This window comes from Silvanigrella aquatica (assembly GCF_001907975.1).
GTDB classification, from domain to species: Bacteria; Bdellovibrionota_B; Oligoflexia; order Silvanigrellales; family Silvanigrellaceae; genus Silvanigrella; species Silvanigrella aquatica.
The window spans coordinates 3,021,188-3,078,858 of the sequence record NZ_CP017834.1; the positions used below are offsets into that span (position 1 = coordinate 3,021,188).

Consider the following 57,671-nt stretch of genomic DNA (forward strand, 5'->3'; position numbering starts at 1 on the left):
ATGTAAAAAATTCGAAAACAAATAAATTAGTTTTATTTTGCGATGAAAGCCATGTCTACGAAGGAAAAATTAAAAATTCAATTTTTAAAGAAATTCAAAAGAATTTCAAAAATGAAAATGATGAGATTTGTGTATTAATTGGCCCCGAAGCAAGTTTTTCAGAGCGTGAAAGAGAATTCATTAAAAACAACCTAAATTGCATTTCTGTTTCATTAGGAAATAATATTTTAAGAGTACCTAATGCGACCGCGAGTGCACTAGGAATCGTCGTTAATTTTAGAAATGATTTATAAAATTTATTTTAACTAAATTTTACCATCTAAGGAAAATAATGTTTTATATAAATCAGGTCTTCGGTCTCTAAAAAAGCCCATTCCTGCTCGAAATGTTTGAGCTTCTTTAAAATTTAAATCCGCATATAAAATACATTCTGAATTTCTATCTGCTTCTGCAACCTTATCGCCCATATAATTACTAATAAAGGAACTGCCATAAAAGGTCATATTTTTTTCAGAGCCCACTCTATTTGGAGCAGCTAAGTAAACAGAATTACAAACGGCATGACCAATCATGGCGCGCTGCCACATGTCTTTGGTGTCAATAGCATGAGCCTCAGGAGGCTCACTACCAATGGCCGTTGGATAAAGTAATAAATCAGCGCCTTGAAGCACCATTGAACGTGCACATTCCGGAAACCACTGATCCCAACAAATGCCAATACCTATTTTTCCAAATTTTGTCGTCCAAACTTTAAATCCTGTATCGCCTGGATTAAAGTAATACTTTTCTTGATAACAAGGACCATCAGGAATATGCGATTTACGATAAACACCTAATAAAGTACCATCAGCATCTATCATAGCAATACTATTATAATAAGCTTGGCCACATTTTTCAAAGAAACTTATAGGTAACACAACGTGAAACTCTTTAGCTAGCTTTTGAAAATGAGGTAAAAAGGGATGAGTTTCCACTTCATGAGCTAAATCAAATAAATGATCATGTTGTTCTTGGCAAAAATAATGATTTTCAAATAATTCGGGAAGCAAAATAATATTTGCTCCTTTATGAACGGATTCTTGAATAAATTGAGTTGCTTTTTCAAGGTTTACTTTTAAAACATTGGACATTGCCATTTGCACAATGGCTAATTTAACAGTTGCAGACATCTTTTATTTTCCCCAAATTTTACCAGCAGGTTGCTGTTGAGTAACACAGTGAAAAGAACCACCGCCATGAATTAAATATTTAGAACTTAAGCCAATAACTTGATGATTTGGAAATACAGAACGCAATGTTTGCAACGCTAATTCATCATGAGGATCTTGATATACAGGAACAACTACAAAATGATTTCCAATATAAAAATTAGCATAAGTACATGGCAAGCGATCATCATCAATTTCCATTCTATTTTTAGGTAACACTAAAGGAACTAATTGAAAAGAATTGCCATTTAAATCTGTAGAAGATTTTAATATTTCTAAATTTTTCATCATGGGCGCATAATTTGTATCCGATTTATCTTCGGTCATAGAGTAAACAATAGTATTTTCATTTACAAAACGCACAATGGTATCAATATGACCATCGGTATGATCACCTTCTAAACCATCTTCTAACCAAATTAATTTTTGAATTCCCAGATAGTTTTTCAAATAATTTTGTATATCTTCTTCTGTAAGATTAGGATTGCGCATTTTACTTAAAAGACATTGCCTTGTTGTTAAGGCAACACCTTGTCCATTGACATCAAGAGATCCACCTTCCATAACTATGCCTGGCTGAAACATGTCCGCATTTAAATATTTAGCAACTTCAAAGGGAGCTTTGTTATCTAAATCCCATTTAAATTTCTGTCCCCAAGCATTGAAATCCCATTTTACTATGCTTAAATCGTTCTCTTTAGTGATAAAAATAGGGCCATTATCACGAAACCAGACATCATTTAAAGGAACTTGATGCATTGTTACATTAGATAAATGACCGAGTCTCTTTAGGGCATCCTGATGCGCTTCATTATTCCGGACTAGTAAATGAACAGCTTCATATTTCGCAATTGTTTTTACGAGTTCCGCAAATTCATGACGCACATTTTCTAAAAAAAGGCCATACCAAATTTCATCATCACAAGGCCAAGAAGTCCATGTGCCCGCATGAGTCGCCCATTCCGCAGGCATTGAAAAACCCAATTGTATAGGAAGTTCCTTAGAGTTGCTTATCATTAAACTATCCTTATTTAAAATAAAATTATAAAATGTAACAAAAACAAAAAAACTCAAAAATCTTTTGAGTCATACATGATAGTTTTTTTTCAGTCTAGAGAAATAAAAGAAAGATCTTCATTAACTACCGCTTCTAAATACACGGGCTGTAATCGTTTTAACTTCTTTTTCAATCGCTTTTATGCGTTTTGCTTCAATAATGTAGTCTTTAATAGCGTCAATAGCACGACGTTCATCCCCACCGGTCGCGAGCCACTGAGCAATTGTGGAGCCATTGATAAAGTCATTTGGAAAGCCAAAAACAACTTTAGTTGCTTCCATGCGAGCGGCTTCCGTATCAAACTCTTCTTCTTCAAACTTTGTAAAAGCAAATAAAAAACACCTATGAACGGATTCTTCTGTGCGATCTAATTGAATCCCACGACTCAGTAAAATATTGTCTTTTATCTTAAAGGTGTTTTTTGCCATTTATTTCACAATGTTATAATCATCCCTTTTCGAGTACGTTTCAACAACTTTTATATCGGAAAATTGAGAAAAAATATTGAATTTTTCATAGAGCCGAGGAATAAAAACTTAGCACAATAATTATAAATACTTAAAAAAGCTAGTAGAAAGAATTCTACTAGCTCATGCATTTCAAACCATTAAATTTGAATTATTTTTTCTTTTTAGCAGATGATTTTCTTTTTACACCCACTTTTTCTTTTAAGGATGATGCAACCCGGAAGCTGACTTTTTTAGAAGCGGGGATTTTAATTTCTTCACCTGTTTGAGGATTTCGCCCCTTGCGCGCAGCGCGATCTTTTACTTGTAAAATACCAAGTTTATCAATACGCACTTTCTTTCCTGCCGCAACGTGATCTTCAATTGCATCAAGAAAAGCTGCAATGACTTCTTTCGTTAATTTTTTTGGTAATTGATCAAACCGTGAAGAAACCTCAACTGTTAAAGCAGAAGTTGAAACAGTCGCAACCTTTCTTTTTGTCATAAACATCCTCTCAAGTGAAGGTTAAATGAAACTGTGGTTATAGTTGCCTGAAATGACATATATATCAAGAGGCAAAGTGTAATTTTTTTATTTCCTGTTGTACCATGGGAAAAACTTTGAGACCAAAATTCTCAAAGTCATTTTACTTCGGAGATATATACCATGGAACAATCAATTCTTTCAATACAATCTTGTGTCAGTTACGGTCATGTTGGTAATAGCGCTGTTACGTTTCCTTTGCAACGACTTGGAGTTGAGGTTTGGCCTATACACACCGTCCTTTTTTCAAACCACACCGGATATGGTAAATGGGGTGGAAGAGTTTTTGACGTAGAGGGAGTAAGGGATGTCTTTTTAGGAATAAAAGATAGAGGAGTACTTTCGAAATGCAATGCTCTCCTCAGTGGATATATGGGCTCAAAAGAGCTTGGAAATGTGATGATAGAAGCCATATTAGAACTCCGAAAAATCAATCCGGAAACAGTTTATTGCTGCGATCCCGTTATGGGAGATGTAGGGAGAGGTTTTTTTGTTAAAGAAGGTATTCCCGAATTTTTTAAAGATGAAATGATATCTTACGCTACAATTATCACTCCAAATCATTTTGAATTAGAGTATTTAAGCGGAATGAAAGTTGAAACAATTGATGATGCTATTTTTGCATCTCAAAAAATAATGAAAAAAGGCCCAAAAGTTGTTGTAGTAACAAGTTTGTTACTTAAAGAGAATCAGAACAAAAATATAAGTGTTCTCGCATCAAATAAGGAGTCTGTTTATATTTTATCGACACCCTATATACCAATCACTTTAAATGGCACAGGGGATCTTACCTCAGCATTGTTTACACATTTTTATTTAAAAAATAACTTTAACTTATCAATAGCACTTGAAGAGACTGTTTCTCGCGTTTTTAGTATTATTGATGAAACTCATAAAGCTCAATCAAAAGAACTTGTTTTAGTAAAAGCACAAAATAATTTAATACAGCCTAAGCAAATATTTAAATCACAAAAAATAAATTAATAATTTATTATAAATGAAAATCAATCCATCGTTCCGCCACTGCTACTACTCGAATCAGATGAATGAGAACGATTTTTAAAAAATTTCTTTTCAAAATAAGCGACCACAGATAAAAATCCAATCAACCCAATCGTAATCATGATTGTGGGTAGAAAAATGCCATATCCCACTAAAATACCCAAGGCAGACACAGTCCAAATAACAGCCGCTGTCGTAAGTCCCTGAACCTTGCTAGATGATTTAAATATGGCTCCTGCACCTATGAAACCGATTCCAGATACAATTTGAGCTATAATGCGAGTGATGTCCGATGAGCCATATTCTGAAATAATGAGGGAAAGAGCTGTAAATAATGCAGATGCTGCACAGATCAGAGCATTGGTCTTAATGCCTGCAAGTTTTCCACGATACTCTCTCTCCAAACCTACTAAAGTACCAACAATTAAGGCAACGCCAACACGCGGTACCAAAAAAATTAGGATGTCAATTTCACTAATGCGGCTTGTAAAATCAAAATCTGGAGCCATTAAGAAAACCTTTTAATTAATTATACTTTTGTATTGTTATTCATTTAAAATTAATATGTTTGAAAAATTTTCATTGTTTGCCAAAGTTATGACCAAATACTTATAAATAAATAAAACATCCCGATGAATTAAAACGCAGATGAGAAAGACAACGGGAGCAGAAAATGACTGATAAAAAAGTTCAAATAAATGAAGATGACGTCGCGAGACATATGAGAGATCAAGCTTGTCGTGCAGAAAGCGGTGGTATTGCTCAAAAAAAATATTCACATTTTCAAAAGTTAGTTACAAAAGTATATGCCTTATCAGATAAAGAATTTGATATTGCATTTTCCACATTAGAATCGATGATTGAAAATTTTAATAGCAAAAAAACAAAGCCCAATGAAGATGATAAAAAACAGCAAAGTAAAGAAAAAACAATAAATATAATTACGAATAAACAATAAATAATTTTATTGATACTCTATAAAACTAACCGAAAATGTTTCTTCTTTTGTCCTGAAAATAGTTGAACTAGGATAAACATTATTATTATTAATATAACCCACCCATTTCACGTCAACTTGAGCATCATTGGAAAAAGGTCCATAAAAAAATCTGCTGTTTACGATAACACCAAAACCATTTCCCTTCGGATTTTTTGTAATAGAAACATTGCTATGAATTTCGATGTTATATGAAGAAATTTGAATTGTCGAAATAGCAAAATATTTCTTATTAAAAATCACTTTTTCATCTGGGTATTCAATTTTTAATTCATTTTCTTCAACTTTATTAATGTTATCAATAGGTTTTTTATTTTCAGTTTTTAATTCAGGTGAAGTTTCTTTAACAATAAAAATGCCATCATTTTCATCCGAAATATGAAACGCATATTGACCACATAAAAAGGATCTCAACTCTTTTGCACCCATACTTGCAATGAGCGAGGAAATTTGTGCAAAATAATCATTATCTACAAGAACTCGAGAGCTATTATTATAATTTACTTTATAACCATCTACTGAAAAGGAAAGATACTCCTCCCCTAAAGGACCAATTACGCTTGCTTTTAATAAATTATAATTATTTTCCCAAACACCTTCCATTTCATAAGGTGCTATCTTCATACTTCCTGTGCTAAATTCACCCAGGAACTGAGGATTTTTTGCATTATAACAGCGATCTTGAATCACTTTCACAACGTTATGAACAAGATCGGCTGCATCCGCTTTTAAAAATTCATTTTTCTTTCTTGAGCTTACGCACGAAACAAAAAATAAAATCACAAAAGTACAAAAAATTTTATTATAATAATTATTCATAAATACTAATTCACCAATAAACTAAATGCTTTTTTTGCAATATTTCTGCCTGTTAAAATTTCAAATGTCCTTAAACCTGTTGGAGACGTAATATTAATTTCACCTATACGCGAACCAATCACATCGAGACCTGCGAAAAAAATATTTTTTTGTTTTAAAAAGGAAGCTACTTTTAAACAAATTTCCTTTTGATAAGGTGTCATTTCTTTTATAAGAGCAGAACCACCTTGGGCTAAATTAGAGGCGATTTTTCCTTGTGCAGGAAGGCGAACAAAATCACCAATAATTTCACCATTTGCAACAAGAACACGCCTATCACCTTCCGTATAAATTTCACTTAAAAAAGGCTGAACCATAATGCGTTGCCTTATTTTTTGATATTTTTGTTTATCATGTAAATACTTTATAAATGTATTTTTATCTTTAAAAAGCTCTACATCTTCACCGCCATGACCCAACCAAGGTTTACAAACAATTCCACTTTGTATTAAAGATTGATTTTGATTGCAATAATCCTCAATCACTTCAATAGAATTTGTCAGACAAGTGGGAATAATATTTTCTTGGTTTAAAAAACCTTCTGCTAAAGCTCTCCATTGCAATGCTTTTTCGTGAAAAGCTAAAAGATTTTCTGCTGGATTTACAATTTTAACCTCAGATTGTGAAGAAAGAATCCAACATAAATCTTTATAATTTTCATCAAAAGGAGGATCTTTTCTAACGAAACAATAACTAAAAAAATTTAAAGGTAATATTTTTTTATTATTCGAATCATAATTAATTTCAGACATAGATACAGATTTAAGCTGAGAGAGATTGTTTACATATATGGAACTTCCTAATATGTGAACATGATTGGGTTCACACCAAAAAACTTCCCAATGATTTTCTAATGCCGCTTGAGCTAATGCAAGACTGGAATCGGAATTAGGTTTTATATTTTTCAATGAATCTGCTATAAACAGTAATTTTTTTTGCATAAAAGCAACATTCCTTTTAGGACAAAGCAACTCAAACAATCAGACTATTATAAGCCTTGCTAAATTGCAAATTGCGACTTGCTCGTAAATCCTGTTAAATGTTATAAAATAACGTCACTCACTTTGTCACTTTAATAGGGAGCCTAAACCTATGATTGATTATAGAAAACTTGGTTTTGTTTCGACAAAACAACATACTATTTGTGAATATGAAGGAAAAATGCTTGCAGAACATGTCATAACTCGCGATGGTTTTAACGAACAATATTCCATTTTATATCAAAAAAGAGCTCCTACTCACGAAATTAAAGTTGAACTTCTCCAACATGATAATCCTTTTTTTCCCAGCTTTCATAAAACAAATACTCACGAACTTAAGCGCCGTCATTTTCAGACTCCAATATATAAAAAAGAAGGATCAATGCTTGAATCTAGAGCAACATTACTTATCAATGACAATTGCTCCATTGGCATTGTAAATTTATCAAAAAGTGATGAGAACTTTTTTTCAAATGCCGACGCCGATGAAATCTTTTTTGTTCCTGAAGGATCTGGTATTTTACAAACAATCATGGGTGAAATTGACTATAAAAAAGGAGATTATCTATTTATTCCGAAAGCGATTCCATACCGATTTATTTGTCATTCAAAATCAAATATGCTTGTGGTAGAAGGAAAAAGTAAATTTGGAATTCCTGCTGAATTTAAACAACCTTCGGGACAAATTAAACTTGATGCCCCCTACAATCATCGCGATTTTAAATCACCTACGCGTCTTTTAAATTTTGAAGACAATGAAAATTACTGCGTGATTGTAAAAAAAGATCACAATCTTACAATTCATGAATATACCGATTTTCCTTATAAAGTTGTAGGTTGGGATGGCTGGTATTGGCCCTTTTCATTTTCTATTTATGATTACCAACCCAAAACCAGCTCCGTTCATTTGCCCCCTACAATACACAACGTATTTAGTGGAAATAAATTTTATATGATGAATTTTGTTCCCCGTATGCTAGACTATCATCCCAAAGCGGTACCCTGCCCCTGGCCACATTCGAGCGTTGACTGCGATGAAGCTATTTTTTATGTGAGTGGCGACTTTACAAGTCGAAAAGGGATTTCAAATTATTCTATTAGCTTTCATCCTGCAGGCATCCCACATGGCCCTCACCCTGAACGCTACGAACAGAGTATTGGAGCGAAATACACTCAAGAATTAGCTATTATGGTTGACACCTTTGAACCTTTATTTGTAACTGAAGCAGCAATGGTACTTGAGGATAGAAAGTATCACTTCACTTGGGATAGCCACGATCATTTATAATCTTTTAAAAAGAATTGGCGCAAAGAATGACTGAAAAAGAAATTAAAAAAAAATACAGTGTTGTTTTAACGGGAGGAGGAACAGCAGGCCACGTTTGGCCCCATTTTGCTTTATTTGAAGCCCGTCATTCACGCTTGGCAAAAGAGTTTCACAATAATAATTTAAGCGTCCACTATGTGGGTTCGCAAACAGGTATGGAAAAAGATTTAGTATCCAGTAATCAACCTACTTGGACATATCACTCGATTGCCACTGGAAAACTTCGCCGTTACTTTAGTTTAAAAAACTTTACAGATCCCTTTCGCATTATATTTGGCTTTATTCAGGCATTTTTGCTACTAGGAAAAGTAAAAGCCTCTATTGTTTTTTCAAAAGGTGGTTTTGTCTCAGCGCCTGTTGTCTGGGCTGCCTGGCTCAGAGGCGTTCCCGTTATTATTCATGAAAGTGATGCCACTCCCGCCTTAGCAACACGATTGACACTCCCCTTTGCATTAAAAGCTCTTGTCGCCTTTCCAGAAACTATTAAAAAGATTTCTCCTCTATTTCAAAATAAAGTTTTAGAAATTGGCTTACCCGTAAGAGAATCTCTTTTTTCTGCAACTCGCGAGGAAAGCCTTAAATACTTTTCATTACCAGAAAATCGAAAAACAATATTAATATTTGGAGGTAGTTTAGGTGCACAAAGCTTAAATAAAAAAATGTTTGAAATTATACCCATGCTACATAAAAATTATAATATCATTCATATCGTTGGAAAAGGTAACAAACAAGATATTCTTGGACTTGAAAACTACCGACAATTAGAATTTTTAAATGAAGGTATGAAATTTGCATATGCTGCTGCCAATCTTGCTATTTGTCGCGCAGGAGCAAGCAGTATTTTTGAACTAGCTGCCGCACGAGTGCCCATGATTCTCATTCCTTTAGGCATGCATGCCAGTAGAGGGGATCAAATTATCAATGCAAGAATTTTTATGAATAAAGGCTGGGCTCAATCTATTGATGAAAATACTTTTCAGAATGAATCAGCTATTCAACTCATAGAATCTACATTAAATTCCCTTGAAGAAAGAAAAGTCGCTCTTCAATCTGCTCCCTCAGTTGAATCAGCAACAAAAATTGGTGAACTCATTTGGGAAGTAATTTCTCAAAATGAAGGTAATAGTTAACATGATTAATATAGAAAATTTTAAATTAAATTTTAATAATTTATTAAGTGATATCACAATTGAGCAAATTCAGATTGAACTCTCATTAAATGAATTATCTCAATTTATGAAAGAATTTACTCTATTTTTAAAAGCAGGTGATTGGATTTTTCTTGATGGAGATTTAGGAAGTGGAAAAACTGCATTTACAAAGGAACTTTCTATTTGCTTAGGCGCCGAAGAATTTTCTGTAAGTCCAACTTTTTCAATTTTAAATATTGAAAATTTAAATCCGAATAAAGGTCTTAAAAATATAAATCAACATATTAAAAAATTAATTCATTTAGATTTATATCGCTTAAAATCAGGTAAAGAACTTAACTACTTAGGACTTGAAAATGAATTTCAAAGTTCTTCGACGATATGTGTTTTTGAATGGCCTTACAATGTTGATGAGGATGATTTTAATAAATTTTTTAGCATAACCCAATGTCCACGCCCTAAAAGAATTCTTGAAATTTTTATTGAACTTTCCGATGCCGAAGATAAAAGAATTTATTCCTTTCAGAAAAAGTAAAATAGCATATTTTAAATTATAAAAATGCCTGAATAAAATTAAAGTCAAAATTCCAATAAGAATTTATTTCCCACATTATTTATAATATACTCTCATTAATAAGAAGTTTTAAATATTGAACTCATTCATCAATGAATATTTTTACTGATGAGGTGCAAATTTGATAGATATAAAAAATTTTAAACACATTGAAGAATTATCACGATCAAATTATGAAAGAAAAATAAAATGAATTTTAGTAAAAAAATTTTAAATTACTTTATTATATATTTTATATTTATTTTTCATATCAATTCATTTTCAATATCTGTTACTTTTATAAATCCTGGCAAATCTGATGAAGATTTTTGGGTTACATCAGGAAAATTTACAGAAGCAGCTGCCAAAAATTTAGGGATTAAATTAGAGTCAGTATATGCACAAAGAAACAGAATATATATGGTAAAAATTGCAGAGGAAATTGCCAAAAGAACAGTAAAACCAGATTTTGTTCTTATTGTTAATGAAAAACTTTCCGCTGAGGAAATCATTCCCATTTTAAATGAGGCTAAAATTAAAACAATTCTGATTCATGTCGATTTAACAAAAGAACAAAAAAATATTTTAAAACGTCCCCGAGAAAAATACAAATATTGGCTAAGCACAATAGTCCCTGATAATACTTATGCAGGATATCTTATTGCCGAAGAAATTTATAAAGATGCCTTAAATAAAATAAAACATTCAACTAATTTTAATTTAATTGCTATTAATGGCGACAAAGCCACTCCTGCCTCTATAGAAAGAGGAGATGGGCTTAAAAAATTTCTTGAAAAACATTCTAATATCCATTTAAAGCAATCAATTTATGCCGAATGGAAAAGAGATATTGCTTTTGAACAAATGCAAATTATGCTAGAAAGATATAGTAATATCAATTTAATTTGGGCAGCGAATGATCCTATTGCCCTGGGTGCTTTAAAAGCAACTAAAGAAAAAAATAGACTTCCAGGTAAAAATATTTTTCTTGGTGGTTTAAACTGGTCAAAAGAATCTATTTTCGAAGTTAAAAATGGAACCTTAAGCACAACTGTAGGTGGACATTTTATGAATGGTGCCTGCGCTTTGGTTTATATTTACGATTATTTGCATGGCAAAGACCTTTTAAATAATCAATATGAAATGAATATTAAAATTTTTTCTGCAATTCACTCTTTTGAATCTAATGAGTTTTTAAAATATTTAGACGAATCAAATTGGCATAAAATTAATTTAAAAAATTTCTCTAAGACTTATCACTCTAACATTAAAGATTATTCATTCAATTCAAAAGATATTCTAAGAACTATTAGAAAATAATAAGATGCCTCATTATTTAAAAGTGATACAAAATATTCAATAGAATAAACTATACATTATTATATTTTTTATATTCATCTTTAATTTCTGTTAATAAGACATTTCCAATTTCTTCTAATTTAATTTTTCTAGGCTCTATACGATTATCACGATATTTTAATTCTACACACCCTTCAGCAAATGTTTTTGGAGAAAGAATAATGCGGAAAGGAATTCCAAATAAATCGGCATCGGCAAATTGGGATCCGGGTTTTTCATCGCGGTCATCAATCAGAACTTCAATTCCTTGTTTTGTTAATTTAATGTATAGTTCTTCAGATTTTTCTTGAATAATACTTTCTTTCCTATTCAAAACACACAAATGCACTTCATAAGGCGCAATAGGTAAAGGAAGAATAGGGCCTCTGTCATCGTGGCTTTCTTCAATAATTGCGGGAAGAAGTCTAGTAATCCCAATCCCATAACATCCCATTATAGGATATTGTTTTTTTCCATTTTGATCGAGATAAGTGCATTCCATGCCTTCAGAATACTTTGTCCCTAAATGAAAAATATTTCCAATTTCAATACCACGTGTTTCTTTTAATGATTCGTTACATTGAGGACAAGGATCGCCTTCTCTTGCCGCGGCAATATCGCCAATAATCACCTTCTTTTTTTCTACTTCATTTAATTTAGAATAAAAATCGCGCTCAAAATTAAAATTCGTAAAATGGTAATCTTTTTCGTTAGCACCCGTTGCTAAATTATTACTTTTAACAATAGTGTAATCGACGACAACAAAACAATTATTTAAATTTAAACCCATAGGACCTGTACTACCCGCAATAGCTCCCGCTTTGACAATAGAATCATGGGTTGCGGTAACAACTTCCGATTTCACAAGAGTACGCACTTTTTTATCGATGACTTCCAAATCGCCGCGTACAAAAGAAACCACAGGAATACCTTCTAGAGTTTGAAAAATAACAGCTTTAGCTGTTTGTTCTGCAGAAATACTTAAGCATTTCGTCAATGCATCAATCGTTTTAATATTTGGCGTGTGCACTTTGTCTAATGATAATTCAACGGACTTTTTGGTCACAAAAGGAGAAGTGGAAATTTCTTCATTTGCGCTGTATTTGCACTTGGGACAAGTGATGAGCTTATCTTCACCCGTAGGTGCGAGCATTTGAAATTCATGAGAATAACGTCCCCCGAATAAACCATTATCTGACATGACGCTGACAAAATTTTTGCAACCTGTTCTTTTGAAAAAACGATTATATGCATTAAAAACTTGATCATAATATTGTTTTAAATCTTCTTCGCTCGTATGAAAACTATAGGCATCTTTCATGGTAAATTCACGCAGGCGGATTAAACCTCCGCGCGGACGAGGTTCATCGCGAAATTTAGTTTGCACTTGATACATCATCACGGGAAGTTGTCTGTAACTTGTAATTTCTGTGCGCGCTAAGTAAACAACAGGCTCTTCATGAGTGGGGTTTAAAACCATTTGTTTCTCATGTCGATCCTGAAATTTCATCATATCTTTGCCAAATGTCTGGTAGCGTCCTGTCTCTTCCCATAATTCACGAGTTGCAGAGCAAGGCATTCTTACTTCTTGGCCTTCAACCGCATTCATTTCTTCTTTACAAATTTTTTCAATTTTTGAAACGCAACGCATGCCTAAAGGTAACAGGCCATAAATACCTGCTGAATATTGGCGCATAAAACCGCCTCTCAACATAAATTTATGGCTTGGCAATTCGCTGTCTCTAGGCGTTTCTTTAATTGTTCTTCCCACTAATTTGGACATGCGCATAAAAAAATCTCCAAGTAAAAAATGTTTATTCCATATTATTTTCTAATAAATCTTCTAGAGTAATGCTATTATTACCAATATATTCTTTTAAAGAAGTATATTCCTGAGTAGCAGAATCTAAATAATTTCCTCTTCTCACACATGTGATCAAACGATTTTTAGGCGTATGAGTAGAAGGAACAAATTCGGTTGCTGTTACTTCATAACCTTTAGATCGCGTCAAACAGATACGCAATACGTCTGTGAAATGCGCTGCCACTTCCCGACGAACTTGAGGTGTTTGATAGATAGGAGTTAAAGGATGGTTTTTATCAATTTCTTTCCATTTACGAGCCAATTCGGCTTGGCAGCAAGGAGCGACAGCAATAAAATCGGCTTTTTCTTTAATAGCAAATGCCATGGCCATATCGGTCGCCGTGTCACATGCGTGAAGAGCGATAACAGCGTGAGGTCTTGTTTCTTTATTCCATTTATAAGTCAACATGGAAGCGGCTTCAAATTGCAAAACATCTTGAAATCCAAGTTTTTCTGCTTTTTCAATATTGCTTTTGATGATTTTTGTGTTTGTATCCACACCAATTATTTCAGCAGGATGTTTACATTTTTCTTTAAAATACCATGCTAATAAAAAAGTTAGGTATGATTTTCCACAACCCGCATCGAGAATACGAACAACCTTATGTCTCTTTAAAAGATCTTCAAAATGAGCTTCTAGTAAATTGAACATATGATTAATTTGAATAAATTTCTTCAAATTATCTGGCGACATAGTCGCATCTGAATTTAATAATCCTAAAGTTCTCAACAATAAGGGAGCATTTAAAGGAGTTATAGTATAGTGTTTATCTCCCATAATTTTTTTAAGACGTTCCGGTGTCCACCATTTTTCGGCTAGTTCTTTAAATTCAGGTGGTTTTTTATAAATTTCCATTATGATATATTTCCAAGTTATTTAAGTCGTTCTAAAAAATCTGACACGCCATCTTCATCATTTGAAAGCGCTTTTGCCTTCGCAATTTTAAGAGCATGCACATCTGCATTTGCCATGGCAACACCAAGACCCGCTTGTGCTAACATTTCAACGTCATTTTCACCATCACCAAAGGCAATAACATCCTTAGTTTGTATGCCAAGATATTCGCAAACATATTGCATAGCAGCACCTTTGTTTGCATGAGAAGAACCAATTTCAATCCAAGGCCAACCATTAAAGGTACAAAATTTGGCATTAAATATTTTTAATATTTCAGACTGTTCCTCTAAAAATGCCGATCGCTTGCTATCGGGAGTGAGCAGAAATAAAAAACTAACAATAGCCTCTTTAGGAGGGTTATCCAAATCAAGTTCTTTCACATAGGAATCATAATGGCTTGAAAATTCATCCACTTCGATTTGATTAGGATGCAAACAATAAAAGCCATGCGCAGTATCAACAAGTATATTTTGAATGGCATAATTTAAATTGCCATTTATAACACTTCTGCACATAGAAAAAATAGCTTCTTTCAATTCGTCTTCAATATAGTTTAATAACATGGAATAGCCATCAATACTGTTACGAATATCACTGCCATTGAGTGTAATTACAGGTGTATTTATTTTTAAACCTTGAGTGACATTTTTAATAGATTTGATTGTTCTACCCGTTGCAATAACTACAGAAATACTACTATCAATGAAACTATTTAAACAATCTAGATTTTTTTTTGAAATCTTTTTTTGAGAATTTAATAAAGTTCCATCAAGATCAACAAATATCGCCTTATAATGAAAGCCCATATGTTCTCCATATTAAAAATATTTAAACAAAAATAAGTTATTTATTTATCAAATTAACTTAATACAGAACCTTCTTTGAGGTATTCGGGAAGTAAAATAGGGCTTACTTTACCATCAACTGTTTCTGATGAGAGCATCATTCCTTCACTTACGCCAAATCTCATTTTTCTTGGTGCAAGATTACAAACAATAATAACTTTGTAATTTACGATTTCTTCGGGTTTTACCCATTCCCGAATACCAGAAAATATTTGTCTTTCTCCAAGTTCTCCTAAGGAAACAATTAATTTTAATAATTTATCAGAACCTTCTACAAATTCGGCACTCAATACCGTACCCACACGCATTTCAACTTTTGAAAAATCTTGAATTGTGATGGGTGAATTTGGATTTTTAACTTCAGAATCCATTTGTTTTTTGACTTCCTTATCTAATTTTTTAGAAGGCTTTTCTTCAGATTTATTTTCTATTTTTTTTGTCTCAAGCTTCTTTTTAGGTTCTACAATTTCAAGCTCTGCAGCAATATCGACACGAGCAAATAATTTTGGTATTTCTTCAAATACGTAACCAAAATGAATAGCAAAAAATTCCTGTGCTTTTAAAAAGCTTTGATTCATTTGTGTTGTATCTTCGCCTATACTTGTCAGTAATTCATTCATTTTTTGCGGAAAAAAGGAATAAGATAAATAACCTACAACTCTTAATACACCGACACTTGTCGCAAGAATATTTGCTAATTTTGCTAGACTCTCAGCATCTGAATTTTTAGCAATATCCCATGGTTTTTGAGAAGCAATATGCTTATCAGCTAACGAAACAAGATTCCAAATTTCATTTATGGCATCTGCAATTTTAAAATCATCGAAGGCTCTTGTTACATTAAATACTGCATTTTTACAAGCTTCTTCAATATCTTTTTGCTCTTGAAGAAGATATTCCGAAGAAAATTTAGGAATTTCTTTTGAAAAATATTTTTCAATCATGGCAAGAGTTCTCGATAATAAATTACCGATTCCATTTGCTAAATCAGAATTATAACGTTCAAAATATGATTTCCAGGAAATATCTATATCATCACCCGGATTTGTTGCTCTAAAAACATAGTTCACAAACATATCTTTGCCATAATGTAATATTTGATCGACAGAAACAATATTACCTAAACTCTTAGACATTTTATGTGAATCTTTTAATAGCCAGCCCGTAATTAGAAGCTTAGGTAACGGAATATCTAATGATAAACACATAGCAGGCCAGAAAATGCCGTGAAACTTTAATATATCTTTACCTAAAATATGATGCGCATTTTTCCAATATTGACTGCTACGAGCAACTTCTAATCCACCAATTCCCGTAACATAATTAGGAAGTGCATCGAACCAAACATAAGCAACATGCTCAGAATCAAATGGCAATTCGACTCCCCAATTTAAACGCGATTTAGGTCGCGAAATACTGAGATCTCCCTCTAAACTATTCAGCATAGCTAATAATTCATTGATATACCGCTCTTGCTGCGTAATTTTTCCTTGCGCAATGAATTCTTTCAACTGTTCACGATACTTTGAAGTTCTAAAAAAATAATTTTTTTCTTTACGAAGTTCTGTTGGTCTTTTATGAATAAGGCAATGATTATTTTCATCCCGCTCGTTACTTGTTAAAAATCCTTCGCATTTAATACAATAATAACCTTCATGTTCACCAAAATAAATATCACCTTTTTTATGGCAATAATTTAGAATATCTTTAACATTTTGCACATGATTTTTATCTGTTGTTCTTATAAAAATATCATTATTAATTCCAAATCGGGTAAACTCATTTTTCCATAAAATAGACATGTCATCGACAAGCTTTTGGGGTTCAATACCGAGCTCTTTTGCTTTATCTTGAACGGCTTCACCATGCTCATCGAGTCCTGTTAAAAATTGAACTTCCATTCCTCTTTGTAAATAATGAGTTTTTAAAATACTCGCTAAAATAGTCGCATAAACATGACCAGCATGGGGGCTTCCATTTGCATAATAAATTGGAGTTGTAAAATATCGATAAGCAGAAGCCATAGTAAAACCCTTTTTAATTCAAAATAAAAAACTGGACACTGCGTAGAATTCAGCATCCAGTTTTCAAAAAATTGATAAGTCACGACTCATAGAAATTAATAAAAATACAATCACTTGACCTTATTTGGTAAATGCAATCCAGGCACAATTTCTGCATTTTTAATTCCCACTTTTCCAGCGGCAATTTCACGAAGAGCTGTTACCGCTTCTTTATTTTTACATTCAACGAGAGCATCACTTCCTTTTTGAAGTTGACGCATACGACGTGCCGCAAGCATAACAACTGCAAAGCGGTTAGGGATTTGATCGAGGCAATCTTGAACTGAAATACGAGCCATAATGCTTCCTTAAAAAGAGCAAAAGGGGAATGAAAACACTGTTTAAGAAACAGCATATCCTAAGTTTGTAGCAATAGCATGCGCATGCGTCAACACGTTTTTTGCTCGAAAGTTGGAAGTTTGTCCCGTTTTTTTCTAACATTTAGAAACAGGGTAAATGAAAGCGTTTTTCAAACGCCAACAAGGAGACCTCCTGCCATGACAATACGTTTAACTAGCAAAAGACTCTTAATTACAGCAATATCAATTGGTTTGATAGCTTATATCATCTATCTTTCGACAAGCTCGGGCTCAGGAAAAAACGGGGACAAAAACCCCAAAAACATTCTAACCATCGCTTTTGATTCAAAAATTCAGTCAGGAGATCCCCGCCTCATTGGCTCCGACGCCAATAGTCAGTACATCGAAAATTTAAGGTTTCTACCCCTTATCAGCTTTGATGAAGAGGGCAATACTCTTTATATGCTTGCTGATGAAGTAAAAATTCTTTCTAATAAATCTTGGAAAATATCCTTAAAAAAAGGCGTAAAATTTAATAACGGAAAAGAAATAGATGCTTATGATGCCGAAGCAACATATCTACAAATTCTTTCCCCGCAAACCGACTTTCCCCCAAGCCCCCGAAAAGGGGCCTTCAGCAACGTCTCTGTATTCAAAGCTACATCTAAATATGAGATTTTAATTGAACTCAAAACACCTGATACTTCTTTTTTAACAAATCTAACCATTGGAATTCTGCCCAAAGATGCGGCTCTCAGTAGCCCGCCCAACGTAGTCGATAGTAAAGGCTATGAAAGCGGACCTTTCCTATTAAAATCAGCAAGTGCTTCAAATTGGCTCTTGGTACGCAATGAAAACTACAATTTTTCAACCAAAGCAAAGATGGAACAGGTTGATTTTAAAATTATAACTGACAGCGGCACACGTTATTCTGCTCTCGTCCGAGGCGATATCGACATTGCGCAAAACGCCATCGATCCCGATAAAATCTCACTCTTACAAAAAACAAAAAGTGATATTTTTAATATTTTATCGGGCCCCAAACTCTCAACAACCTATTTGGCATTTAACTTTAGAGATCCTGTTTTTAGCAACTTGAAAGTTAGACAGGCCATTGCCTACGCGATTGATAGAAAAAGTCTGTTGCAATTCCGTTTGCAGGATCAAGGAATTCTAGCCTCAAGCATGTTCCCACCCAATCACTATTATTTTGATAGCAATATCCCAGAACTGCCATTTAATACGCAACGAGCGAAGACATTGCTGAAAGAATCGGGCATTACCGATCCTATTTCTTTTTCTATTAAAGTTTCCAATAGCAACAAGTCCACGGTTGAAGTCGCTAAAGCCATTGCAGCCAATCTTGCCGATGTGGGTTTTATTCCCACAGTAGAGATGCTTGAAAATAGTGTATTTCTTGATCAGGTAAAAAGAGGCGTAGCGAAAGTTTGGATTTCTCCTTGGGTCGGATTTAAAGATCCCGATCACCTCCGCTTTGTCTTTGCCAGCTCCATGGTGCCTCCTGCAGGAGGAAATCGAGGTGCCTTTTCAAGCGCTTCTGTGGATGAATTACTCCAAGAAGGCCGTGAAGAAGTCAAACCCGAAAAAAGAAAAGTGATTTATGATCAAGCTCAGGAGCTTTTGGCCGGAGAAATGCCCTATGTTTATTTATGGCATAGTTTAAATGTTGCTGTAGTAGCTAAAAATGTTGAAGGTTACAAACTTTATTCTGATGGAAGATACTGGTCCATAATTAACGTAACAAAAAAATAAAGGACAATAATGCTTAAAGTTATTTCTCAACGCTTTTTGCAATTAATTGCTGTGCTTTGGGGTGTTTCCACAATCGTTTTTTTCTTGCAACGCATGATACCTGGAAGTCCTGCAGATACGGTTTTAGGCGTCGATGCTTCAGATATTAATAAAATAGAATGGCTTACAAAATATGGATTTAATGAACCTATTTGGAAACAATACATTCATTTTATGACTCAATTATGCCAAGGTGATTTTGGCAAAAGTTATGCAGGCTATTTATCGGTAACAGATATTATTTTACCACGATTATGGGAAACAATCCAACTCGCCACTGTTGCTTTTATTTTTTCTATTTTATTTGCGACATTTATCGGAATTATCAGTGCTGCTCATGCAGGAAAGTTTACCGATAAAGCATCTGCCATTTTTTCATTATTAGCCATTTCCGCTCCCAGTTTTATAATTGGACCTATTTTAATGTGGATATTTGCCGTTAAATTTAATATTTTTCCCTTAATGGGAAACGAAGGCTTTAATTCATTTATTTTACCGTCCGTTACCTTAGGAGCCTCGCTTGCTGCCTTTTCAAGCCGCATGATCCGCAGTGGCATTGTCGATGTTTTGCAAGAAGATTATATTCGAACAGCAAAAAGCAAGGGGCTCAGCCAATTCACAATTTTAACGAAACATGCTCTACGCAATGCTCTTTTACCAACATTAACTGTCTTAGGAATGCAACTGGGCGTATTATTAAGCGGTACGGTCATTACAGAACAGATTTTTAATTGGCCCGGATTAGGCAGTCTTGTCGTTGAAGCTGTTCAACAACGGGAATATAATATTGTCTCAGGATGTGTTATTATCATGGCCACAATTTATGTCACCTGTAACCTTTTGGTAGATATTTTATACCGGGTCTTCGATCCGAGGGTGCGTTTATCATGAAGAAAATAACATATCGATTTTTTAAAATAGCAGGTCGTGATAATATTACCATTGTATCAGGATGTATTCTCCTTTTTTGGATTATTATTGCAATTATCCCTCTCATTATTCCGGTTTTTTCCCATATCCCCATTCATCTACAACAAAGACTACATAGTCCTTCTTTACAAAATTGGCTCGGCGTCGATGGCAATGGCCAAAGCGTGACTCTTCTCATTATGAATGGCGCTTCCACATCTCTTATTGTCAGCTTGTTCACAGTTGCCATGAGTCTTTTAGTAGGAATTCCTCTCGGCGCCATTGCGGGGTATTTTGGTGGGAAAGTGGATATTTTTATTTCGCGATTTATCGACATCCTGCTTGCCTTTCCCCCACTCGTTCTGCCCATTGCCATCATGGCTTTTTTTGGAGGAGGATTGATAAATGTCGTCGTTGCACTGAGTATTACAGGATGGGTGAGCTATGCACGGGTTGTACGCGGCCAATTTTTATCATTTAAAGAACGAGAATTTGTTGTGGCAGCTAAATCTCTCGGCGCTTCAAACAGCAGAATGATGTTTAAACATATTTTTCCTAATACAATTTCTCCTCTGGCTGTTCAAGCTACATTCTCTCTTGCCTCTGTCATTATTGCTGAAGCTGGATTGAGTTTCTTAGGCTTAGGCGTCAGCCAAGGGCACGTCAGTTGGGGCGGATTGCTCAATTCCGCACGTGATTATCTTACAACGAATCCAACACTTGCTTTTTTTCCCGCCTTGGCATTATTTACAATTGTAGCAAGCTTAAACTTTATTGGAGAAGCTTTGAGGCTGACATTTGATCCCAAAAGTATTGGTGCCGGCAGAATTTAAACGCTTAAGGAGATTTTATGACAGAAATACATACACCAATATCTATTGGAGAACTTCTTGATAAAATAACAATTCTTGAAATAAAATCTTCACGGATTTCAGACCCAAGCAAACTCATGAATATTAAAAAAGAGTTAAAACTCTTGTCTGATGTCTGTCAAAAAAATAATATTAATTTAAACGACAGTTTGATAAGTGAACTAAAAAAATATAATGAATCTCTTTGGGATATTGAAGACAAAATTAGAGATAAAGAACGCGCAAAACAATTCGATGAAGAATTTATTGGCCTTGCACGTGCCGTCTATTTTACAAACGATAAAAGAGCTGACGTAAAAAAACAAATAAATATGAAATCGGGAAGTGCCCTTGTTGAAGAAAAAAGTTATAATCCTTATTAAATAAAATAACCTACTTTCAGTATCATAAAATATACCTATTTATTTCATTTCCAATTAAATTCTCTTAGAATTTTCTTTTCATTAAATTAATAAATTTTTAACAAGAATTTAATGAAATTAAAAAAATACCATTCTAAAAATATTTTTTAATTTCTAACTGACATTTTTGTTAGATAGAAATAGGGAGTCTTATTATGATAAATTCATGCACTCATATTCTTGGATTTCCGCGAATAGGAAAGAAACGTGAACTTAAAAAAGCTCTTGAATCCTATTGGAAATTAGAAATAACTCAAAAACAACTATTAGAAGTAGGAAAAAAAATATGCGAGGAAAATTGGAAAATCCAAAGTGAATCTAATCTTAGCTTTATAACGGTAGGTGATTTTTCATGGTACGATCATGTGCTAGAGACAAGCGCGTTGCTTGGCGTGATTCCCAAAAGATTTTTAGAAAGTGATAATAAAATAAATATAGACACACTTTTTTGCATGGCACGTGGTCAATCTCTCAATAAAAAAGAACATGCTGCGTGTGAAATGACAAAATGGTTTAATACAAATTATCATTATATTGTTCCTGAGTTTAGTAAAAATCAAAATTTTCAGTTAACCTACAACTATTTTTTTGAACAGATCGATCATGCCTTATCATTTAATTATAAAATCAAACCTGTTCTATTAGGACCATTGACTTATCTATGGCTAGGAAAAACAAAAGGTGATGAATTTAATAAACTGAATCTCATTGAGAATTTAATACCAATATATAATGAAATATTTAGAAAATTAAAGGATAATAAAATAGAATGGCTGCAATTAGATGAACCTATTTTAGCTCTCGATTTACCAAATGAATGGATAAAAAAATTTAAATTTACATATGACAATTTAAATTTTCATGACATAAAAATATTAACGACAACATATTTCGGCTCAATAAGCGAAAATATAAACATCATTAATAATTTACCTGTGCATGGATTGCACGTCGATTTGTGCTCTGCTCCTCAGCAAATACACTCCCTCATTAAAAATTTTGACAATCAAAAAACATTGTCCGCAGGTGTCGTAAATGGAAGAAATATTTGGAAGTCTGATTATAATAAAATTATCGACCAATTAAATATTCTAAAACAAAGTTTCTCCAAAAATTTATGGATAGGAAGCAGTTGTTCCTTAATACACTCACCGGTGGATTTAGAGAGCGAACAAAAGTTGGATCCTGAAATAAAAAATTGGCTTTCTTTCGCAAAACAAAAAACAATTGAAATTAAATCAATAGAAATTATTTTTAATAAAAAAAATGGATATGAGAAAAATTTGCAACAAAATAAATTTGATATTCAATCACGTCTCATCTCTAAAAAAGTGATAAATCCATCTGTAAAAAAGAGAATTTCGGATATCAATCCAAAATTTTATCATCGCGATAGCAATTATGAAGAACGTTCCATAAAGCAAAAAAATCTATTTCATCTTCCTTTATTTCCAACAACAACCATTGGATCATTTCCGCAAACTCAAAATATCCGAGAACTTCGTAAAAAATTAAAAGAGGGATCAATTTCAAATGAATTATATACTCAACAAATTAAAGAGCACATAAAAGAATGTATCACGATACAAGAGAATTTAGAACTTGATGTCCTCGTCCATGGGGAAGCAGAAAGAAATGATATGGTCGAATATTTTGCTGAATTTATGAATGGTTTTATCTTTACAAGTCAGGGTTGGGTGCAAAGTTACGGCTCACGCTGCGTTAAACCGCCAATTATATATGGAGATGTTTTTAGAGCAAAAGCTATTACGGTAGAATGGGCAAAATATTCACAATCGTTAACAAATAAGCCTGTAAAGGGCATGCTCACAGGCCCCGTAACAATACTCTCATGGTCCTTTGTCAGAGATGATCAACCAACTAAAGAAACAGCGCTGCAAATTTCCTTAGCTCTGCGCGATGAAGTTCTCGACTTAGAAAAAGCAGGAATTAAAATAATTCAAATTGACGAACCCGCTTTCCGAGAAGCTCTTCCCTTACAAAAAAAAGATTGGGAAGAATATTTATCTTGGTCTGTTAAATGCTTTAAAATAGCTTCTTGCGGTGTTGAAGATAGCACTCAAATTCATACACATATGTGCTATTCTGAATTTAACGATATTATTCATGCCATTGCTAATCTCGATGCCGATGTGATTACATTAGAATGCTCTCGCTCCAATATGGAATTATTACAAGCCTTCGAAAATTTTTCCTACCCAAATGAAATCGGTCCTGGAATTTACGACATCCATTCTCCCCTCATTCCAAATACAAATTTTATAGTTATGCAATTGGAAAAAGCATTGCAATTTATTCCGAAAGAACGTTTATGGATTAATCCTGATTGTGGTTTAAAAACTCGGAATTGGCCTGAGGTGAGCAAGGCTTTAAAAAATATGACTGAAGCTGCTAAAAATTTAAGAAGGCAATTCTATAATAATTCAAATCATTTTTAAATATAAATGGTAATCAATTATAAATCAAAATATATAATTTTAAAATAAATTGAATTTACCAAATTTATAAATACACAAAAGCCACCCAATATATTCCATATTATTAAATTTAATCCTCTCATGAAATCATTAATAGACAAATAAATTAAAATCATATAATGATGATATCAATGTATGAATAAAAATGTTCGAACCAATTTTTTGAGGAAATTATGCATCGACTCTCTGTATTATTTTCAGTGTTTTTTAGCGTACTTTCATTGAAAGTATTTGCTGCAGTAGATTGCAAAAAAATCCGATTTTCAAATGTAGGCTGGACAGATGTGACAGCCTCAACAGCAATTGCTTCTGAAATTTTAAATTCACTTGGCTACGAAACTAAGTCTACAGAACTTTCCGTCCCCATGACATTTGCAAGTCTTAAAAATAAAGATATCGATGTTTTTCTTGGCAATTGGATGCCCACAATGACGGCAGATATCCGACCTTATCAATTACAAGGTTCAATAGAAACAGTAGGTACAATTTTAAGAGGTGCGAAATATACTCTTGCTGTGCCTAGTTACGTTTATGATGCCGGAGTCAAAACATTTTCTGATTTAAATAAATTTAAAGATAAATTTCAAGGAAAAATATATGGAATTGAATCGGGAAATGATGGGAATCGACACATATTGGATATTATCAAAGAAAATGCTTTTAACTTAAATGATTGGAAACTTATTGAGTCAAGCGAACAAGCCATGTTAATGGAAGTTATTCAAGCAACTAAAAGAAATAAATGGATAGTTTTTTTAGGATGGGAACCACATCCGATGAATAAATTAATAAAAATGCAATATCTCGATGGCGGTGACAAGTACTTTGGCCCCCATGATGGTGAGTCTACAGTCTACATCAATACTCGAAAAGGATATTCAACCGAATGTCCCAATGTAATTCATTTCTTTAAAAATTTTAATTTAACAGTCGAAGATGAAAATCAAATGATGGATATGATTCTCGCTCGAAAAATGGAACCCACTAAAGCAGCACAAAAGTGGTTAAAAGAAAATGTTCCAAAAGTTGAAAAATGGCTAATTGATGTAAAACTCAGTAATGGAACACCTGTAAAAATTGATGAATTAAAAAATAAATTTGCTTCTTTATCCCCATAAAAAATATTAAAAAGGATATTTATGCAAAAAATACCAATTGGTACTTGGGTACAAGAAGGAATCAATCTTATAATTGATTTAACAGAATCGCAATTCCGCACATTTTCAGACAAATTAAATGACTTAATAGGAAATATATTAGATTTACTAGAAATTATTCACCCCTATTTATTAATCTCTATTTTAGTTATTATTTCCTATATTTTTAAAAGAAATTTAAAAACAGCTATTTTAATTGCTATAGGAACTTTTCTCATCCAAAATTTAGGGTATTGGCGCGAATCTTTAGAAACTGTGACTCTCGTTATTTTTGCCACAACAATTTCAGCAATTGTTGGTATTCCCATTGGTATTTTGTGTGCTCACAGGCCTTATGTTTATGCTTTAGTCCGTCCCCTTCTTGATCTTATGCAGACAATTCCCACATTTGTTTATCTCATTCCCACATTAATGTTATTTGGTTTGGGAATGGCTCCCGGGCTTTTTTCCACAATTATTTTCGCAATGCCGGCAACTATTCGCTTAACTTATTTAGGTCTCAGTAAAGTACCTCACTCGTTAATGGAAGTGGCTGATTCCTTTGGTGCGAGCCGTTGGACAAGACTATGGACAGTTGAAATTCCCTTTGCAAAGTCTTCAATTTTAACGGGAGTTTCCCAATGCGTGATGCTTTCCTTATCCATGGTTGTCATTGCTGCTTTAGTGGGTGCTGAAGGGCTGGGAAAACCTGTTGTTCAAGCGCTGAATACCGTCAATATCGTCAAAGGATTTGAATCCGGATTAGCCATTGTCATTATCGCTATTTTATTAGATAGAGTTCTTTCTATATCAGAAAAAAATCAGGTAAATTCATATGAAAAATGAATGTTTTAATATTCAAAATCTCGATCTTGTATTTGGCAAAAAGCCGAAAAAAGCATTTGAAGCACTCGATAAAGGAATGAATCGTGATGAAATTCATCAAGAATGGAATCAAATTGTTGCCGTACAAAATGCTAATTTTCGCGTTTATCAAGGAGAAATTTTTGTCATTATGGGATTATCTGGTTCAGGAAAATCATCACTATTGCGCTGTTTAAACGGAATGAATGGAAGATCTCATGGAAATATAAGAGGTCAAATACTATTTATAGATCCTCTCACAGAGCAATTTGTAGATATTAGTCATTGTAATAATGATTTAATTATGAAAATTAGGAAACATAAAATTTCTATGGTTTTTCAACAATTTGGCTTAATGCCCTGGCGAACTGTAGAAGAAAATGTGGGATATCCATTAGAAATTCAAAAAATTTCTCCCTCTGAAATAAAGAAACAAGTTGCAGAAAAATTAATTTTAGTTGGCCTTTCTGAGTGGAAAGACAAATTTCCTCATGAATTATCTGGCGGCATGCAACAGCGCGTAGGTTTAGCACGCGCCTTTGTCACTGATGCAGATGTTCTTCTTATGGACGAACCTTTTTCTGCATTAGATCCATTACATAGAAAACATTTACAAGAAGAAATATTACAACTTCAAATTCATTTAAAAAAAACAATTGTATTTGTTACTCATGATTTTTCTGAGGCCTTAAAAATAGGAACTCGCATTGCAATTATGGAAGCTGGTAAAATTTTACAAATTGGAGTTCCTAAAGATTTAATTGATAATCCAGCTTGTGAAATCGTCAAACATTTTACCTCAGAAGTGCAAATTGCAAATTCAATTTACTCTTAAAGGAGAATGAGCTATGAGTCCTTTTACTAAAACAATTCCTGCCTCCTGGTATTATGATCCCCATATTTATGAAATGGAAAGAAAATCTATATTTTCCTCAGAATGGATTTATATAGGAGAAGAAAACGATTTTAAAAATAGTGGTGATTATATTAAATATGAAATGGCAGGATATCCCTTATTTTTGGTAAAAGGTGAAGACAATTTAATACGAGGTTTTCATAATGTTTGTATTCATAGAGCAGCTCCTTTAGTCTCTGAAAAAAAAGGAAATTTAAAAAATTCATCCGTCACATGCCGATATCATGGATGGACTTACGATTTAAAAGGCACTTTAAATCACACACCGTTTCTTGAAACCTCAGATGTTAAAAAAAATTGTCAAGGATCTTTATTTGAAGTAAAATTAGCTCAATTTAATGGATTAATTTTTATAAATCTAAATGAAAACCCAATTGATTTTAATGAATTTATAAATCCCCTTGATCATGAATTAAATCATGCAAAATATAATTTTAATGAATATACCAATTATGAAAGCATGGAGCATGAAGGAAATTTTAATTGGAAAACGTGGCAAGATGGTTTTCAAGAATGCTATCATTGTATGACAATCCATCCTATTTTTAATAAAAACTTTCAATTGAGAAAATATAATATTGAAAATAAAGATCGCTATTCTGTTCACTCTTGTGAACGCAAAGATATTACATCATCCTTTGGCGAGTTTGAAGGTCTTTGGCTGTGGCATTATCCTAATTTAGGATTACCTTGTTACCAAAATTGTTTTTATACTTTACAAGTAAACCCCATAAATTCAAGAAAAACAAAATTAAGTTACCGTTTCCGATTTAAATCTCATGTCAATGAAATAGAACGAAAAGAATTTATAAAAACAATCGAAAAGATAACCTTTGAAGATATTATGATATGTGAACAAGTTCAGAAAAATTTAGAAGTAGGAATTTACAATGAAGGCATACTACATCCTGAAAGAGAAAATGGAGTTGAATATTTTCACTCCTTAATTAAAAAAGCTCTTGCTGATCAAAATAAAGGAATTCATTATGGCAAAAACACAATATGATTTTATAATTGTGGGAGGAGGCTCAGCGGGTTGCGTTTTAGCGAATCGTTTTAGCACAAATCCTTCAAATAAAGTTCTTGTTCTTGAGGCAGGCCGACCCGATTATATTTGGGATATATTTATTCATATGCCCGCGGCTCTTATGTATCCTTTAGGAAATAAATACTACGACTGGTGTTACAATAGCGATCCCGAACCTTTTATGCAGGGAAGAAGAGTCTTTCATGGACGCGGCAAAGTATTAGGCGGTTGTAGCTCCATCAATGGAATGATTTATATTCGTGGCAATCCTCTTGATTATCAAAAATGGGCGAATCAAAAAGGTCTCGAATATTGGGATTATCAACACTGCTTGCCGTACTTTAATCGAGCTGAAACACGCATGATAGGAGCAGACAACTACCACGGATTTACAGGTCCTTTAATGCTTGAAACAGCATCCTGTGATAACCCACTATTTCATGCTTTTTTTGAAGCTGTCCAAGAAGCAGGTTATCCCCTTACAAATGATGTGAATGGTTTCCGTCAAGAAGGATTTGGACGTTTTGATAGAAATATAAATAGAGCCAGAAGAATTTCAGCATCAAGAGCTTATCTACATCCTGTAAGAAAAAAAAGACCTAATTTGCATATAAAATGCAGAGCTCTCACAACAAAAATACTCTTTGAAGGTAACAGAGCTGTTGGCGTTGAGTACCAACAATACGGTGCAACACATAAGGTTTATGCTGGCGAAGTGATTTGCAGTGGAGGAGCTATTAATTCTCCACAACTTCTCCAGCTCTCAGGAATTGGCAACGGAAATGATTTAAAATCACTCGGAATTAAAGTTGTAGAAAATCTTCCAGGAGTTGGACAAAACTTGCAAGATCACCTTGAAGTCTATGTTCAATATGCATGCAAACAACCCGTCAGTTTATACCCCGCTTTAAAATGGTGGAATAAACCTAAAATTGGTTTTCAATGGCTTTTTCAGCGCAAAGGAGCCGCCGCAAGCAATCATTTCGAAGCAGGCGGGTTTATAAGAAGTAACAATGAAGTAACATACCCTAATATTCAATTTCATTTTCTCCCTCTAGCAGTAAGATATGACGGGACTTCTCCTTCAGGAGGACACGGATATCAAGTACACATTGGTCCTATGAATTCCGATGCACGGGGACGTGTGAAAATCCGATCAACTGACGCTCGTGAACATCCCAGTATTTTATTTAATTATTTATCAACGGATCAAGATAGAAGAGAATGGATTGAAGCCGTTCGTTGCGCTCGAAAAATATTAAATCAACCCGCCATGGATGATTTTAATGCGGGAGAGACATCACCAGGGAAGCATATTGAATCAGATCAAGAAATATTAGATTGGGTATCTCGCGATGCGGAAACTGCATTACATCCCTCTTGCACATGTAAAATGGGTGAAGATGGCATGTCCGTAGTCGATCCTAAGTCTATGCGCGTTCATGGTGTTAGCAATTTAAGAGTTGTCGATGCCTCGGTTATGCCGTTTGTTACCAATGGAAACATTTATGCTCCTGTTATGATGATTGCTGAAAAATCCGCTGATTTAATTTTAGGAAATTCCCCTCTACCACCTGCACCAACAATTTATTATCAACATGAAACGCAACCCAATTTAAATAAAAAATATTCTTCAAATGAGTTAAATGCCATGACGTAATTATTTATGAATTATAAAAATTCAATAATGTTATTCTCTCTATTTAAATTTAACGTAACAATTCCGCATTCCAAAAAGTTTTTTCCTTATGTTAGCAAACAGTCTTCATCAAGAGGTTTCGCTTTATGGTAAAAAACAAAAGAATATCTTCAATAGATGCCTTACGCGGCCTTACTGTAGCCGCAATGCTATTAGTTAATAATGCGGGCGATTGGGATCATGTGTACCCTTGGTTAGAACACGCAGAATGGCATGGCTGCACTCCGCCCGACTTCATTTTTCCTTTTTTTCTCTTGATTGTCGGTGTGTCAATACAACTGGCGCTGGGCGCCAAGGCCGATGCGACATCGTCACAAGTGGAAAGAAATGCTTTGCTAAAAAGTGTTGTCTGGCGAGGCATTCGCATTTTTTTATTGGGTGTCACCTTACATCTTTTAGCCGCATTTCTTATGGATGGACGCGCCTTTCGCTTATTGGGCGTATTGCAACGCATAGGCGTGTGTTTCATTGCTGCAGGATTGCTGACGATTCATGTGAAACAAGCAAAAGCCCAATGGTTGTTGTTCGTAACGATTTTACTTGGGTATTGGGGATTACTACAATTCTCAGGTGGTTTTGCTCCGGGTATTAACCTAGCTGACCGCATTGATACGGCATTACTCGGAAGGCTTTCTTACTCCTTTAATCCAGCGACAGGGCAGGCGCACGATCCGGAAGGCATTTTATCGACGTTGCCTTCCCTAGCAACGACGATCCTTGGTTTAAGAGCCGGAGCCCTGTTACGACAAGGAAAAACTTTATCCTTAATTATGCTTGGATTTATACTTATAGCTCTAGGATTTATCTGGTCTCATTGGATGCCCTTAAATAAGCAATTATGGACATCGTCATTTGTCTGTGGAACGGGCGGCACAGCTCTGCTTATAATTGGAGTTTTTCATTATTTAATAGACAAACGCGGCTGGCCTGCATTCGGTACAAGCTTTGGCGTCAACGCTATTGCAGCCTATGCGGGCTCCTGGATCGCAGTTTGTTTGCTTGAAGGATTTCACATTATGCGACCCTTGTATCAACGTTTATTTTCGGATCCTCTTACAACACGCTTTGGCGCCGAATTTTCTTCATTTGCTTTCGCTCTGGCATTTACCTGTTTTTTTGGAATAGGAATGCGCATTTGCTATGGGCGTGGTTGGAGGGTGGTTATTTAAATGTGCAAATCTCTCGCGCCCAAGCCTAATTTCAGTTTGTGATAACTGTTATTAGGCAAAAATAAGCTGCAAATTGATATGATACTTACAAAAATAGCAAACAAGAAATCGCAATAATAGTAAAAGGTAACGCACCTAATAATAAATACAAGGGGCTAATCCCATCTTCACCTAAATTTTTATTTAATATTCCATAGCCAATAGGATTAGGTGCATTGGCAATGACAGTCAAGCCACCACCTGCCACAGCACCCGCTACGAGAGAGTATTTCATAGCATCGGACAAATTAGGAACCAACGTTCCCAAATAAGTTAACGCTGCGTTGTCTGTTATTGCGGTTAAACCTGTTGCTCCCAAAAACATTGTTGTTGGGTTTAAAGAATTAACCAGTGGAATGAGCCACCATTGTTGCAAGCCACCTAAGGTAACAATTCCACCTAAGAAAAATCCAACTAACAATGCCTCACGAATTTTTAAAGGATTTTGATATTCTTTAGTTACTTCAAACCAACCTACAAACAGTAAAAACAAAGGAACTAAAAATGAAATATATTTATGATAAACAATACATAATATTAAGAAAAAGACATTGACAAGAATAATCCAATAAGGAGTTTTTTGTCTACCTTCTTTAGGTTTGTCAAGTTTTTCTGTTTCTTTAATTGCTTTTCTAAAATAAAATGCTGTTAATATTGTTCCAATAAATACAGCGATGGCGGATTTCCAACCAAAATGTGTAAACATAAAAGGAAGATCCCATTGCCACGCCCCTGTTACAATAATAACGGGTGGAGCTGCAAAATGAGTTAATGTTCCACCGATTGAAATATTTACGAACAAAAGACCCAACATGGCATATTTAAATTTTAAATTTGAAGTCTTAGAAAAAAAATGCTCTTGCAATAACAAAGCACAAACCGTCATGGCAACGGGCTCTGTAATTAAAGAACCACATAATGATCCAAATATAAAAATACAACTAAACAAAGTAATTCTTTTATTTAAAAATAAAATCTTAGAAAAGAAAGCAGATAAAAGAGAAATACCTCTATCGGCAAGATACATAACGGGTTTTGTTGCCGACATACACATAATTACAAACACAAATACCGTTTCTTTAAAATCAATTTCATTTAAATAATTTAAAGATGCAGACATTCCTAATAATAGAGAAAGCAAGGTTAAAAAAATGAATGCCCAAAATCCAAAGACAACTTCGACTTCTCCTAAAAAGTGCAATACTTTTTCAGACATGGAACCTTTGGGACGCTTATGTGACAAAGCCACTATTTTACTCGCGCAAAAGGTGTGAATTACCGCGCAAATAAATATTGCTGTTGCAGAATAAATAATAGTATTATTTTGCAACAAACTGCTCATAATTGAAATTTTTTCCGGACAACCAACAGTCATTTTATACAACTTTCCTTGCAGTTATTTAAGAGTTTTGCAATACCCTATATGTAGATTTTATGCAAAGGACTCTTAATTATGAAATATTCCCTCATCTTTTTTGACGCAGATGATACCCTGTTCGATTTTAACAAATCTCAGGAAATTGCTTTCCGGGATACCGTTGCTCACTTTAAAATTAATTACCACATTGAAAGTCTTTTTTCAGAATATAAGCAATCTAACAAAGAGCTCTGGTCTGCTTTGGAAGGAGGCACCGTTGGCCTTCAAGATCTGAGAACACTGCGCTTCAAAAAAATATTTGATGCTCATAAAATTCACTCCGATCCCAATGATGCCGGTAATTATTACTTGCAAAAACTTTCTGAATGTACGCATTTATTACCCAATGCTGTCACAATCTGTCAATTTCTTAAAACGGCAGGAGTAAAAATTGGCATTATTACCAATGGATATTCTGATGTGCAAAAAAAACGACTCATGAAATCGGAACTTCATCCTTTTTTAGATACCATTACAATTTCTGAAGATACAGGTTTTCGAAAACCACAACCACAAATATTTGAATTGGCATTAAATCAATTTAAAGAAATTCCAAAAAATAAAGTGCTTATGGTTGGAGATAATATTGTCGCAGATATTCAGGGAGCACAGCAATTTGGTTTTGATACGTGTTGGTTCAATAAAAGAGGTGGCAAACTTAAAAATGATATTGAACCAACATATTGTATATCTGAGCTCATTCACATCAAGAAAATATTAAATTAGTGAAAATTAAAAATACGGTTCAATAATCTTCCAAAAATTATTCCAAATTCATTTAAAAATTTAAAAAATATTTGTGATTTTATATACTTTATAAGAATAATTACGAAAGAAAAAAATATAAAATACTCACAATCAAATTGAACTAAAGACAATTTAATATTAAAATTATTCAGCATGAGTAATTCTAAAAACCAGTATAAATTTAATATCAGAAAAAGTAAGATACTTGCCATTTCCAATTTTTTAATACATGCAAACATATTGTAATTTTAATTTCATTGAGTAAAATAAATCCCTTAATTTATTTAAATAGACCAAGGGCTTTTAAAATTAAACTTTACGAAAAGCTAACGAAACATTTGTACCACCAAATCCAAATGAATTTGATAACACCGCATTTACATTACGTTTTACAGCTGTACCTGGGGTGTAATTTAAATCACATTGCTCACTAGGATTTTCAAGGTTAATTGTAGGAGGAATGAAGCCTGTCTTAAGCGACATCACAGCAAAAACAGCTTCAATACCACCAGCAGCTCCTAATAAATGCCCGGTCATACTTTTTGTAGAACTGACGTTTAATTTATAAGCATGTTCTTTGAAAACAGTTTTAATGGCTTGAGTTTCACAAAGGTCATTGAGTTCTGTAGATGTACCATGTGCATTTATGTAATCAACATCTTCCGGATTTAATCCTGAAGTTGTTAAAGCTTGTTGCATAGCGCGCGCACCACCCTCACCCTGTGGAGCAGGTGAAGTAAAGTGATAAGCATCGCCAGAAGCACCGAAACCTGCTAATTCACAAAGAATATGCGCTCCACGAGCTATAGCATGCTCATAATCTTCAAGAATTAATATTCCTGCACCTTCACCCATAATAAAACCACTTCTATCCTTATCAAAAGGTCTTGAAGCCCGTTCGGGTGTGTCTTGAAAATCAGAGCAAAGCGCTTTCATTTGTCCAAAACCTGCGTAAGCAACAAGACTTAAAGCAGATTCCGCGCCGCCGCAGATCATCGCTTTGGCGCGCCCTGTCTGAATATACATCATGGCGTCGGCAATAGAGTGCGCTCCACTTGAACAAGCTGTGGCCGTACAAACGTTTGGACCTTTAGCGCCTGTTTCACAAGAAACTACGCCGGCGGCCATATTCCCAATATAACCGGGTATTGTAAATGGAGAAACCCGTCTGATTCCTTTGGTTCTCGCAATAAAGGATTGATCTTCTAAATATCCTAATGCGCCCACACCAACTCCAATAGAAACGCCTATGTCATTTTGATTTTCAGGTGAAATTTTAAAATTTGCATTTTCTAATGCCATTTTTGAAGCGGCAACAGCAAGCTGAACAAAACGCTGATTTCTTTTTGCTTCTTTTTCATTCATAAATTTTGTAGGTTCAAAATTTTTCACTTCAGCTGCAATTTGAACGCAATTTTCGGGAGGTTCAAAACTTGTTAGTTTTCCAACACCACTTTTGCCTGCAATGACGTTTTCCCAGCATTCCTCTAAACTATTGCCAACAGGACACACAATGCCAAGGCCTGTAACTACAACTCGCTTCATTTAGCTACCCCTCTCTCAATACAAAAAAAAAGAACTGATGAATAAGACTATCTAGCTCCTCACTTATAAACGTGCTACCTATGCAAAATCACCGTGCCTTTATTAATGCACAGGTTCCATATGAGCAGGAATATACCAAACCCACAAGTAATACACGTTGAGTAAGGAACGCAACAATGAATAATCTTAAACAAAAAATACTTAACAAAAAAGCGATACTTTGGGATTTCGATGGGTGCCTCTGCGACTCAGAACGCATTCATTTTTTAGCATACGAAAAAGCTTTTTTAGAATACAATCATACCTTAAATGAACATGAATATTATGAAACTTTTACACACACAGGTGGTGGAGTGGCAAAGGAAGTTGAAAAATATAATATCAAATGCGATGCTGAAGCTATAAGAAAAGACAAAGCAAAACATTATTGGGAACTTATTTCAAATAAAAAAGCAATTTTTTATAATGAAATTCCTTTTATTTTAAAAATCATGAAAGAAAATAAAATTATAAATGCCATTGCCAGCAACAGCCCAGCAACTGAAATTAATTTAATTCTTTCACAACATAATGAAGAAAAACTCCCTATCGATATGATTGTCGGCCTCGAACCAGGTATGCGTAAGAAACCTTATCCCGACTTATATTTAAAAGCGCTTAAACAATTAAATTTAAGCCCATCAGAGGTTCTTGTTGTAGAGGATTCCGATCGCGGTCTTATTGCAGCGCATAAAGCGGACTGTGAAGCCATTTGGGTTAAAACTTCTTTAAATGATCGCTTTGAAACAAACACACCCTATATTGCACGTCTCACTCACGCACAACTTTTAGAAGCGCTCAAATAATTTATGTGGATGGATAATTGGGTATTAAATTTACCAGCAAAACTTTGGCCACAATATACTTATCAAAATGAAATAAAACATCCTTTTTTATTTCGATTTTTTGAAACCAAACGCGATATTGTGGTATTATCAAGTTCAAATAAACCAGAAGTCGAAGCAAATATTTTCGAATGTGAAAAAAATAAAGTACCTATTTTAAGGCGCAAAGGGGGCGGCGGAACCGTTGTGTTAGGAGAGGGTTGCCTCATTTTAACCTTTGCCTTTTATGCAAAAGATGTCTTTGGAAATAGCAAGTATTTTCAAATGATCAATCAACTTTGGATTAATGCATTGCAAGATGCAGGTTGCCCGAAACTCAATCAAAACGGCATTAGCGATATTAGTTATGGCGATAAAAAAATAGCGGGAACAAGTATTTTTAGAAAAAAACATCTCCTTGTATATCAAGGAAGTTTACTTGTGAATCCAGATATGAATTTTATTTCTCAACTTCTCGCACATCCATCAAGAGAGCCTGATTACAGAAACGGCCGCTCACATGATGATTTTTTAACTTCAGCGAAAAATATCGGCTGTAAATTAAATGCTAATGAACTGGCTATTCATTGCCAAAAATACTTTGAAAAAAATGTGGCCGATTTTTTTAAAGATGAGGTTATTAAGCCACTTTTATAATATGATATTAATCTTCTCTATTTTCTCTTTCAATGTCTGTAAATCCATCGCAATTTGTTGTTTAGGGTTTTCTCCCAGCAAAGAACTGACTTTTTCCCCGAGAGTACCTAAAGGTGGTTTATAAAACAGCTCAATTTCTAATAACGTGGCATATTTAGGAGTAGGATCTTCGCAAATAATAACTTTTTTAAAAAAGACCTTGCCATAATTTGTGACGTCTGAATTGGGTAAAGACTGCCACGAAATAAACTCATTTAGCTTATCATCAATGATATTTGCTTCCCATGATACTGATAATCCCAAAGGAGCTTTTGCAGTCCAAATAGATTTATTATTCCCATTTCTTTTTACATCAATTAAATGACTCATAAAAAGAGGAAGGTTTTCTAAATTTATCCAATAATTGTATAAAAACTCTGGTTTACAATTTATAAGTATACAATCTTTAATTAAAAATTCATGATTGTCTTTCATAAACTACCTTTTCCATTTTCTGACTCCGCTCCCTGCGAGCTATGAGAATTTTTTTCTTCTAAAAAATTATCAATATAATCACGCAATTTTTCTGCAGAACAATCTATGTACTTTTGAATAGATGACTCCTTTTGCTTAATTAATTTTGAAATAATAACATATGATACTGTTGTTAAGACAACGCCAAATATAAGACCCTTCATAATAATATTCCTTTCATATTGAAAACAGATTACTTAAACCAATAAATTCTTAATTATATTCTTTAAATGAAAGCTAATTCCATTTTGAATTTTGACAATTTTAATTGTCAAAAAAATTAAACTAAACACAATCTTTACCATTAGAGGAATTTTTTCTATAAATATTTTCTTTAAATTATTAGTTTTATTAATCATAATAATCTCCTATTTTATAAAAATTTGACTTTACAGATTAATTTTTAATTGTACTTTAAAAATATTAATAGCAAAAACTATTATATAGAACATGAGATGCGTATTTCATTAAATTTATTCAAAAAAATAAAGGCTCGAACCATTTTACAGAGAGGAGAAATAATACGGATAATCCTTATCTCTCTATATATTTATATAACAATTTATTTCATTAAAGTAAAGAATTTTAGACTTATTTTAAGAAAAATAATTATAATAAATTCATTTATCAAATTCATAGGGATTATATGTCACAATTGGTTGTTTTTTAAAGTTTTCTTTTATAGGAACAACTGTTTCTTCACTCCACTCCAAAGATTTTAAATTCCAGGGATTAGCATTCGCCTCCGGTTCTGCAAAAAAGATGGAATGAAGCCAATTAAATAATACTAAAAAGAGTCCTATACTGAGAATAAAAGAACCTATACTAGAAATATTATGATAATATTGAAAATCAGGCATATAATCATAATATCTCCTAGGCATGCCTCGAGATCCCATTATAAATTGAGGGAAATAAGTTAGATTAAATCCTATAAATATAATAATACATGCCAATTTAGCATAATATTCACTATATTTTTTTCCTGTTAATTTAGACCACCAATGATAAATACCTCCTATCCATGCCATAATTGCACCACCCATCATCACATAATGAAAGTGAGCAACTAGAAAATAGGTATTATGAAGCTGAACATCAACTGAAAGTGCGCCAAGAAAAGCACCTGTTAATCCACCGATTAAAAATAAAATTAAAAATATAAAAACATAAAGCATTGGTGCTGTAAATTGAATGGAACCTTTATATAATGTTGCAACCCAACTAAAAATTTTGATCGCTGTAGGAATTGCAACTGAATAAGTTAATAATGAAAATATAACCGAAGATAATGGAGATTGACCACTGGTAAACATGTGATGCCCCCAAACAAAAAAACTTAAAATAGCAATAGCAATACTTGTAAGTGCAACAGCTTTATATCCAAAAATACATTTACGGCTATGAGCTGTTACTAATTCACTAATGATGCCAAATGCAGGCAGGATCATTATGTAAACAGCTGGATGAGAATAAAACCAAAAAAAATTTTGAAATAAAATGGGATCTCCACCTAATGAAGGATCGAAAATCCCAACACCAATCAATCTCTCCATCGCTAATAAAAATAAAGTAATTGCTAAAACAGGTGTCGCAAGAATTTGAATAATTGCTGTTGAATAAATAGCCCAAACAAATAATGGCAAACGAAACCAAATTAAACCAGGAGCACGTAATTTGTGCACTGTAACAATAAAATTTAGACCTGTTAATACGTTAGAAAATCCTAAAATAAATACGCCTGTTACAGCTAAAGTAGTAGATGTTTTTGTTTCCACGCTATAGGGAGTGTAAAATGTCCAGCCCGTATCAAGTCCACCATATACAATTGTCATAATAAGAAATAAAGCGCCACAGATATAAAGATAATAACTTAGAAGATTTAATTTAGGAAAGGCCACATCTTTTGCACCAATCATTAATGGCAATAAAAAATTCCCTAAAGTTGATGGGATTGATGGAATAATAACTAAAAAAATCATTATAGCACCATGTAAGGTAAAGGCTTCATTATAATGGTTTGCACTAAGAAAATATGATGTATCGGTTGCATTTGGAATTCTATCTTGAAGCAATTCTAAACGTAATAAAACACCAAATAGCCCACCAATTAAAAAAAATACTGCTATTGAAACGGAATACATTATAGCGATACGCTTATGATCTAATGTAAAAATCCAAGATAAAAATCCGCTTTTTATATTTAAAAAATTAATGTTGCTATTATTAGAAAGAGATCTTGCCATAGCATCCTTTCAGAATAAAATATTAAAATTGTTTTTAAATTTTTTTTAAAGCATAATAGCAAAATTTATACCGGTCATTTGGATATTTTGGGTTAGCCCATAACTTGCGAAAAGGGAATATTTATTTTCCCACTCATATCCTATTTTAACTTCTCCTCCCATTCCTAGTTGATTTTGCGCAGACGAATCTGAACTTTCTAATTCAATCCATTCATTCCCTATTAAAAGTCGAATTCCTGTCACAATATTTTTCTTTACCGAAGTACCAACTCCTAAGAATCCATAGAAACTTCGCACTTTATTAATACTAGATTGACTAACCTTATCTACTGATGAAATAAATTTAGCACCAACTTCTGTCGTAAAAATTCCATCGTATGCAGTCAGAGGAATCCAAACTGCTTCTGCACCCATTGATAAAAAGTATCCACCCGATTTTTTTGTTATGGCATCAACACCTATTCTAGGACTGATATAAAAATTAGAATTTCGATTATTAATAACGTATAAATTATTATTCGAATTTTTCTTAAAATAAGGCGCTGCAACAGAGTAATCTTCTAGTGATTCTACTGCTTCAACATTCTGAAAAAAGAAAATAACAAAAATCATAATGATGTAATTAAAGCTATAAAAATTTAATGTCATTTTTTCCCCTTAATAATAAATATTTATTTTTAATAAAATGATGAATTAAAAATTATTACAAATAAAATTCTCCTGATATTTTATTTAAGGTAAATTTTCTATTTTTTGATGTATTTAATGAAATAATTATTTTATTTATATTCTTAAAATGCTTGGAAAGATCGATTATCACTTTTTCGTTATATAAGCTTCTATTACAATAAGCGCTTGCATCTAGAGTCAGATTCCAATACGTAGTTTTAACATTTGTTTTTTCTCCCTTATGAGCCTCCTCATATTTTTCCGAACTTATATCGAATTTATTAATATTATTAACTTCATATTTACAGTTTGCATCAGATGGTAATGCAATAACTTCAGAAATATTTTGCTTAAGATTATCTATAATAGCATTCACTTTTTCTTCCTGTTCCAAATTAGTACTTTTTCCTTCAAAGCCATAGGCATCTTGAGCGGGGATTCGAATTTCAATATCTAGTTTTTTTTTATTAAAAAAACCTGTGCTTAAGTCTATTTCTGCTGTATTATGATGATATTCTCCAACTTGAATGTTATGTGCACTGGCACTTCCTGCTATAAAATTGCTTATTAACATTAACATAATCGAAATTTTTTTATTATTATTCATAATAAACCTTTCTTTTAAAATTAAAAAAATTAATTTTTATTTTTATTATTAAAATATATTTAATTTTTTTAACGCATTGCGTAAAATATGAATCTAGAAAAATAAAATATCTAATCTAATAGATTTTAAAAAGAGTGAGAGTAAAAACCTCTCAAGTTGGAGTATGAAATTACTAAATTTTAAAATCAAGCTATCTTTATGTTGGAAAATTAATAAAAATAAGTTTCTTAATAAATATTCATATATAAATTAATGCAAGTATTTATAATTATAAATAAAAAAAATTATAGAAAATGTAATAGAAACAATAAAAAAATTCTGAATTAAGAAAATAAAAAACAGCTTAAATAAAATAGAGATGTTTAATTATATTATTAACATTTAAATTAGTGTCGGTTAATTTTAATTATTTTTCTTTACATTTTTAGAAAAATAATTAAAATAAAAATAACGGATGTATGATTAAGAAATTTTTTCTTCTTAATCAATTCGATTTTCAATAAATATTTCATATCCGATAATTTTATCATTTAAAATTTTTAAATTAAACTATAATAAATAATTATTTATAAATATCAATAAAAACATTTTGATAATGAAAATTTTTAATATCTTTTAATACAGAGGAGTAAAAAAATGATAAATAAAATATTTAAGAATTTGTACCCATTTTCATCTATTATTTTGCTATTAAATTGGAATTCTTACGCTAGTGAAGAAAAACAATGTATACTAGAGTTCGTTACCAATTCGTCAGTAAAAATTAAAAATAAAAATGATTTTGAATTTTGCATAAATGAGCTGCAAGAAAGAGGTGTAGAAGCAATTATTGCAATTGGTGGAACATCTGCTAGCGGAACAAAAAATAGAAATAAACAATTAGCAGAAGAACGAGTTGATACAGCATCTCTTTTTGTTAATAAGATTTTTCCAAACACAAGAATAAAAAAAATTAATGCTGGATCACAAGCACAAATTGGAGAAAAAGTACATGTTTCATTTATTATGGCAAATGAAAAAACAGAAGCTCAAAATAGCATACTGTCTAAAAAAATAGATGAATTAGAATGGGAATTACAAAATATAGAAGCATTACTCGCAGCGTCTGAAGGCGAGGTATTAGAACTTCAAAGCAGGGAAAAAATTCACGAAGAAAAACATTTATCTGATATGAAAGAAAAAGATAAGCTCAAAAAAATAAATAAACCTCATTTTCGAATTGCTCCCCGATTTGGGTATGATTCTATTCTTAATAATGATGACTCGCACTATTTATCTGTTGGCGCAGAAGCTGCGTGGACTAATCGAGAAAGCACTTTTAGACCAGAGCTTGGTGGAAAAATCATGACATCTTTAGGAAAAATTGAAAATAATAAAGTCCCTAACGTTACAAATGCCTATGGATTTTTTGGTTTAGGATTAAGCGCAAAGGGTTTTCTATCGGGAGCTCGATTTCTAGTTGGTGAAGAGTGGATAAAAAATTCTGCCGGAGATTCTAAAAAAAATAATTTAGGAATGGGAGGTGAAGTACGACTTGGATATGAGATGGAAAATGGATTTTCGATTATTGCAGATTATGGTTTAACAAAGAATATACAAATGATTGGGTTCAATTTAGGATATATTTTTTAATTCTAAAACTTTATTTTTCTTATTTATTAAAAAAATTCTAATACAAAATTTAAGGAAATAAAAAAAATGATAAATAAAATCAATTATTCAAATTTGAATTTAATGAGATACTTTATAATTCAAGATTCACGAAATAACTTACCACCTAAACCACAAATTATTCCAGATGTTGATCCCATTTTTCCAGAAGAGGAGCCTATTCCAAAAGAAGATCCAACAATACCAGGGGAAGTTCCCACGATTCCGAAAGAAAATCCAACAACACCTGGAGATGATCCTGCTATTCCAAACAATGATGCCGATATATCTAAAATACAAAAAAAAAAAATTGTAATTTAATCTCTACTCCTCCTCAAATTCAGAGTGAACAACCAGGAAAAGAGACAGAAATGAATCCTTCCCCCCAATTTGAAAGAAGTGATAAATTTAGCGCAAAACGACTAGAAAATAAAATTGCAATTATAACAGGAGGAGATAGTGGAATTGGTCGCGCAACTGCAATTTCATTTGCAAAAGAAGGCGCGGATCTCGCTTTACTTTATTTAAATGAGCATAATGATGCTTTATTTACAAAAAAAAGAATTGAAGAAATTGGTAGGAAATGCATTATTCTGGATGGAGATTGTGGTAATCCAACATTTTGCTATGAAGCCGTTGAACAAGTAATTAAACAGTTTGGACAAATTGATATTCTTATCAATAATTGCGCAGAACAGCACGTTCGCAAAGAATTAGAAGAAATCACATTCGAAGAAATTGAGAAAACTTTCCGAACAAATATATTTTCTTATTTTTTTATGACTCAATCCGTTTTAAAGTATATGAAAGCAGGAAGCAGTATTATTAATTGTGCTTCAGTTGTAGCTTACAAAGGAAGTGAAGATCTTCTAGATTATTCTGCCACAAAAGGAGCCGTCGTTTCATTAACAAAATCTTTAGCAAAAAAACTTTCAAAAAAAGAAATTCGAGTCAATGCAGTTGCTCCTGGGCCCATTTGGACTCCACTTATTCCTTCTTCATTTGATGAAGAACGCCTTAAACATTTTGGCAAAGATACTCTTTTACAAAGAGTAGGGCAGCCCTGTGAAATTGCGCCTTCTTTTGTTTTTTTAGCTTCTGAAGACTCCTCTTATATGACAGGTCAAGTTTTACATCCAAACGGCGGAATTATTATATAACTAATAAAGTATTAATATTTTCCACTCTTTATTTATTCATTTTCAAATGTGTAAAAAATTATTTCTCTTGGCATATAAAACCATTGAGGAGATTTTTCACAATTATAAAAAGAACCATCTCTTTTAATATCACAAATAGATATATCATTACTTTTAACATTTGCCATATAAGCTGTTCGATTATGTATTGACATAGTCCAAACTAAATTATTATCATAGCCAGTAGATTTACAATTCTTGGGCATTATTTCTGAATGAAGAGAACAAAAATACACTCGTTTATCATCAGATAAATATAAAAAACCGTTATTAATATATAGAAAATTATGAATATGAGAGCCAATAAATTGAATTTCTTCTTTATAAGTTATTGTCCCATCAATATGAGTTTGATATATTTTTAACAAATTTGAATTACTCATAACATAGGCGTGACCATTAAAAAATTGAATACTTGTCGGAGATAAAACATTTATAATATCTTTACAGTTTTCAAAATGACCATTTGCATTTACAAAGCAAGAAGTAACTACGTTTGCATCCATTCTTGCTAAATAAACAAATCCCTTATAAAAAGTAATTTTAAAAACATCATTATATAGTGAAATTTTATAGCAGTTTGTTATTAAATCTGAAGAATTTAAGGGACAAGCTTTAATACCATTATTTTTAGTCGTAACATAGGCAATTAAATTTTCTTGGACATTAATGTCAATAGGCACATTAAATAAAACTGCATTTGGTATGCATTTTTCAAACCCACCATCTATTTTTAATACACATCTGCTTATTGTATTATTGCCACTATTTACAATATAAGCGTATTGAGTTTTTATTTTATCTTGATAGGAATTAAAACGATCAGAAGAAAATGCCGCTTGATTAAATAAAAAAACATAAATATTTATGAATATAATTTTATATATATTTAAATACATATATACCTCTTTTTTATTTTTAAATTTTAAAAATTATTTTTTTAGAATTTCATTATTCATGAGGAACATAGTATAATTCTAGAATTTTTGCAAGTTCTAAATGAAATATTTAAATCTAGACTCTAACTAAAAACCGATCTTTTCCTTCATAATCACACAAAGAAAAATATTCATTGATTGGAATATTCCACATAGGATGATTTAGTTGAATCGTTTTATTTATATCGGAACATATTTTTTGGGGTTGTTTTTCCGCAAGTTCCATTGCAAAAATCGAACTTTGTTTTAATAATTTAAACTCGGATATATTATCAAAAATACATTTTCCAATCTTTAATCCTTCATCTTCTGAAACCAAAGCTAATTTAGGTTCAAAATCTTTAACCGTTAAATCGAGTTCATTCCATTCCTTCTCTGTTACATAAGGAGGATTAGCAACAATAATATCTGCTACATTGTATTCTAAAGATAAGATTTTATATAATTCCGAATTTGTAACGTCAGCTTGTTCCCAAATAATATTTCCAACGTCATTTAATACCGCATTTTTTTGGGCAACTTCGAGAGCATCATGAGAAATATCTATAGCAATAATTTTTGCATTAGGAAACTTTTTTGCTAATGCGATAGCAAGACAACCTGAACCCGTGCAAAAATCAAAAACAATTTCAGGAATTTTATTTTGTGATTTACACCATTGCAAAACAAAATCTAGCATAGATTCCGTCTCAGGACGGGGAATTAAAACACGATTATCAACATAAAGTTTTAAATTGTGCCAATATTTTTCATTCAAAAGATAAGCAACCGGCTCTCCCGCTAAACGCCTTTTAATCAATTCTCTAAAGCGTGTACGCTCTTCATTTGTAAGAGGCTTATCCATTTCCATGTAAAGCTGAATTTTAGTTAAATTGAGAACACGCCCTAAAAGAAGTTGAGCATCCAATCGCGCCGTTTCAATACCACTTTCAGCAAATCTTTTTGCGGTCCAATTGATAATTTCGCGGATTGTCCACAACATTTCTTTTTTATCGTGCCCATTTAATTGCATTTTTTATTTGCCTTCAGCTTGTAACTTAAGTTCTTCTGCCTGATAGTGCTGGCGTAATAAATTAAGCATCTCCTGAATTTCGCCTTCCATGAAAGCGTCAATAGAGTGAATCGTGTGGTTAATACGATGATCTGTCACACGTGATTGAGGGAAATTGTAAGTTCGGATACGCTCACTTCTGTCACCGCGACCGACTTGAGATTTTCTCTCTTCTGAGAATGCTTTTTCTTTCTCAATTTCAACAGCTTCCAATAACTTTGCCTGTAAAATTTTCATAGCTTTAGAGCGGTTTTTAATTTGAGAGCGCTCATCTTGGCATGCTACTACAATACCACTGGGAATATGCGTAATACGCACAGCAGAATCCGTTCTATTGACATGCTGCCCCCCAGCCCCTCCTGCGCGGTAAGTGTCAATACGAAGATCATTTTCATTAATTGAAACTTCCACATCATCGGCTTCGGGTAAAATAGCGACTGTAATAGTGGATGTATGGACGCGCCCCTGAGCTTCCGTCTGCGGAACGCGCTGTACACGATGAACTCCACTTTCATATTTCAGAATGCTGTAAACACCTTCTCCCTCAATTAAAGCAATGACTTCTTTTGTTCCACCAAGCTCATTTTCATTGAGAGACATGATTTCCATTTTCCATTTTTTTCGCTCAACATATCGAGAATAAGCACGAAATAACTGTCCTGCAAACAAACTGGCTTCATCACCGCCCGCACCTGCGCGAATTTCTAAAAAGACGTTCTTGCTGTCATTGGGATCTTTCGGAAGCAAATGAATAGCCAGTTCTTTTTCAAGTTCTTCATGACGCTTTTTTAAGCTTTTAAGCTCATCAAAAGCGAGGTCTTTCATTTCCCCTGTGCTTTCTTCTAAAAGCTCTTCCGTAGATTTGCTATCTTCTTCAATTTTTTTAAATTCACGATAAAGCCTCACAGTTTCTTCTAAGTCAGCGCGTTCTTTACTAAATTTACGAAACTCATTGTTATTAGAAATGACTTCGGGACGCGAAAGCAAGCTTTCTAATTCAAGAAATCTGCGTTCAATTTTAGCAAGTTGTGTCATCATAAGATATCATTCCATTTTGAGCGAGAATATGAAAAAAGTCATGAAAGTTTAAATCTATCTTAATATGCAAAAAGGGAGCCTCCAAGAATGGATATGCTCCCTTTTTATTTTTCAAGTAATTGTTATTACTTACTTGTTTGCACAGCTTTTGCAGCATATTTACGGTTGAAGCGCTCAATACGACCTGCTGTATCGAGAACTTTGTGTTTACCTGTCCAGAAAGGGTGGCAAACGCTGCAAGTTTCTATTTTTAGTACATTTTTTGTGCTGCGTGTTTCAAAAGTATTACCGCAAGCGCAATGTACTTCGCATGGACCAAACTTAGGATGAATGTTTTCTCTCATAAAAACCTCAGAGTTAATAATAGCTTACGCTTGTTATGACTTGCGTGAAAAACTTCTTGCCGGCGTACGCGGCACCTGAAGATGGCATCTAGTAGCAAATGAATAGCTTCTAGTCAATGCTAAAATGCAAAGACTTTAAGAAAAATGAGAGCCACTCTTGACTTCAGAAGCCTTTTTGTTACCTTAAAAGGGCAGACTGCACGTTTTTTGTTTTTGTTATTAATCATCCTAAAAATCTTTGGCTTATAAATAACTTATTTAAAAAGTAAAAAGGATGTTATAATGAGTACGTTTTATCAAAACCGGGTAGTTCGGTATTTTTCTTCTATTGCCGTCGCAAATAACTTTGATGTTGAAATTTATGTTGGCAAAAGCCAAAACATAGAATTAAAAAGTAAAGGCGACTTTTTGCCACGAATCATCACAGAAGTAAATACATTTGGTAAATTATTTATTCATATGGATGAAGGATTTTCAAATCAATGCCGCGCAAGTATCGTCATAAATACACATGTATTAAATTCACTTTATATTCGAGATTCTGTAAAAGCAAGTGTGCTCAATTTAAAAGGAAATAACTTTATATTTGAAGGTGCAGATTCAAGCGAATCTGTTTTAACAGGAGCTATCGATAATTTTAAGGTAGTTGCCTTTGGTGCCGCCAAACTCAATGCTGTAGAATTGGAAGCTAAATCCATAAGCATTTCCTGCAATCACACTTCACTAGTGCATTTAAATGCTCGTGATTCATTGTCTGGAGCTGCTTATGGAAATTGTAACTTATACTACAAAGGAAATCCTTTAGTACATATATTTAACTCAGGACAATCCTCTATATCTGAATTTTAGTGGAATTAAGCTTTTTTAGTCAATTCTGACACAGCTCTATAAGCCATATCTATAGCGGTATGCGATAAAGCTTCCCAGCCAGAATCTGAATTTGCTATTGTTACGTTACCTAAAGGCATGCGCGCTGTTTCAATTGTTTTTTCTGCTTCATTTTCATCATCATATAATGAATTTTCAAAATAAGAATAACCGTGAGCCCATCTATTTATTGTAATTCCTAAAATATCTTTTTTATGATTAAATCCTACGGAACCAAACATTCTTTGCAACTGATTTCGAATATCTTTTTCTAACTCATCAAAGGGAGTTGTTAAAAGTTTATACCTTGCCACGCGTGCTTTTGTACGTAAATCTTGAGTGGTATCACTGGAAATAGGAACACTCACCATATGCAAGCAAATAGGTTCATTAGGATTTTGCGAATGACTATATCCTCCTATATTTACAGGATAGTCTAATTTTACCCTGGTATAAGGCATTTTTGGAGTATAAATTTCATGAACACCCAATTTTGCAAAAGCCTGCCAATTTCTAATGATAACTTTGCTATAAATGGTACTTAATTTCACATTTTTTGCTAATGCTGCTTTTTGATCTTGTGGCATTTCTTTTACAATATGAGGTATCATCATATTATACCCAGCCATAATGGAATGATTCGCTTGTATACGATGAAGTTTTCCATTTTTATCCATGTAACCTATTTGCACATCCCCATGAGGATCTTTCACAGTGACAACAGTGCTATTCAGCCTTAAACGTACATTATTTCCAGGAATATCAAGCTTTGAATAATCAAATTTAGCAAGAACAATATCCTTCATCGTTTTTCCGGGTGCCACCTGAGGAATCATTTTTCGTACTAAAAGTCTTGCTAAAGAAGCATTTCCATCTGGAAAATGATAAATATAAGGATCATTTAACTCTGCCGCTTCCTCAGGAGAAAGTGGAGGAATAGGCAAACCATCAAAACCTGGTAGTGCTAAAATACGTGCGTCTAAAGCCGGAACACTTTCTAAACCATATGCAAAAAAATCATTACTTCTTGCTTGAAAATAGAGAACAGCTTTTTCACTTAATTTCACATTTTTTAAAAGATAGTTGCGATAACTCGTTTTAGATAAATATTCTACACATTGAGTTTCATTCATTCCAGGCAAATAATTAATCTTTTTTTCATGCAATGTAATAAGATCTTCTTTATCCTTTGCTGACAAAGGAAAATCATTTATAAAATCATGAATCGATTTTCCGTTTAATTCTTTTGGCGCTATGTCATCTGCAACAGTTCTTCCTGGATCTCCTGCAACCATTTTATCTTGGCCAAATGTTTCCTTGTCAAAAAAAACACCGCGACTTAATCCTAATTTTGGATAAAAACTCCTATTAAAACAACGCCCCAATTCATCAATATCTACAGAAATATCTTTCAGTAAACCGAGAGCATTTTCACTATATAAGCTTTTGGGAGATTGCAGAGACTCTGTTCCACCATAAGCTATAATCTGTTTCCCGTTAATAGTAAATTCATTCCTTTTTGCATGACCACCAAAGTCATCATGATTATCCAAAATTAATATCTTTGATTTTTTCCCATATTTTTTTTGATAAAATCTTGCCGCAGCGAGCCCACTTATACCCGCACCAACAACGACAAGATCATATTTTTCTTCAATAGATAAATCATCAATAGGAAAAGTACGACCTTCACGACCTAATTGATGGGCCTTTTCAAATGAACCAGGATGATTTCCACGAATTCCTGTTAATGAAGGGGGATAATAAGTCGAAGAGGAAGAAGCATTTAAAAATTCAATAGGTGTTAATCCTGCAACAATACCAATTGAAACTCCATTTAAAAAATCACGTCTTGTAATACTCATCGGAATCCTTTCCTATAAAACATTTAATTATTGATTAATAAAATTTTATTAAAATGTCAAAAATTACGAATGTTTATTTAGTTTGATTATGGGGTTCTATTTTTTGAAAATAATTTGTATTTTATATTTAGAAAATTTAATTTTAAAATAATTTTTTATCTGATAGAGTAGAGCCTGAATTTATATATAAATCATCCCATAAATTTTTAAAAATGTTATAAACTCTATCTATAAGATGATATGCTTGCTCCCTTTGCTCCATCGTTACCGAATAAGAATCTAAAAAACTCCGATATTTTTCTTCGTTTAAGACATTAATATGACCAGACTCTGCATTAAGATGATGTTTTCCAAAATAAATATATTTCTTTCCAGTTAATATGGTTAGTTCTTCAGCAACTTTAGTTAAAGCTGTAAAAAGAATATTTCCATTTGTTTCCTGAGCTTCAAGCACAACAAATTTTTCAAATGAATTTGCATAACGTACAGTAGCAGAAAGATCGTATACGGAGCATCTTGCAGCAAGAGAATCTTTACTCCATAAAAACTTTAACGCTTCTGAAAAATAAATTTGTTTATCCATTCCCAATTTAACAAAGTCTTTCAAAAACCAATCTGCATGCCGATCATCTTCAAATGTATGCTCATTGATCATTTCTTGAAATAAATCTACATTTTTTAAGTCTCTATAAACATATCTATTAATATCAGAAAAACTCATTGCAAAGTGCGCTAAATAGGGCGCAATTGATATTCTTTTGTGGGGGTCTATGCTTGCATCATTAAGAAACGTGATCAAAGGAAGTTCTTTATACTTTTGATCGTAGCTTTTAATATAATTCATTATCTCTTTCATATTAGCTCCATAATATAATCTATTTTGTTGTTAAAATATACAGATATTCTGTCTTTAATATATATTATTTCAACATCAAAATCAACAATGATAAAGGTATTAATAAATAATTGTTACTTTATTATTCATAAAATAAATGACTCATCAGTTTAAATATTTTCATATTTATTTTTTTATTTAAAAAATAATAAATAAATTTTCAAATTATATATTTAGATAATTTTTTTCTTAGGCATGATTTTAAATGACTTTTTTTCTTCGATATATTCAATTTCAGAAAAAAACATGAGCGGTGTATTATCAATACTCACAAAAATATTTTTAATGGTATTATTTTTTAACGAATTTAATTCAATTGTACTTTCCAAAATACCTTCTGGTACATACATAACATTTCCAGAAGATAAGGACTTTAAAAATTCGGAATTTAAAATGATTTTTGGTACATGAGGCAACATTTGCTCAGGTGTAATCATAACTTGAATCACTTCTTGTGAGTCGAAAATCTTTTCTAATGAGAAAAATAATGCATTTTCAACAGACCAAGGCTCAACATATTCTCTTCTTAATTGAATACAATGCCCTACTGTGTTAATGGCTTTAGAAATATCTCTCGCCAATGAGCGTACATAGGTTCCTTTACCGCAAAGAACACGTAAGGTAATAGATTTATCGGCTTCATCACAACCAACAATTTCTAAACTTTCAATATGTACTTGCCTTTTTTTTGTTTCGATAGAGTCGGGTAATTTGCCCGTGGCACGCATGTATTCATACAATGGTTTGCCATTCATTTTAAGCGCACTATAAACAGGAGGGACCTGCTCAATATCACCAATAAAATTATGTAAAACGGTTTTTATTTTTTCTGGATAGTTTTCAGGCACAGCCACTTCGTCAATGACCCTGCCATAATTATCAAGGGTATCGGTTTCTTTCCCTAATGAAATCGTAAATAAATATTGCTTTTTACCATCCATAATTTCATCGGAAAGTCGGGTGGCACCACCTACTAAAATAGGAAGCAATCCTGTTGCAAAAGGATCCAGTGTCCCCAAATGCCCTACTTTATCAATATTTAGTATTTTTCTCATAGCAGAAACAACTTTATGACTGGAAATTCCTGCGCCTTTATCAATTAAAACAAGCCCACACAGATTTTTTGTAAAATCTGTAGAAGGCTTTTCCATATTTTGTTTCATATTATTTATTACTTATTTGTGATTAAGTTATTTATCTTCGGTTTGATTATTTTCAGGGGATTTATCCCGATTTTTTTCATCTTCACGAAGCTCATCGCTCACTTTAGAAATAAGTGCGCCCATTTTAACAGAATATTCTATACTGTCATCATAGTGAAACACCACCGCGGGCGTATAACGCACCAGCAAGTTTTTACCAAGCTCACGCCTTATAAAACCAGCCGCTTGTTTTAAGCCCTTTTCAGCTTCTTGGCGCTTCGATTTCTCGCCAAGAACTGAAAAATAAACCTTTGCAACTTGCAAATCGGGAGACATCTTAACGGAATTGAGAGTCACTCCACGAACCCGAGGATCGGCAATTTCGCCGCGCACAAGCATTAAAGCAATGTGTTCACGAATTTGCTCTGCCATTTGTAACATTCTTTTGGTAGCCATAAAACCCTTTAACCCTTACCCTTAGTTCAGCGTTGCCGCCATTTCTTCAATAATAAAGGCTTCGAGGATATCGCCTACCTTAATATCATTATAATTCTCGACGCCAATACCGCATTCAAAGCCTTGTGAGACTTCTTTTGCATCATCTTTAAAGCGTTTCAGAGAACCAATACGACCTGTATAAATCACAACACCATCACGTACAATACGTACATGAGAGTTACGTACAATTTTACCATCAGAAATCATGCTACCCGCAATAACACCCACTTTTGGAACAGAGAATGTGTTACGTACTTCCGCATGACCAATCACTTTATCAAGCTTAATAGGCGCTAAAGTACCAACCATTGCGGATTGAACAGCCTCAATAAGTTCATAAATAATACTAAAGCATTCTATTTTGATGTTACTTTGTTCTGCAACTTGTGCCGCAACGCGATCGGGGCGAACATTAAATCCAACAATTAAAGCATTAGATGCTTTTGCTAAAATAACATCTGTTTCTGTAATTCCACCGACAGCTGAGTGCAATATTTTTGTCTTTACTTTAGCAGTATCGAGTTTTTGAATTGAGGCACGAATGGCTTCCGCAGAACCATGAGTATCCGCTTTAATAATAAGAGCAACTTCTTGCGCCTTGTCTTCAGAACCCGCCATTAAAGCCATTAATTCATCCATAGAGGAAGAACGTTGACTTGCCAAATCTTTTTGGCGTTGCTTTTCAATACGGTAAGCAACAGCTTCCTTAGCAATGGCATCATTCACAACACAGTTGAATTGATCACCCGCCGCAGGAACATCACTTAAACCGATAATTTCAACAGGAGTGGAAGGATCTGCGTTTACAATTTTTTGTCCATGTGCATCATTCATAGCACGGACGCGCCCCATGGAAGTGCCTACAACAATAAAGTCTTGTTGTTTTAAGCATCCCTTTGTCACAATAACAGTGGCAACAGGACCCCTTGCTTTGTCGAGTTTTGCTTCAATTACAATTCCTTCAGCAAGTGTTTCTTTAGGAGCTTTGAGGTCGAGCACTTCTGCTTGAAGCAAAATAGCTTCTATAAGCTCATTAAGGCCTTGATGAGTCTTTGCAGAGACTTGCATAAACATGGCATCACCACCCCATTCTTCAGGGAGGACGCCTTGTTCAGAAAGCTCTCTATTGATGCGATCGAGATTTGCACCAGGTTTATCAATTTTATTAATAGCAACAATAATAGGCACACCCGCCGCTTTAGCGTGGGCAATAGCTTCAATTGTTTGAGGCATCACACCATCGTCCGCGGCCACAACAAGAACAACGATATCTGTTACTTGTGCTCCACGTGCACGCATTGATGTAAAGGCTTCGTGACCAGGAGTATCAAGGAAAGTCAGTTTTTGACCCTTGTAATCAATTTGGTACGCACCAATGTGCTGTGTAATACCACCCGCTTCTTTTGCTGCTACGTTCGCAGAACGAATGGCATCGAGAAGAGAGGTTTTACCATGATCCACGTGACCCATAATTGTAATAATAGGTGGTCTCGCAGAAGCATTGCTGTCGTCATTTTTAGTCGTTTTACGTGATAAAATATCACCAATAGAAACACTTGAACTTTGAATTTCAAACCCGAATTCTTGAGCCACAAATGTAGCTGTATCAAGATCAAGTTGTTGATTAATTGTAGCAGACATACCAAGCTTCATGAGCACTTTAATGACAGCACTTGCTTTTTGACTTAATTCGCCCGCAAGATCGTTTACTGTAATTGACTCATCTACGCGAATAATTTTCTTAGAAGCTTTCGTCGGATTCGCAATTTCCGCCTTTTTCACTTCTTTTTTCTTGAAAGATTGCGATGTCTTTTTACGATTTGGAATCATCGTGCGAACAACAGCAATTTGTTCATCGCCGCCTTCAGGGTCAGCATAAAGATCGATTTCCTCATCGGTTTCTTCTAGCCTACGCGCATTTTTTGAGCGCAAACGACGTGCATCTTCTTCTTCACCAATCCTTCTTTTTTCTCTATCTTTATCTTTTTCACGATCTTTCAAACGAGAAGGAACGTCTTTCGCCGGTGTTGTCGTAGCGACATCACCACCTATTGCAAAAGGACGCGCTGCGGGAGCGGAACCACCCGGACGAGGCGCAAAACCTCCTCTTTCACCTGAACCAGCAGAACGAGGAGCACCAAGGCCACCACCCGCCGTACGGAAAGACGCTTGTCCACCAGCAGAATCACGATTACCGCCAAAGCCACCGCCTTGAGGACGGCCATTTGCTCCCGGAGCTCCCCCTGCAGGGCGCCCTTGGAAATCTCTTCCAACGCCTTGCGGACGAGAATCGCGGGATCCTCCCATTCCAGCTCCCTGGGGTCTTCCAGAAGAATCTCTTCCTCCAGCACCGCCTCTGGGCACATAATTATTGTCATCTCTACGGTATGCATTTTGCGCGTTAAAACTTGCTGTTGTATAGCTTTGTGGCTTTGTCGTCACAGTTGCAGAAGGAATAGGCTCTGCTTTTCTTACAATAACAGCTCCTCCTTCGCTTTTTACCTGAGATGTCGCAGAGCGGTTATTTTGATTTGCACCGGTCACAGGAGCGGAACGAACAACTTGAGCGGAATTAGCAGAACTTGGGGAATTGGTGGTTTGCACGGTATTGATCTCGTCACTCTCTTGAGAGCGCATAGCTGATGCACCTACTTCGGAACCCTTTGGCGCAACATGGGAGGCGCCATCAGCTCTACTACTGGTACTTGCTTCTTGAATATGAGCGGAAACAGCTTTTGTCTCTCGATAATCAGGGGTTGTTGATTGATTTCCTGCAGATGCAGGGGTTTTAAAGACTTGTTTTTGTTCTATGGAGTCTGCCTTTGCCTTTTCAGAAAGATTCTCTTCTTCAAAGTGAGGCTCTGTCCCTTTATTTGAATGTGTTTGCGCAAGAGCCGATTCTTCATCGTGCATCTTGACAGCTTTTTTAACAAGAGAAGGAGCTTTCACTCCTGATTTTTGCGCTGCCTGTTCGCTTACATGAATATTATCATTAGCTTTTGAACCACTTTCCTCTTGAGATTCCGAAGGTGCTTCAACTTTTCTACGAATAATCAGTTTACTAGCTGCTGCTTTTTGCGCTGCTTCCTTCTCAGGATTTTTTCCTGATCTATGGAAAGCGCGCAGCTTTGCAGCCTCTGTTTCAGAGATTGCATTAAAGTGATTTTTTACCTGGATCCCGAGTTCTTGGAGCTTAATAATGGCTGCCTTGGTCTCAATTCCCAACTCTTTAGCCAAATCAAGTACTCTAATGCGACTCATCAAATGCGGCTCCCAATTATATTCATGCCAGCAAGCATGGTATAGTAACAAAAATTAAACTTGCAATTATCTCTACGAATTAGACATAATAGCGGACAATACTTTAATAACTGCATCCTTGCGGCTGACAAGCATAGCTTTAACAGCTTTTTCTTTGCCAAAGAAGGATTTTCCAAGCAAATTAGAATCAGCGTTGATTTTTATACCGAAAACTCTGCTTCCATATTTAAGAAGTACAGCTTCACAGTGGCGATAAAACCGATCGCTTCCATCATTTGAAAAAATCAGCACTCTCGAAATACGATGGGGATCTTTCGACTTTTGCTTGGAACGCAAGGAAGCCAGTCCCGCTTCTTCTGTTTGCAATAAAGTTTCAATGCTTTCCAAACCACCACGGAGAGTACCGCAGCGGCGTGCAAAGGCAAGTGCTTGAATCAAATTCTCACTCAATTCAACACAAGGAACTTTTACAGTACCTTCAGGAGAAAAAACCTGGAAAGACTTTTCCATGGTATGGAACAATATTTGATTTTCAGTTTCAGTTTCCAATAATCTTGGCAGTCTCAGCATGTAACTTTCCAGAAAGTTTAACAGGTAATCCTGTTTTATAAGCAATTTCATCTGCATTTGAGCTTGCAACAGAGTTGAAGTCTGCAAATCCAGCGGTATGAATTACGGCCGCAATTTGTTCTGCGACACCTTTTAACTGCATCCAGTAACGCAGTCTTTCAACAGGCACTGTTTTTACATCGACTCTATCAGGGTCAAGAAGGGGTTGAGGACGTGTTTTAGCAACAATATCATCAATAGCAGCTTCCGCTTCTTCAGACTCTGAGGTTTCTTCATCAATAATAGGCTCACCTAAGTGAAACTCTTCTAAATCTTCGTCTGCATTGGCATCAGGATTTTGTGATGCTTGAGCCGCCGCAAGTTCAGCCGCTCCTTGCAATACTTGATCTGCTTCTTCAGGAGTTAAACGAAGAAGTTTTACTAAAGTGCGATGATCCATGCGTGAAATATCCGCAGGATCCTTATAGCCTTCATTTACTAAAATTTCAGCACGCATTTCGCCTAATGCTGGAATTTGCGCAATCACATTTTTATATTCTTGAACAAGCTCACGCATTTTGGATTCAGAGCGAATGTCCACTTTCCAACCTGTTAGCTGTGCTGCAAGACGCACATTTTGCCCTCTTTTACCAATAGCAAGGGAAAGATGTTCATCGGGCACAACAACTTCCATAATATGAAGACGTTCATTCACAATCACTTTAGAGGGCTCAGAAGGAGCCAAAGCATTACAAACAAAACGAGCTGGATCGCGATCGTATGGGATGATATCAATTTTTTCACCACGAAGCTCTTGAACAATAGCTTGAACGCGCGCGCCTTTAATACCAACACACGCCCCTACGGGATCGATAGAAGGCTCTGTGCTATAAACCGCAATTTTCGAACGGCTTCCAGGGTCGCGAGCAGCACTTTGAATAACCACAATTCCTTCAGAAATTTCAGTTACTTCTTGCTCAAATAAGCGAATGAGGAGTTCAGGGTGAGCGCGGCTCAACATAACCTGAGGGCCTCGCGTTGATTTTTTGACATCGACAACAAAGGCGATGACTTTGTCTCTAATTTTGTATTTTTCGCCTGGAATTTGCTCGCGAACAGGTAAAACACCTTCCGTAGGACCGAGATCAACAATGATATCTGCCTTATCAAAACGGCGTACTTGACCTGTCACAGTTTGATGCTTTTTATCGCGAAATTCGCGAACAACTTTTTCCTTTTCCGCTTCCATCACTTTTTGAACAATAGCTTGTTTTGCAGCTTGTGCGGCAATACGACCCAATTGATCGGTCGGAAGAGGCTCTCCAATTTCGTCACCAACTTGCAAGGAATCATCCATAGCAAGAGCTTCTGATGCGGGAATTTGCTTGCTTATGTTTGCAAGTTCTTCATCAGCCACAACTGTTCTATAGCGAATAAGTTCAATTTCTTCGGTTTCTTCATTGAAGCGCGTTTCAAATACGCAATCACCAAAATGCTTGCGCGCCGCAGTAAGTACCGCTTCCCTTAATGCGCCAATAAGAAGTTGACGATCAATATTTTTTTCTTTACCAACAGTTTCAATAACACGCTTCAAATCTATTTGCATTCAATGCACCTCAGAAAACAAGTCAAGAATTCAATAAACCCCATAGAAAAAGGCTCATACTATTTTGATTTTTTAAACGCACCATTTCGCGCTTTTTGTCTTGCCGCATCTTTTGCCATTTTTACTGACTTGGACAAAGAATGAAAAGGGAGCACAAAAGCAGCTTTAATTTCCTCTAAAGGAATTTCAAACCGATGAGCACCTTCCGCAAGCACAATGACTTTAGGCTCTTTATTACCACAAATTTCAGCTAAAACCATAGTAAATTTGCTTCTTCCCTCAACTCTTTCCCAAGTTTCTACCTTAAGCACATCTCCAACAGAAGCTTCATAGTCTTCCCAATCATAAAGAGTGGGTTCAGAACCAGGAGAGCCCACACGGATATTGACTTCATCCTCAAAGATATCAAGGGCTGTCGTTGAAAGCAGATACTTGTGAAATTCAGTACATTCATCAAAAGTAAGAGTTGTTTCCGCCTGACGGGGAACAATACGGGCATCTACATCAGCCAAAGAGTAGCCCTTATCCAAAATGATATCAACAACGGGCTCACCTTCTTCATAAAGAAAGAGCCAATTACGAACACGCATTTTTAAAATCCCAGGATTTTCCACGCCCACTTCTTTGAGATCAGCAAGAGCTTTTCTTAAACCTTGCAGAATTTGCGTATGAAGTTGCTTAGTAAGGAGTCTAGGATCACTTATTTTATTAGTATCATTAGCAAGATACAAG

At 34.1% G+C, this 57,671-nt stretch carries 56 protein-coding genes (1 of these 56 cut by a window edge); 25 read left to right on the forward strand and 31 right to left on the reverse strand.

Going from position 1 to position 57,671, the window contains the following annotated elements; translation table 11 throughout:
• Nucleotides 1-293, forward strand: the 3' end of a protein-coding gene (locus AXG55_RS12850; protein ID WP_148698505.1) for an RsmE family RNA methyltransferase. 481 nt of this gene lie to the left of the window's left edge; 293 of the gene's 774 nt are visible here — the last part of the coding sequence; the start codon falls outside the window, past its left edge; the stop codon is at nt 291-293.
• Between the two features lie 12 nt (nt 294-305).
• Here the strand turns inward: AXG55_RS12850 and aguB are convergent, their stop codons facing one another.
• The 4 genes from aguB to AXG55_RS12870 form a co-directional block, all read right to left on the reverse strand.
• Nucleotides 306-1,169 carry an N-carbamoylputrescine amidase gene (gene aguB / locus AXG55_RS12855; RefSeq protein ID WP_148698506.1) on the reverse strand — a complete coding sequence of 288 codons (864 nt, stop codon included), beginning with the start codon at nt 1,167-1,169 and terminating at the stop codon, nt 306-308.
• 3 nt (nt 1,170-1,172) lie between these two features.
• On the reverse strand, nt 1,173-2,225 hold the full coding sequence (locus AXG55_RS12860; protein WP_233231217.1) for an agmatine deiminase family protein: 1,053 nt from the start codon (nt 2,223-2,225) through the stop codon (nt 1,173-1,175).
• A 120-nt stretch (nt 2,226-2,345) separates the two neighbouring features.
• Nucleotides 2,346-2,693, reverse strand: a complete 348-nt coding sequence (locus AXG55_RS12865; protein WP_148698507.1) for a hypothetical protein — start codon at nt 2,691-2,693, stop codon at nt 2,346-2,348.
• 190 nt (nt 2,694-2,883) lie between these two features.
• Nucleotides 2,884-3,216, reverse strand: coding sequence for an HU family DNA-binding protein (locus AXG55_RS12870; RefSeq protein WP_233231218.1), 333 nt, complete (start codon nt 3,214-3,216; stop codon nt 2,884-2,886).
• A gap of 162 nt (nt 3,217-3,378) precedes the next feature.
• Here AXG55_RS12870 and pdxY point away from each other — a divergent pair, with 162 nt between their 5' ends.
• Nucleotides 3,379-4,239: a pyridoxal kinase PdxY gene (gene pdxY, locus AXG55_RS12875; protein ID WP_148698509.1), complete on the forward strand. Its 861-nt coding sequence runs from the start codon at nt 3,379-3,381 to the stop codon at nt 4,237-4,239.
• A gap of 20 nt (nt 4,240-4,259) precedes the next feature.
• Here pdxY and AXG55_RS12880 read toward each other — a convergent pair whose 3' ends face one another.
• Nucleotides 4,260-4,766: an MgtC/SapB family protein gene (locus tag AXG55_RS12880; protein ID WP_148698510.1), complete on the reverse strand. Its 507-nt coding sequence runs from the start codon at nt 4,764-4,766 to the stop codon at nt 4,260-4,262.
• Nucleotides 4,767-4,930: 164 nt separating this feature from the next.
• Here AXG55_RS12880 and AXG55_RS12885 point away from each other — a divergent pair, with 164 nt between their 5' ends.
• Nucleotides 4,931-5,215, forward strand: a complete 285-nt coding sequence (locus tag AXG55_RS12885; RefSeq protein WP_148698511.1) for a hypothetical protein — start codon at nt 4,931-4,933, stop codon at nt 5,213-5,215.
• A 6-nt stretch (nt 5,216-5,221) separates the two neighbouring features.
• Here the strand turns inward: AXG55_RS12885 and AXG55_RS12890 are convergent, their stop codons facing one another.
• Entirely contained in the window at nt 5,222-6,073 is an 852-nt protein-coding gene (locus AXG55_RS12890; protein WP_148698512.1) for a hypothetical protein, read from the reverse strand.
• A gap of 5 nt (nt 6,074-6,078) precedes the next feature.
• A complete protein-coding gene (locus AXG55_RS12895; protein ID WP_148698513.1) occupies nt 6,079-7,053 on the reverse strand; it encodes an ATP-grasp domain-containing protein in 975 nt (324 codons plus the stop codon).
• A gap of 151 nt (nt 7,054-7,204) precedes the next feature.
• On the opposite strand from AXG55_RS12895, the gene AXG55_RS12900 reads away from it, so the two are divergent.
• The 4 genes from AXG55_RS12900 to AXG55_RS12915 all read left to right on the forward strand — a co-directional run bounded on the left by AXG55_RS12900 (nt 7,205) and on the right by AXG55_RS12915 (nt 11,443).
• Nucleotides 7,205-8,380 (forward strand): homogentisate 1,2-dioxygenase, encoded by a 1,176-nt coding sequence (locus tag AXG55_RS12900; RefSeq protein WP_148698514.1) that lies wholly within the window; start codon nt 7,205-7,207, stop codon nt 8,378-8,380.
• 26 nt (nt 8,381-8,406) lie between these two features.
• Nucleotides 8,407-9,549 (forward strand): UDP-N-acetylglucosamine--N-acetylmuramyl-(pentapeptide) pyrophosphoryl-undecaprenol N-acetylglucosamine transferase, encoded by a 1,143-nt coding sequence (locus tag AXG55_RS12905; RefSeq protein ID WP_148698515.1) that lies wholly within the window; start codon nt 8,407-8,409, stop codon nt 9,547-9,549.
• Nucleotide 9,550: 1 nt separating this feature from the next.
• Nucleotides 9,551-10,105: a tRNA (adenosine(37)-N6)-threonylcarbamoyltransferase complex ATPase subunit type 1 TsaE gene (gene tsaE, locus AXG55_RS12910; RefSeq protein WP_233231219.1), complete on the forward strand. Its 555-nt coding sequence runs from the start codon at nt 9,551-9,553 to the stop codon at nt 10,103-10,105.
• Nucleotides 10,106-10,333: 228 nt separating this feature from the next.
• On the forward strand, nt 10,334-11,443 hold the full coding sequence (locus AXG55_RS12915) for an ABC transporter substrate-binding protein (RefSeq protein ID WP_148698517.1): 1,110 nt from the start codon (nt 10,334-10,336) through the stop codon (nt 11,441-11,443).
• 49 nt (nt 11,444-11,492) lie between these two features.
• On the opposite strand, the gene AXG55_RS12920 is transcribed toward AXG55_RS12915, so the two are convergent.
• The 5 genes from AXG55_RS12920 to rpoZ form a co-directional block, all read right to left on the reverse strand.
• On the reverse strand, nt 11,493-13,250 hold the full coding sequence (locus AXG55_RS12920) for a proline--tRNA ligase (RefSeq protein ID WP_148698518.1): 1,758 nt from the start codon (nt 13,248-13,250) through the stop codon (nt 11,493-11,495).
• 25 nt (nt 13,251-13,275) lie between these two features.
• Nucleotides 13,276-14,181 (reverse strand): class I SAM-dependent methyltransferase, encoded by a 906-nt coding sequence (locus AXG55_RS12925; RefSeq protein ID WP_148698519.1) that lies wholly within the window; start codon nt 14,179-14,181, stop codon nt 13,276-13,278.
• A gap of 17 nt (nt 14,182-14,198) precedes the next feature.
• Nucleotides 14,199-15,029, reverse strand: coding sequence for a Cof-type HAD-IIB family hydrolase (locus AXG55_RS12930; RefSeq protein WP_148698520.1), 831 nt, complete (start codon nt 15,027-15,029; stop codon nt 14,199-14,201).
• 53 nt (nt 15,030-15,082) lie between these two features.
• Nucleotides 15,083-17,092, reverse strand: a complete 2,010-nt coding sequence (metG, locus tag AXG55_RS12935; protein ID WP_148698521.1) for a methionine--tRNA ligase — start codon at nt 17,090-17,092, stop codon at nt 15,083-15,085.
• Nucleotides 17,093-17,202: 110 nt separating this feature from the next.
• On the reverse strand, nt 17,203-17,430 hold the full coding sequence (gene rpoZ, locus AXG55_RS12940) for a DNA-directed RNA polymerase subunit omega (RefSeq protein ID WP_148698522.1): 228 nt from the start codon (nt 17,428-17,430) through the stop codon (nt 17,203-17,205).
• A gap of 198 nt (nt 17,431-17,628) precedes the next feature.
• Here rpoZ and AXG55_RS12945 point away from each other — a divergent pair, with 198 nt between their 5' ends.
• From AXG55_RS12945 to AXG55_RS12995, 11 genes are all read left to right on the forward strand, one after another.
• The gene (locus AXG55_RS12945) at nt 17,629-19,203 is read left to right on the forward strand and encodes an ABC transporter substrate-binding protein (RefSeq protein WP_233231220.1); all 1,575 of its coding nucleotides are present in this window, start codon (nt 17,629-17,631) and stop codon (nt 19,201-19,203) included.
• Between the two features lie 9 nt (nt 19,204-19,212).
• Nucleotides 19,213-20,133 (forward strand): ABC transporter permease, encoded by a 921-nt coding sequence (locus tag AXG55_RS12950; protein ID WP_148698524.1) that lies wholly within the window; start codon nt 19,213-19,215, stop codon nt 20,131-20,133.
• Nucleotides 20,130-20,984 (forward strand): ABC transporter permease, encoded by an 855-nt coding sequence (locus AXG55_RS12955; RefSeq protein WP_148698525.1) that lies wholly within the window; start codon nt 20,130-20,132, stop codon nt 20,982-20,984. The genes AXG55_RS12950 and AXG55_RS12955 overlap by 4 nt, the downstream gene beginning before the upstream one ends.
• A gap of 17 nt (nt 20,985-21,001) precedes the next feature.
• Nucleotides 21,002-21,385, forward strand: coding sequence for a DUF6165 family protein (locus AXG55_RS12960; RefSeq protein ID WP_148698526.1), 384 nt, complete (start codon nt 21,002-21,004; stop codon nt 21,383-21,385).
• A gap of 194 nt (nt 21,386-21,579) precedes the next feature.
• Nucleotides 21,580-23,883, forward strand: coding sequence for a 5-methyltetrahydropteroyltriglutamate--homocysteine S-methyltransferase (gene metE, locus AXG55_RS12965; protein ID WP_148698527.1), 2,304 nt, complete (start codon nt 21,580-21,582; stop codon nt 23,881-23,883).
• Between the two features lie 212 nt (nt 23,884-24,095).
• Entirely contained in the window at nt 24,096-25,040 is a 945-nt protein-coding gene (gene choX, locus AXG55_RS12970) for a choline ABC transporter substrate-binding protein (protein WP_148698528.1), read from the forward strand.
• Between the two features lie 21 nt (nt 25,041-25,061).
• The gene (locus AXG55_RS12975; RefSeq protein WP_148698529.1) at nt 25,062-25,904 is read left to right on the forward strand and encodes an ABC transporter permease; all 843 of its coding nucleotides are present in this window, start codon (nt 25,062-25,064) and stop codon (nt 25,902-25,904) included.
• Complete coding sequence (locus tag AXG55_RS12980; RefSeq protein WP_148698530.1) at nt 25,894-26,757, forward strand: ATP-binding cassette domain-containing protein; 864 nt, start codon at nt 25,894-25,896, stop codon at nt 26,755-26,757. Before AXG55_RS12975 ends, AXG55_RS12980 begins: the two co-directional genes overlap by 11 nt.
• A 13-nt stretch (nt 26,758-26,770) precedes the next feature.
• Nucleotides 26,771-27,844, forward strand: a complete 1,074-nt coding sequence (locus AXG55_RS12985) for an aromatic ring-hydroxylating oxygenase subunit alpha (protein WP_148698531.1) — start codon at nt 26,771-26,773, stop codon at nt 27,842-27,844.
• Nucleotides 27,825-29,525: a choline dehydrogenase gene (betA, locus tag AXG55_RS12990; protein ID WP_148698532.1), complete on the forward strand. Its 1,701-nt coding sequence runs from the start codon at nt 27,825-27,827 to the stop codon at nt 29,523-29,525. The genes AXG55_RS12985 and betA overlap by 20 nt, the downstream gene beginning before the upstream one ends.
• Nucleotides 29,526-29,650: 125 nt before the next feature.
• Entirely contained in the window at nt 29,651-30,733 is a 1,083-nt protein-coding gene (locus AXG55_RS12995) for an acyltransferase family protein (RefSeq protein WP_148698533.1), read from the forward strand.
• Nucleotides 30,734-30,818: 85 nt separating this feature from the next.
• Here the strand turns inward: AXG55_RS12995 and AXG55_RS13000 are convergent, their stop codons facing one another.
• Nucleotides 30,819-32,147: a putative Na+/H+ antiporter gene (locus tag AXG55_RS13000; protein ID WP_233231221.1), complete on the reverse strand. Its 1,329-nt coding sequence runs from the start codon at nt 32,145-32,147 to the stop codon at nt 30,819-30,821.
• 78 nt (nt 32,148-32,225) lie between these two features.
• Between AXG55_RS13000 and AXG55_RS13005 the strand changes: the two genes are divergently transcribed.
• Nucleotides 32,226-32,915, forward strand: a complete 690-nt coding sequence (locus AXG55_RS13005) for a YjjG family noncanonical pyrimidine nucleotidase (protein WP_148698534.1) — start codon at nt 32,226-32,228, stop codon at nt 32,913-32,915.
• 330 nt (nt 32,916-33,245) lie between these two features.
• Here the strand turns inward: AXG55_RS13005 and fabF are convergent, their stop codons facing one another.
• Nucleotides 33,246-34,481 carry a beta-ketoacyl-ACP synthase II gene (gene fabF, locus AXG55_RS13010; protein WP_148698535.1) on the reverse strand — a complete coding sequence of 412 codons (1,236 nt, stop codon included), beginning with the start codon at nt 34,479-34,481 and terminating at the stop codon, nt 33,246-33,248.
• Between the two features lie 176 nt (nt 34,482-34,657).
• Here fabF and AXG55_RS13015 point away from each other — a divergent pair, with 176 nt between their 5' ends.
• A complete protein-coding gene (locus AXG55_RS13015) occupies nt 34,658-35,326 on the forward strand; it encodes an HAD family hydrolase (RefSeq protein WP_148698536.1) in 669 nt (222 codons plus the stop codon).
• Nucleotides 35,327-35,329: 3 nt separating this feature from the next.
• Nucleotides 35,330-36,001 carry a lipoyl protein ligase domain-containing protein gene (locus tag AXG55_RS13020; protein WP_148698537.1) on the forward strand — a complete coding sequence of 224 codons (672 nt, stop codon included), beginning with the start codon at nt 35,330-35,332 and terminating at the stop codon, nt 35,999-36,001.
• Here the strand turns inward: AXG55_RS13020 and AXG55_RS13025 are convergent.
• From AXG55_RS13025 to AXG55_RS13045, 5 genes are all read right to left on the reverse strand, one after another.
• Nucleotides 35,996-36,475, reverse strand: a complete 480-nt coding sequence (locus tag AXG55_RS13025) for an SRPBCC family protein (RefSeq protein WP_148698538.1) — start codon at nt 36,473-36,475, stop codon at nt 35,996-35,998. The genes AXG55_RS13020 and AXG55_RS13025 overlap by 6 nt on opposite strands.
• On the reverse strand, nt 36,472-36,678 hold the full coding sequence (locus AXG55_RS13030) for a hypothetical protein (protein ID WP_148698539.1): 207 nt from the start codon (nt 36,676-36,678) through the stop codon (nt 36,472-36,474). Before AXG55_RS13030 ends, AXG55_RS13025 begins: the two co-directional genes overlap by 4 nt.
• Nucleotides 36,679-37,134: 456 nt before the next feature.
• Nucleotides 37,135-38,760: a cytochrome c oxidase subunit I gene (locus AXG55_RS13035; protein WP_148698540.1), complete on the reverse strand. Its 1,626-nt coding sequence runs from the start codon at nt 38,758-38,760 to the stop codon at nt 37,135-37,137.
• Nucleotides 38,761-38,805: 45 nt separating this feature from the next.
• A complete protein-coding gene (locus tag AXG55_RS13040) occupies nt 38,806-39,408 on the reverse strand; it encodes a hypothetical protein (RefSeq protein WP_148698541.1) in 603 nt (200 codons plus the stop codon).
• Nucleotides 39,409-39,463: 55 nt separating this feature from the next.
• Complete coding sequence (locus AXG55_RS13045; protein ID WP_148698542.1) at nt 39,464-40,036, reverse strand: ZrgA family zinc uptake protein; 573 nt, start codon at nt 40,034-40,036, stop codon at nt 39,464-39,466.
• A gap of 636 nt (nt 40,037-40,672) precedes the next feature.
• Between AXG55_RS13045 and AXG55_RS13050 the strand changes: the two genes are divergently transcribed.
• The 3 genes from AXG55_RS13050 (at nt 40,673) to AXG55_RS13060 (ending at nt 42,846) form a co-directional block, all read left to right on the forward strand.
• The gene (locus AXG55_RS13050) at nt 40,673-41,668 is read left to right on the forward strand and encodes a hypothetical protein (protein WP_148698543.1); all 996 of its coding nucleotides are present in this window, start codon (nt 40,673-40,675) and stop codon (nt 41,666-41,668) included.
• A gap of 66 nt (nt 41,669-41,734) precedes the next feature.
• Nucleotides 41,735-42,007: a hypothetical protein gene (locus AXG55_RS13055; protein ID WP_148698544.1), complete on the forward strand. Its 273-nt coding sequence runs from the start codon at nt 41,735-41,737 to the stop codon at nt 42,005-42,007.
• A 50-nt stretch (nt 42,008-42,057) separates the two neighbouring features.
• Nucleotides 42,058-42,846, forward strand: coding sequence for an SDR family oxidoreductase (locus tag AXG55_RS13060; RefSeq protein ID WP_148698545.1), 789 nt, complete (start codon nt 42,058-42,060; stop codon nt 42,844-42,846).
• 32 nt (nt 42,847-42,878) lie between these two features.
• On the opposite strand, the gene AXG55_RS13065 is transcribed toward AXG55_RS13060, so the two are convergent.
• The 4 genes from AXG55_RS13065 to rpmE form a co-directional block, all read right to left on the reverse strand.
• Nucleotides 42,879-43,784: a hypothetical protein gene (locus AXG55_RS13065; RefSeq protein ID WP_148698546.1), complete on the reverse strand. Its 906-nt coding sequence runs from the start codon at nt 43,782-43,784 to the stop codon at nt 42,879-42,881.
• Nucleotides 43,785-43,899: 115 nt separating this feature from the next.
• Nucleotides 43,900-44,835, reverse strand: coding sequence for a peptide chain release factor N(5)-glutamine methyltransferase (prmC, locus tag AXG55_RS13070; RefSeq protein ID WP_148698547.1), 936 nt, complete (start codon nt 44,833-44,835; stop codon nt 43,900-43,902).
• A 3-nt stretch (nt 44,836-44,838) separates the two neighbouring features.
• Nucleotides 44,839-45,912, reverse strand: a complete 1,074-nt coding sequence (prfA, locus tag AXG55_RS13075; RefSeq protein ID WP_148698548.1) for a peptide chain release factor 1 — start codon at nt 45,910-45,912, stop codon at nt 44,839-44,841.
• A 125-nt stretch (nt 45,913-46,037) separates the two neighbouring features.
• On the reverse strand, nt 46,038-46,256 hold the full coding sequence (gene rpmE, locus AXG55_RS13080; protein WP_148698549.1) for a 50S ribosomal protein L31: 219 nt from the start codon (nt 46,254-46,256) through the stop codon (nt 46,038-46,040).
• A gap of 282 nt (nt 46,257-46,538) precedes the next feature.
• On the opposite strand from rpmE, the gene AXG55_RS13085 reads away from it, so the two are divergent.
• A complete protein-coding gene (locus AXG55_RS13085) occupies nt 46,539-47,105 on the forward strand; it encodes a GIN domain-containing protein (protein ID WP_148698550.1) in 567 nt (188 codons plus the stop codon).
• Between the two features lie 5 nt (nt 47,106-47,110).
• Here the strand turns inward: AXG55_RS13085 and AXG55_RS13090 are convergent, their stop codons facing one another.
• From AXG55_RS13090 to AXG55_RS13125, 8 genes are all read right to left on the reverse strand, one after another.
• Nucleotides 47,111-48,988, reverse strand: a complete 1,878-nt coding sequence (locus AXG55_RS13090) for an NAD(P)-binding protein (protein WP_148698551.1) — start codon at nt 48,986-48,988, stop codon at nt 47,111-47,113.
• Nucleotides 48,989-49,130: 142 nt separating this feature from the next.
• Nucleotides 49,131-49,844: a hypothetical protein gene (locus AXG55_RS13095; RefSeq protein WP_148698552.1), complete on the reverse strand. Its 714-nt coding sequence runs from the start codon at nt 49,842-49,844 to the stop codon at nt 49,131-49,133.
• Between the two features lie 212 nt (nt 49,845-50,056).
• A complete protein-coding gene (truB, locus tag AXG55_RS13100) occupies nt 50,057-51,034 on the reverse strand; it encodes a tRNA pseudouridine(55) synthase TruB (protein WP_233231222.1) in 978 nt (325 codons plus the stop codon).
• 39 nt (nt 51,035-51,073) lie between these two features.
• Nucleotides 51,074-51,481: a 30S ribosome-binding factor RbfA gene (gene rbfA, locus AXG55_RS13105; RefSeq protein WP_148698554.1), complete on the reverse strand. Its 408-nt coding sequence runs from the start codon at nt 51,479-51,481 to the stop codon at nt 51,074-51,076.
• A 21-nt stretch (nt 51,482-51,502) separates the two neighbouring features.
• On the reverse strand, nt 51,503-54,784 hold the full coding sequence (gene infB / locus AXG55_RS13110; RefSeq protein ID WP_148698555.1) for a translation initiation factor IF-2: 3,282 nt from the start codon (nt 54,782-54,784) through the stop codon (nt 51,503-51,505).
• Nucleotides 54,785-54,856: 72 nt separating this feature from the next.
• Complete coding sequence (locus AXG55_RS13115) at nt 54,857-55,354, reverse strand: hypothetical protein (protein WP_148698556.1); 498 nt, start codon at nt 55,352-55,354, stop codon at nt 54,857-54,859.
• Entirely contained in the window at nt 55,323-56,939 is a 1,617-nt protein-coding gene (nusA, locus tag AXG55_RS13120; RefSeq protein WP_148698557.1) for a transcription termination factor NusA, read from the reverse strand. Before nusA ends, AXG55_RS13115 begins: the two co-directional genes overlap by 32 nt.
• A 59-nt stretch (nt 56,940-56,998) precedes the next feature.
• Nucleotides 56,999-57,670: an LSm family protein gene (locus AXG55_RS13125; RefSeq protein WP_233231223.1), complete on the reverse strand. Its 672-nt coding sequence runs from the start codon at nt 57,668-57,670 to the stop codon at nt 56,999-57,001.
• Nucleotide 57,671 lies beyond the last annotated feature (1 nt).

Excerpts from the sequence above, each read along its gene's own strand:
- AXG55_RS13015 (WP_148698536.1), top strand. The coding sequence starts at position 34,658 with ATGAATAATCTTAAACAAAAAATACTTAACAAAAAAGCGATACTTTGG.
- AXG55_RS13030 (WP_148698539.1), bottom strand. The coding sequence starts at position 36,678 with ATGAAGGGTCTTATATTTGGCGTTGTCTTAACAACAGTATCATATGTT.
- AXG55_RS12905 (WP_148698515.1), top strand. The coding sequence starts at position 8,407 with ATGACTGAAAAAGAAATTAAAAAAAAATACAGTGTTGTTTTAACGGGA.
- AXG55_RS12895 (WP_148698513.1), bottom strand. The coding sequence starts at position 7,053 with ATGCAAAAAAAATTACTGTTTATAGCAGATTCATTGAAAAATATAAAA.
- AXG55_RS13050 (WP_148698543.1), top strand. The coding sequence starts at position 40,673 with ATGATAAATAAAATATTTAAGAATTTGTACCCATTTTCATCTATTATT.
- metG (WP_148698521.1), bottom strand. The coding sequence starts at position 17,092 with ATGGCTTCTGCTTATCGATATTTTACAACTCCAATTTATTATGCAAAT.
- AXG55_RS12960 (WP_148698526.1), top strand. The coding sequence starts at position 21,002 with ATGACAGAAATACATACACCAATATCTATTGGAGAACTTCTTGATAAA.
- rpoZ (WP_148698522.1), bottom strand. The coding sequence starts at position 17,430 with ATGGCTCGTATTTCAGTTCAAGATTGCCTCGATCAAATCCCTAACCGC.
- AXG55_RS12980 (WP_148698530.1), top strand. The coding sequence starts at position 25,894 with ATGAAAAATGAATGTTTTAATATTCAAAATCTCGATCTTGTATTTGGC.
- AXG55_RS12865 (WP_148698507.1), bottom strand. The coding sequence starts at position 2,693 with ATGGCAAAAAACACCTTTAAGATAAAAGACAATATTTTACTGAGTCGT.
- rpmE (WP_148698549.1), bottom strand. The coding sequence starts at position 46,256 with ATGAGAGAAAACATTCATCCTAAGTTTGGTCCATGCGAAGTACATTGC.
- rbfA (WP_148698554.1), bottom strand. The coding sequence starts at position 51,481 with ATGGCTACCAAAAGAATGTTACAAATGGCAGAGCAAATTCGTGAACAC.
- AXG55_RS12915 (WP_148698517.1), top strand. The coding sequence starts at position 10,334 with ATGAATTTTAGTAAAAAAATTTTAAATTACTTTATTATATATTTTATA.
- AXG55_RS12985 (WP_148698531.1), top strand. The coding sequence starts at position 26,771 with ATGAGTCCTTTTACTAAAACAATTCCTGCCTCCTGGTATTATGATCCC.
- AXG55_RS12950 (WP_148698524.1), top strand. The coding sequence starts at position 19,213 with ATGCTTAAAGTTATTTCTCAACGCTTTTTGCAATTAATTGCTGTGCTT.
- AXG55_RS12945 (WP_233231220.1), top strand. The coding sequence starts at position 17,629 with ATGACAATACGTTTAACTAGCAAAAGACTCTTAATTACAGCAATATCA.
- AXG55_RS13035 (WP_148698540.1), bottom strand. The coding sequence starts at position 38,760 with ATGGCAAGATCTCTTTCTAATAATAGCAACATTAATTTTTTAAATATA.
- nusA (WP_148698557.1), bottom strand. The coding sequence starts at position 56,939 with ATGCAAATAGATTTGAAGCGTGTTATTGAAACTGTTGGTAAAGAAAAA.
- pdxY (WP_148698509.1), top strand. The coding sequence starts at position 3,379 with ATGGAACAATCAATTCTTTCAATACAATCTTGTGTCAGTTACGGTCAT.
- AXG55_RS12870 (WP_233231218.1), bottom strand. The coding sequence starts at position 3,216 with ATGACAAAAAGAAAGGTTGCGACTGTTTCAACTTCTGCTTTAACAGTT.
- AXG55_RS13055 (WP_148698544.1), top strand. The coding sequence starts at position 41,735 with ATGATAAATAAAATCAATTATTCAAATTTGAATTTAATGAGATACTTT.
- AXG55_RS12860 (WP_233231217.1), bottom strand. The coding sequence starts at position 2,225 with ATGATAAGCAACTCTAAGGAACTTCCTATACAATTGGGTTTTTCAATG.
- AXG55_RS13005 (WP_148698534.1), top strand. The coding sequence starts at position 32,226 with ATGAAATATTCCCTCATCTTTTTTGACGCAGATGATACCCTGTTCGAT.
- AXG55_RS13025 (WP_148698538.1), bottom strand. The coding sequence starts at position 36,475 with ATGAAAGACAATCATGAATTTTTAATTAAAGATTGTATACTTATAAAT.
- AXG55_RS12995 (WP_148698533.1), top strand. The coding sequence starts at position 29,651 with ATGGTAAAAAACAAAAGAATATCTTCAATAGATGCCTTACGCGGCCTT.
- AXG55_RS12890 (WP_148698512.1), bottom strand. The coding sequence starts at position 6,073 with ATGAATAATTATTATAATAAAATTTTTTGTACTTTTGTGATTTTATTT.
- AXG55_RS13095 (WP_148698552.1), bottom strand. The coding sequence starts at position 49,844 with ATGAAAGAGATAATGAATTATATTAAAAGCTACGATCAAAAGTATAAA.
- AXG55_RS13085 (WP_148698550.1), top strand. The coding sequence starts at position 46,539 with ATGAGTACGTTTTATCAAAACCGGGTAGTTCGGTATTTTTCTTCTATT.
- AXG55_RS13020 (WP_148698537.1), top strand. The coding sequence starts at position 35,330 with ATGTGGATGGATAATTGGGTATTAAATTTACCAGCAAAACTTTGGCCA.
- tsaE (WP_233231219.1), top strand. The coding sequence starts at position 9,551 with ATGATTAATATAGAAAATTTTAAATTAAATTTTAATAATTTATTAAGT.
- AXG55_RS13040 (WP_148698541.1), bottom strand. The coding sequence starts at position 39,408 with ATGACATTAAATTTTTATAGCTTTAATTACATCATTATGATTTTTGTT.
- AXG55_RS12925 (WP_148698519.1), bottom strand. The coding sequence starts at position 14,181 with ATGGAAATTTATAAAAAACCACCTGAATTTAAAGAACTAGCCGAAAAA.
- AXG55_RS12900 (WP_148698514.1), top strand. The coding sequence starts at position 7,205 with ATGATTGATTATAGAAAACTTGGTTTTGTTTCGACAAAACAACATACT.
- AXG55_RS12975 (WP_148698529.1), top strand. The coding sequence starts at position 25,062 with ATGCAAAAAATACCAATTGGTACTTGGGTACAAGAAGGAATCAATCTT.
- AXG55_RS12955 (WP_148698525.1), top strand. The coding sequence starts at position 20,130 with ATGAAGAAAATAACATATCGATTTTTTAAAATAGCAGGTCGTGATAAT.
- fabF (WP_148698535.1), bottom strand. The coding sequence starts at position 34,481 with ATGAAGCGAGTTGTAGTTACAGGCCTTGGCATTGTGTGTCCTGTTGGC.
- truB (WP_233231222.1), bottom strand. The coding sequence starts at position 51,034 with ATGGAAAAGCCTTCTACAGATTTTACAAAAAATCTGTGTGGGCTTGTT.
- AXG55_RS13045 (WP_148698542.1), bottom strand. The coding sequence starts at position 40,036 with ATGAATAATAATAAAAAAATTTCGATTATGTTAATGTTAATAAGCAAT.
- AXG55_RS12930 (WP_148698520.1), bottom strand. The coding sequence starts at position 15,029 with ATGGGCTTTCATTATAAGGCGATATTTGTTGATCTTGATGGAACTTTA.
- AXG55_RS13060 (WP_148698545.1), top strand. The coding sequence starts at position 42,058 with ATGAATCCTTCCCCCCAATTTGAAAGAAGTGATAAATTTAGCGCAAAA.
- betA (WP_148698532.1), top strand. The coding sequence starts at position 27,825 with ATGGCAAAAACACAATATGATTTTATAATTGTGGGAGGAGGCTCAGCG.
- AXG55_RS13000 (WP_233231221.1), bottom strand. The coding sequence starts at position 32,147 with ATGACTGTTGGTTGTCCGGAAAAAATTTCAATTATGAGCAGTTTGTTG.
- AXG55_RS13115 (WP_148698556.1), bottom strand. The coding sequence starts at position 55,354 with ATGCTGAGACTGCCAAGATTATTGGAAACTGAAACTGAAAATCAAATA.
- AXG55_RS13090 (WP_148698551.1), bottom strand. The coding sequence starts at position 48,988 with ATGAGTATTACAAGACGTGATTTTTTAAATGGAGTTTCAATTGGTATT.
- metE (WP_148698527.1), top strand. The coding sequence starts at position 21,580 with ATGATAAATTCATGCACTCATATTCTTGGATTTCCGCGAATAGGAAAG.
- infB (WP_148698555.1), bottom strand. The coding sequence starts at position 54,784 with ATGAGTCGCATTAGAGTACTTGATTTGGCTAAAGAGTTGGGAATTGAG.
- AXG55_RS12885 (WP_148698511.1), top strand. The coding sequence starts at position 4,931 with ATGACTGATAAAAAAGTTCAAATAAATGAAGATGACGTCGCGAGACAT.
- AXG55_RS12920 (WP_148698518.1), bottom strand. The coding sequence starts at position 13,250 with ATGCGCATGTCCAAATTAGTGGGAAGAACAATTAAAGAAACGCCTAGA.
- prfA (WP_148698548.1), bottom strand. The coding sequence starts at position 45,912 with ATGATGACACAACTTGCTAAAATTGAACGCAGATTTCTTGAATTAGAA.
- AXG55_RS13065 (WP_148698546.1), bottom strand. The coding sequence starts at position 43,784 with ATGTATTTAAATATATATAAAATTATATTCATAAATATTTATGTTTTT.
- choX (WP_148698528.1), top strand. The coding sequence starts at position 24,096 with ATGCATCGACTCTCTGTATTATTTTCAGTGTTTTTTAGCGTACTTTCA.
- aguB (WP_148698506.1), bottom strand. The coding sequence starts at position 1,169 with ATGTCTGCAACTGTTAAATTAGCCATTGTGCAAATGGCAATGTCCAAT.
- prmC (WP_148698547.1), bottom strand. The coding sequence starts at position 44,835 with ATGCAATTAAATGGGCACGATAAAAAAGAAATGTTGTGGACAATCCGC.
- AXG55_RS12880 (WP_148698510.1), bottom strand. The coding sequence starts at position 4,766 with ATGGCTCCAGATTTTGATTTTACAAGCCGCATTAGTGAAATTGACATC.